Below are 54,753 nucleotides of genomic sequence, written 5' to 3' on the forward strand. Positions count from 1 at the left end.
GGTGCCGCCCCGCAGCCGGGCGGCGGTCTCCCGCGCCGCCTCCGCGACCGCCCGCAGCGGGTCGGCATCCCTCGCCCCGCCCGTCCCGGCCCCGTCGACCGCCTCCGCCGGCGGTGTCGCGCCCGGAGCGGGCGGTGGCAGCACCGCCAGTCTGCCGAGGAGGGTGCGCGTCGCGAGGCCGGTGTGGGCCAGTGCCCGCTGCCGTATCCCCGCTCCGGCCGGTCGTTCCGCCTCCGGTACGAGGGAGGAGCGAAGCCCCGTGCTCAGGGCCCGGGCCGTGCGCAGCGCCGCTTCCGGAAGCGTGTACGGGGCGGTGCGCAGCAGCTCCGCGCAGCGTCCGGCGCCGTCGGCGGCCCGGGCGGCCCGTTCGCGGTAGGGCAGGGCCGCCGGCTCGGGCAGCAGCGTGAGCTCCGCGACGATCAGCAGGGCGAGTCCGAACGTCGCGCCCGCGAGGCGTTCGACCAGCGAACCGGGATCGTACGGCGGGAAGGACGGCAGGATGTACATCAGCTGCAGCCCCGTGGCCGCGCCCGCGAACCGGGGTCCGCCGACGGCCATGAACGCCAGGGCGAACCCGACGACCAGCATCCCGAGGACCGCGCTCCACGTCCGCACGGACAGGTAGGTTCCGAGGGTGATCAGCACCCAGCAGACCGGCACGACGCCAGCCAGCAGCGTGGCCCGCTGCCGCCCGGAGCCGGGCAGACGGGACAGCCCGGCCATCGCGATGGCGCCGAAGAGCGCGTAGGTGGCGCCGACCGCCAGGTCGAAGCCGTAGAGCAGGACGTAGAACCCGGCCCCGGCGGCGATCGTGACGCGCAGCGCCCTGCGCGCCGCCGCCCGGTAGGCGGGCGGCAGTCGGCGTGGGAACGAGCCACCCATGTCCCCAGGATCGCCCGCGCGGCGGTGCCCGGCACGGCGGGAGCCCGGCGGGGCCCGGCGAGCGGCGCGTCGGCCTCGCGCGCGGACCGCCGGGCGGCCGGGCGGAGCGCCGCACGCGGGGTGGCCCGCAGGGCGGCCCGCGGGGCAGGCTGGGCCCATGAACGAGTTGCGCGGTGCCGGCGTCGTCCTGCGCCCTTCCGGTCCCGGGGACGTGCCCGCCCTGGCCGCCATCCGGAGCACGCCCGGGGTCCGGGCACGGTGGCGCGGTGGCGACGACATGGCCGCGGAGGTCGCCTCCGGCCTCGCGGATCCGGCCACCCACTGCCTGACCGTGCTCCACCACGACCGGATCGTCGGAATGATCCAGTGGTACGCCGAGGAGGACCCGGAGTACCGGCACGCGGGGATCGACCTGTTCCTCGACCCCTCGGTGCACGGCAAGGGGCTCGGCAGCGACGCCGTCCGCACCCTCGCCCGCCATCTGGTCGACGACGTGGGCCACCACCGGCTCGTCATCGACCCGGCGGCCGACAACGTCGCCGCGATCCGGTGCTACGAGAAGGTCGGCTTCCGGCCCGTCGGCGTGATGCGGCAGTACGAGCGGGACGCGGACGGCGGCTGGCACGACGGGCTGCTGATGGACCTGCTCGCGTCCGAACTGGTGCGCTGATCACGGCTCCCGACGAGCCCGCCCCAGCCGCCACACACCTCTCAGGAGCAGTCAACAAGCGTCACTCGAGGGCTGGTTGGGCATGAGTTCGGGCACGCCGGGCACCCGACCGCTCATGGGAGAAGACACCGCGAACAGACGCTCGTCCGTCGGAAGCCGGCCGGAACGGTCCGGGCGGCGATGGCCGCTCGCCGCCGTCGTCCTGCTCGTGCTCGCCGTCGCCCTGCTGCTGGTGGGGCAGGTCCTGCGGCTGCCGGGGCTGGACGTCTTCGGCACCGACGTGAAGGACCGTTCCGGACCCGCCGTCCTGAAGTCCGTGCAGGACATGAACCGATACGAGGGGGCGGCCGGGACCTACCAGGTCGTGGTCGACCTGGAGCACGACGCCCGCTACCTGCCCGACGCCATCCGCGGCACCCGCACCCTGTACGTGGCGACCGGCAGCGTCACCGCCTACGTGGAACTCGGCGGTGTCGGCAAGGACGCCGTCACCATCGACGCGAAGCGGACCACGGCGACCCTGCGCCTGCCGCACGCCCGGCTGGCCGCCCCCTCACTGGACCCCGAGAAGTCGTACGCCGTGTCCAAGCAGCGCGGTCTGCTGGACCGGCTCGGCGACCTGTTCTCCGACAACCCGGCGAGCGAGCGGGCGGTCAACGTCCTGGCCGCCCGTCACATCGGCGACGCCGCGAAGGAGTCGGACCTGACCTCCCGGGCGGAGCGGAACACCACCGCCATGCTCCAGGGCCTGCTGCGCGCCCTCGGCTTCGAGCGGGTGACCGTCGCCTACGTCTGAGCGGCGGGCGGGCGGCACTGACTTCGGGCGTCCCCCGGAAGGCGCGGATCAGCCCGCCGTCCAGCCGCCGTCGAGCGGCAGGGACGCCCCGGTGAGGTAGCCGGAGTGGGGGCCGCAGAGCCACAGGACGGCGGCGGCCACCTCCTCGGACTCCAGGAGGCGCTTGACGGGCGAGCGGGCCAGCATCACGTTCGTCAGGACGTCGCCCTCGCTGATGCCGTGGGCGGCGGCCTGGTCCCGCACCTGGCCCTCGACGAGCGGGGTGCGCACGTAGCCGGGGTTCACGCAGTTGCTGGTCACCCCGTACGGCGCGCCCTCGATGGCGGCGACCTTGCTCAGACCCTCCAGCGCGTGCTTGGCGGCGACGTAGGCGGACTTGTAGGCACTGGCCCGCAGTCCGTGCACGCTGGAGACGTTGACGATCCGGCCCCAGCCCCCGGCGTACATGTGCGGCAGGAGCCGGCGCATGAGCAGGAAGGGCGCGGTGACCATCACCTTCTGGATCAGCTCGAAGCGCTCCGGGGGGAACTCGGTGAGCGGGGCCACGTGCTGGAGGCCGGCGTTGTTGACGAGGATGTCGGCCTCGGCCGGGAGGAGGCCGACGGCTCCGGGGTCCGCGAGGTCGGCGACGTGCGCGGCCCCTCCGACGATCTCCGCGACGGCCTTGGCGGACGCAGCGTCGCGGTCGACGACGTGGACGAAGGCCCCGGCCTGCGCCAGCGCCAGCACGCAGGCCCGGCCGATGCCGCTGCCGCCGCCGGTCACCAGGGCCGTGCGCCCGACCAGGTCGACGGGGGCCGTGGGCGGCGGCAAGGGGGCTGGGGAGGGAAAGGTGTGCGTCATGGCCGGAGACGTTAGGCAGCGCCCGGTGACCGACCCATATACACAGCCACCACAAAGCCCTGCTCCTGAATGGTCGCCCATGCCATACGCCGGGTCCAGGGCCTGCGACGGTCCGGAGCCCGCGCGCCCTTCGCTGCGGCAGCTGCATCGAGTGAGGCGCTGACCGCTACCTCGGCGGGGATCGGTATGTGGACGGCAGACATGGTCTCCGTCCCCGGCGTCTTCCTAGGCTCGCGGCCAGTCGGTTGGAGCGGCACCGGCACGGACCGGCACGGTCACCCGAGTGCCCGAGGGAAAGGGACCGTATGGGTCTGGACAAGACGGTCGCGAGCGCGGCGGAGGCGGTGGCCGACATCCCCGACGGCGCCTCGCTCGCGGTGGGCGGCTTCGGTCTGTGCGGGATACCGGGCACGCTGATCGACGCCCTGTGGCAGCGCGGGGTGGACGGTCTCCGCGTCGTCTCCAACAACTGCGGCGTCGACGACTGGGGGCTCGGCCCGCTGCTCGCCGCGGGCCGGATCGCGCGGATGACGAGTTCGTACGTGGGCGAGAACAAGGAGTTCGCCCGCCAGTACCTGAGCGGCGAGCTGGAGGTGGAACTCGTCCCGCAGGGAACGCTGGCGGAACGGCTGCGGGCCGGCGGATCGGGCATCCCCGCCTTCTTCACCCCGGCGGGAACGGGGACCCAGGTCGGCGAGGGCGGCCTGCCCTGGCGGTACGCGGCCGACGGCTCGGTCGCCGTGGCCTCGCCGCCGAAGGAGACCCGGGAGTTCGGCGGCCGCCCGTACCTCCTGGAGGAGGGGATCACCACGGACTTCGCACTGGTCCGCGCGGCCGTCGGCGACCGGCACGGGAACCTCGTCTTCCACTCGTCCGCACGCAATTTCAACCCCCTGGCCGCGATGGCCGGCCGGATCACCGTCGCCGAGGTCGACCACCTCGTCGCGCCGGGCGAGCTCGACCCCGACGAGATCCACCTGCCCGGCGTCTTCGTCCGGCGCGTGGTCCGGGTGTCCCCCGGCGACCCCGCCGCCGAGCGGCGCGTCGAGCGCCGCACCGTCCGACCGGAAGGCGGTGCCTGAGATGGCGCTCACCCGCGAGCAGATGGCCGCCCGCGCCGCCCTGGAGCTGGCCGACGGCAGCTACGTCAACCTGGGCATCGGCCTGCCCACCCTCATCCCCCAGCACCTGCCGCCCGGAGTCGAGGTGGTGCTCCAGTCCGAGAACGGCATCCTCGGCGTCGGCCCGTACCCGACCGAGGACGAACTCGACGCCGATCTGGTCAACGCGGGCAAGGAGACCGTCACGACCCTGCCGGGAGCCTCGTTCTTCGACTCCGCCCTGTCCTTCGGCATGATCCGCGGCGGTCACATCGACACCGCCGTCCTGGGCGCCATGCAGGTGTCCGCCGCCGGCGACCTCGCCAACTGGATGATCCCCGGCAGGATGGTCAAGGGCATGGGCGGCGCGATGGACCTCGTCCACGGCGCCGGACGGGTCCTCGTCCTCATGGAGCACACCGCCAAGGACGGCACCCCCAAACTCGTCGGGACCTGCGACCTGCCGCTCACCGGCCGCGCCGTCGTCCAGCGCGTCGTCACCGACCTCGCGGTCGTCGACATCGGCCCCGACGGCTTCGTCCTCGCCGAACTCGCCCCCGGGGTCACGGTCGACGACGTCCGCGCCGCGACGGGCGCGGCGCTGACGGTGCCGGCCGGCTTCGGGTCCGCACGAACGGCCTGACCGGACGGGCCGGGCGCCCGGGGCTCAGACGGCGGCCGACTCCTCCGCCCGCCCCGGCGCCACGGCCCCGCGGTGCCCGGCGGCCTCGGCCGCGGTGTACGCCGAGGCGAAGGTGAACGCCCGCGGGGACGGCCCGTGCGCCCGCAGCTCCGCCAGCCGCTCCATGGCCTCCTCGACGGTCGGGACCTGTCCGGCGGGGACCCACCACAGCACCAGGTGCGCCTCGACGTGCCGGGCGAACCACTCGCGCCGACGCCGCATCACCTCCAGGTGACCGCTCCGGTAGGCGAAGTCCCACAGGGCCTCCTGCGTCTGCCAGACCGACAGGTTGACGATGACGTCCTCGCCCGCGGGGCGCAGCCCCGTCGCGTCGGCCTCGCCGTCCTCCACGAGTCGCCAGACGAAGCCGGGCGCGGCGTCGGCGGCGGCGTTGACCGGGTCGAGCATGTCGACGAACGGCGCCACGCGCGGGTCGTCGAGGGGGTACCGGAGAGCGGCGACGTTGAGCTGGGCGAGGTGGAGGGCGTGCTCGGGTGAGGTCATGGCCTCATCCCAGCACGACCGCGTTTTCTATGTCAACGAACATTGTTTTTAGAAGCCTCGACGACCACGCAGCACTCGCCCGGCCGGGCGTCCATGCGTGCGCGGACCGGACCGCCCGTACCGATCAGCCCCTCCAGGAGCGCGAGGTTCATGCCGCAGACGAGCGGCGGGAAGCGTTCGGCGACCGCGTGGAAGGGGCAGTTGCGCATCCGGAGGACGCTCCCGGCCTCGCCCCCGACGCCCTCGGCCCCGCCGACGGCCTCCAGATGCGGCTCGTAACCGCGCTCCGCGAGCACCCGCACGGCCTCCTCCAGCCCCCCACACGGCTCCGCCGAGCCCCGCAGGGCCTCGCCCCGGCGGCGCGCGGCCGCGCAGAGCCCGGCGTCGAGGCCCGCCTCCTCGGCGGCCTCGGCGAGGAGGTCGGCGGCGGTGCGGTAGTCGCGGGCCGGCAGCGACACCGACCGCTCGACCCGCGACCGCGTGTACACCTTGGCCGGCCGCCCTGCCCCGGGGCCCGACCTGCCCGTCAGCCGCCGACTCCCGCTCTCCAGCAGCCCCGCCTCGGCCAGCCTGTCCAGATGGTGCGCCGCGAGCGTCCGCGCCACCCCCACCGCCTCGGCGGCCTCGTTGCGGCCGACCTCGCGCCCCTGCGCGGCCACGTACTCGTACAGACGGCGTCGCACGGGGTCCTGCAGCACCGCGATCACATCGATGTCTTCCACCCGGCCATTCTAGGAACAACGCAGGTTGGAGATAGAAGGCCGGCGAGGCCCGCCGGCGAAGGTCCGCCGCCCCGGGCCCCCACCCGGGCGGCGGACCACGCCCGGGGCGGCGGACCGCGGCCGGGTCAGGAGGCGGTCGGCCCGTCGCTCCCGCCCGGGGCCCCCTTCGCGCCCCCGGCCGCCGGGTGGGCCGGGGCAAGGGTGCAGACGCCGTCCACGCACCGACGCTCCAGGCGGCCGCGGGAGACCGTCTGCGCCAGGCCGACCATCCAGCAGGTCGGACAGCCACGGAACGCGACCAGCGACAGCGGGGCCGCGAGCAGTGCGACCGGGCCGACGACGGGCACCAGGGCGATCGAGCCGGCGACCAGCCCGAAACCGACGGCGCCGCGCGCCAGATGGCGCGGGACGGAGCTGCTGGCGAAACTCCTCGGGGGCGGCACGTTCGTCCCGCCGTTCACGGTCACCGTTCTCCTCCTCTTCGGTCGGCGGCTTCCTCGTGTCCCGCTCGGCCGCCCGCCCCGTCCGGCGCCGGGCCCGGCGCCGCCAACGAACGGCGCAGCGACGTACGGGCCCGGTGCAGCCGCGACTTCATCGCGGTGTCGCTCAGACCGAGCGCACGGGCGACGGACCTGCCGGGCAGGCCCTGGACGTCCCGCATGACCAGGACCTGCCGCTGCTCCCGGGGGAGCGCGGCGACCGCGGCCGCGATCCGCTCCACCTCCAGCCGGTGCAGCACCGCCTCCTCGGCGGAGGGCCCGGCGGACCCCTCCGGCTCCACCGGCGGCTCGCCGTTCCGCGTGACCAGCAGGCGCACCTGCCGCAGGCACTCGTTGCGCACGATCCGGAACATCCAGGAGGCGAGCGCGCCGGTGGCGCGCAGGCTCCCGATCTTCCGGTAGAGGACGATCAGCGCCTCCTGTGCCGCGTCCTCCGCGTCCTGCGGCGTGGCGCACAACGACAGGGCGAACTTGCGTACATGGGGCTGCGACTCCAGGACGACGGTGGTCAGCGACGTGACGTCGCCGTCCTGGGCCGCCCTGATGAGCCCCTCGTCGGGCCAGGTGTGGCGTCGGTTCATCTGCCTCTCGCCTCCAGGACGTCCCGCCCGCCTCGGCCGTTCAGCCCCGGCTCCGGTACCGCCGCGTCAGGTGCCATCCGCACGCCGCCACGAGCAGGGCGCCGACCACGATCAGGGCCGTGACCATCATGACTGTCTCCTCCGGTTCCACCGGCCCGTTCGGCCGGTACACGGATAAGAGACGGGAGGGGCCCCGAAGGATTCGGTGTCGGGCGGACATTCCTCAGGCTGGCCCCCGGGCCGTGCCGTCCGGCCCGTCCCCCGGCCGACGCGAGGCGTCAGTTGGGCGGCAGCGGCGGGCCGTCGGCCTCGTCGCCCGGGGTGACACCGTCGTGGGCGGCCGTCGCCCGGGCGTCCGTCAGGTGGTGGTACGTGCCGGTGAGCAGGAGCAGCCGGTCGAGGAACGGCGGCCGGTGCTCCAGGTGGAGGCGTACCCCCGCGGCGGAGGTCTCCCGGTGGAGGGCGAGCAGGGTCGAGAGGCCCATCGAGTCGCACAGGGTCAACCGGGCGCAGTCGAGGCGGACGTCCGCGGGGTGCCGGGCCGCGGCGAGGTGCGTGCGGGCCGCGTCGAGCAGCTCGTCGGCGGAGTCCCAGGCGAGGTCGCCGCCGAGTTCGACGTGAAGGGCACCGTCCGGGCCGGTGGCCGTGGTGAACTCGAAGGTGTCGTCGGGGGAGGTCGTCATGCGTGGGGTCCGGGGGTCGGCGGCGTGGGGATGCGGGTCAGGGCACGGTGTCCCGCGGCGAGGTGGGCCCGTGCGCGGGGGAAGTCGCGCTGTGCGTCGGCGAGGAGGTCGAGTGCGGCGAGCAGGGCTCCGACGGGGACGCCGCGCGCACGGAGGATGCCGGCGGTCCAGGAGAGGAAGCCGACGAACAGCTCCGCGTCGTCGGTGTAGAGGGAGGCGGCGAGGAAGTCGACGATGTGGGCGATGTCCTCGGCGGTCCGGTCCCGCTGCTGCGCGCTGTACGCGGCCATGGCCGGCACCTTCGCCTCCAGCCCCGCGAGGACGTCGCGGGTGAGCTGGACCCGGGTGCGGGTGACCAGCGTGTACTCCTGGTCGAGCAGATGGGGAAGGCCCTGCTCCGGGGTGGTCGGGGCATCGGCGGGGCGGCGCAGGCCGACGGCGAGGAGGTCCGCGGCGGCGCGCGCGTCGGGGGCCCATCCGTCGGCGCCGAGCAGCCGCGCGTATCGGCCGTCGGGTCCGAAGGCGGCCCCGCCGACCAGGACGGGCAGTCCGACGGCCTGGACGGCGGTGATGGCGGCGTGGGCCGTCGGGAGACGGACCGGCAGGGACGAGGAGAGCGCGACGGTGTCGCTGCCGTTCTGGTGCAGATGGGCGATCAGGTGCGGGGTGGGGACCTGCGCTCCGAGGTAGTCGACGGTGAAGCCCCGGCCGCGCAGGACCTCGGCGAGCAGGCGCGCCGGGAGCGCGTGCCACTCGCCGTCGACGCAGGCGACGGTGACGCGACCGCCGGTCGGGCCGCCCGCGAGGCGAGGGCCCGGGATCCGGTGGGCGAGGGCGGCGATGACGCGGTCCTGGATCGCCGTCACGGCGTGCTCCTGGGCGACGGTGAGCCGGCCGGCGGCCCATTCGCGGCCGACCTTCGCCTGGACGGGGCCGATCACGTCGAGGAGGAGGTCCTCCACCGGGATGCCGGCGTCGCGGGCGGCGAACACCGTCGCGGCGGCCGCGTGCTCGTCCCTCGCGTCGAGCGCCGCCCAGAGCCGCTCGCGGGTCGCCGCGAGGGTGGCGGGGGCGGGTGCCGGCGGGGTGACGGGGGCGGGTGCCGGCGGGGTGGGGTGCGTGGTCATGCGGTGTACCTGCCCCGGGTGTGGCCGTTCACCGCGGTCAGATGGGTGGAGTGCGGCGCGGTGATCGCCACGACGGCCATGTCGTCGTGGGGGCCGGTGCCGACCCAGTCGCCGGCGAGCATCTGCATGCGTTCGACGACCGCCTCGGCGGGGAAGCCGACGCACTCCGCCAGAGCGGCCCTGAGCCGCTCCTCGCCGAACATGGCCGACCCGAGCGGCCCGCCGCGGGCCTCGGTGATCCCGTCCGTGTAGAGCAGGCAGGTCTCCCCGGGGTCCAGGTGCACGGTCGCCGACCGGGAGGTGACCTCGGGGAGCGCGCCGACGAGGGTCCCGCGGGTGTCCGCCTCCTCCACCTCGCCCGTGGTGCGCAGGATGAGGGGGCCGGGGTGGCCGGCGCTGGTCAGCCGGAGCCGCACCCGGGAGCCCGAGCGGCTGACCGAGGCCAGGACCAGCGTGGCGAACCGGGTGTGACGGGTGGTCAGGAGCGCGCCGTTGAGCAGGCCCAGGACGTTCTGGTGGTCGCCGGCGAGGGGCAGCAGCGCGTGCAGGGTGCTGCGGATCCTGCCGGTGAGCACGGCGGCGTCCAGGCCCTTGCCGCACACGTCCCCGAGGACGGCGAGCGACTCCTGGCCGGCGTCGGCCCCGGGGTGGACGTCGTAGAAGTCGCCGCCGATCCGCTCGGTGTCCTGGGAGGTGCGGTAGCCGCCGGCGAAGTCCACCCCGTGCACGTGGTGGAGCTGCGGCGGGAGGAGTTCGGCGATGAGCGCGCGGGTGACGCGGGCCTGCTCCGCGTAGAGGCGGGCGGCCGACAGGGCGGCGCCCGCACGGGCGGCGAAGAGCCGGGCGAAGAGCTCCTCGGAGGCGTCGAAGGCCGCCCGGCCGTCGCGCCGCAGCAGGATCAGCACGCCGGCGGGCACGCCGTGGCCGGGCAGGGGCGTGACGGCCACGGAGCCGGGGACGCCCTCGAAGCCCTCGGGCACGGCCCAGTCCGGCAGTTCGGCCGGGTCGATCCACCGGGAGGGCACCGGTGGGAACCCCTGGAGTGCCTCGGCGAGGCCCGGCACCACGGTGGGGTCCATCGCCACGTGGCGCCGGGTGACCCGCTCCCCCACCGCGGTGACGAGGGGGTGGCGGTTGCGCACGGCGGGCGCGATGACGAGCGCCGCGTCGGCGAGGTGGGCGGCCGCGAGCTGCGCCGCCTTCTCCAGGCACCGGTCGGGGTTCAGCGAGGACAGCAGCTGGGTGGACGCCTCGGCGAGGAGCGCGGCGCGTTCCTGTTCGCTGCGCAGGGCCCGTTCGGCGGCGACGAGGTCGGAGTCGTCGACCAGCCACCAGGCGACGTCCCCGTGGTCGGCGAGGGTGGGGTGGGCGCGCAGGCGCCGGCCCTCGTGGCTTCCCCGCGCGGCGGGGCGCCTGGCCCGTACGGGGGTGTCGGCGGGCCCTCCCTGGCGGGGCGGGCGGGCCAGTCTTCGGTGCGCGTCGGCGAGCCAGAGGGGGGCGACGTCGTCCAGCCACGATCCGACGACCATGTCGGGGAAGAGGTCGGCGGCGGCGTCGTTGAACTCCACGACTCCGCCCTCGCGGTCGGCGACGACCGCCGGATGGGGCGCGCGGAGCCAGGAGGTGCCCACGGCCGTGGGCACACCCCGCGACCGGCCGGACTCGGGTTCGAAAACAGTCATACGCGGGGCCCGCTACGACCGGCCCGCCACCTTCCGCCTCGACGACAGCTCGTCCGCCCACCTTTCCTCAGGCGCCGCCCCACATCAAGCCGGGCCCCCTTCTCCGACCCTTTCAGGGCTTCTTCGGGCCATACCCCCACCTTCCCGGCACAAGGGCTTCACCGAACGGTCACGTCGCGCGGCGTGTCGGGGGCGGCTGCCGCTCCGGTGGCGGTGGCGGTGAGGACGAGCACCGCCTGGTCGTCGTCGATGTCCTGACCGCCCGTGAAGGCGTGGACGGCGCCGGTGACCGCGTCGAGCACGCCCCGGGCGTCGGAGCGGGGGGCGCCGAGCGCCACGGCGTCGGCGAGCCGCCGGTCGCCGAACTGCTCGCCGCCGGCGTCGCGGGCCTCGGTGATGCCGTCGGTGTAGAGCAGCAGGCTCTCGTGCGGGGCGAGACGGAGGGAGTGGGTGACGACGTCGGTGTCGGGCGAGATGCCGAGCAGCGAGCCGGGGGTGTCGAGCGCGTGCGCGGTGCCGCGGGAGTCGAGGTGGAGCGGCAGGGTGTGGCCGGCCCGGACGAGTTCGACGTCCAGCCCGTGCGCGGTCGGGGTGAGCCGGCCGTAGACGAGGGTGACGAAGCCGGTTCCGTGGCTCCCGGGCCGGTTGACCAGGGCCCGGTTGACGGCCGCGACGACCGTCCCGGGGTCGGGCAGGAGCGCGGCGACGGCGCGCGCGGTGTGGCGGACGAGGGCGGTGGTCGTCGCGGCGATGGCACCGCGGCCGCACACGTCCCCGAGCATGAACGCCCATCGGCCGTCCTCCAGCGGGAAGACGTCGTAGAAGTCGCCGCCGATGTCCAGCCCTTCGCCGGCGGGGTGGTAGTAGGTGGCGACGTCGGCGCCGGGCACGTCGGGGAGTTCCGGCATGAGCAGGCCGGCCTGGAGGTCGCGGGCGAGGGCGACGCGGTGGGTGTACTGGCGGGCGTTGCGTGCGGCGGAGGCGGCGCGCCGGGTGAGCTCCTCGGCGAGTGCCACGCTGTGTCCGTCGAAGGAGTGCTCCCCGGTGGAGAGCAGGGTGACGGCGCCGAAGGCGGTGCCCCGGTCGAGCAGCGGGATGCAGAGGTAGCCGGTGACGTCCAGTTCCTCCCAGGGGCCCGGTCCGGTGGGTGCGCGGCGGGCGACCTCGGCGGCGCGGGTGGCCAGGACGCGGGCCACGACGTCGTCGGCGTCGTCGCCCGGGAGGTGGGCGGCGAGCGTCCGCCGCCGTCGTTCGTCCGGCGCGGCGGCCGTGACGCGCCGCAGCCGTCCGTTCTCGACGATGTCGACCGCGCACATCGGCGCCAGCCGCGGGGTGCAGGAGGCCGCGAGGCTCTCCAGGGTCTGGAGGGCGTCGAGGTCGGCGGTGAGGGCGGTGCCGGCCTTGAGCAGGAACGCGAGGTCCTCGCGTGCCGCCCGCTCGCGGTTCTCCGCGGACCGGCGGGCCGTCTCGGCCTGCTCGCGCTCGACGGCGAGCGCGGCGGTGTCGGCGAAGAGGCGGGCGAGGGCGAGGTCGGCGTCGCGCGGGGCGCGGGCGGCGCGGTGGTACATGGCGAACGTCCCCAGCAGGGCGCCGTCCCGGCCCAGGACGGGGGTGGACCAGCAGGCGGCCACACCGGCCCGCTCGGCCAGGTCGCGGAAGTCCTCCCAGAACGGGTCGTTCGCGATGTCGGTGACGATCACGGGCGTACGGCGGTGCGCGGCGGTGCCGCAGGACCCGACGCCCTCGCCGACGGCGATGCCGTCGATGGCCTCGTTGTAGAAGTCGGGCAGGCTCGGGGCCGCGCCGTGGAAGAGGTGGCGTCCCTCGTCGTCGGCGAGCAGCACGGAGACCATGAGCTCCTCGGGGGACAGCTCCTCCATCGCGCGGGCCATGGCGTCGAGGACCTCCGTCAGGGGGGCCTGGCGGGCGATCCGCTCCAGCAGCGCGCGGTGTTCCGCCGTGAGCCGCTGGGCCTGCCTGACCTGGGTCGTCTCCACCCCGATGACCCGGACGCCGGTGACGTTGCCGCCGGTGTCGACGCGGGGCTCGTACGTGAAGTCGAAGAACGCCTCCCTGGGGCACGCCGTGTCGCCCAGTAACACCCTGGCGTCGCGGCCGGTGTGGGGCTTGCCCGTCCGGTAGACCCGGTCGAGGAAGCCGATCAGTCCCTGCTCGACGAGCTCGGGCATCAGCTGCCCGAGGGGGATGCCAGTACGGGCGCTCCGGTCGCCGCCGATCGCTTTGAAGAACGCCGGGTTGGCCGACTCGACCATGTGCGCGGGCCCCGCGAGGGAGGCGAAGACGGCGGTCGACTTCCCGAAGAGGGCCCTCAGGTCCTCGTCCGCCGGGCCGGGGATGTCCGGGGTCGCGGCTTCCGGTTCTACGGGCCCGCGGGGCCGGGTGCCCGGTACGCGCCTCATGCGTTCTCTTCCCTGTTCGGCCGGGCCGTCGGGCCGGCGCCGGTGGAGGTGTCCGCTCCCGCGGTGTCCCCGGCCAGGGCGCCGGGCACGTCGGGGTGCACGGCGAAGACCTGGTCGAGGCCCGTCAGCGAGAACAGCCGGAGTACGTTGCGCGGCACGGCCGCCAGCCGCAGCTCGCGGTGGTGCGCGGTCAGCCGCCGATACAGCCTCAGCAGGGCGCTGATGCCGCTGGAGTCGCAGAATGTCAGAGCCGCGAGGTCGACCACGACCGGCCCGTGCCCGCATTCCGGTTCCAGTGCTCCCCGTGCGGCCTCGTCCAGCCGCACGGCGCTCCGGAAGTCGATCTCCCCGCGCAGCACGAACACCGTGCCCCGTTCCTCGCGCCTGACGGCCACTGTGAGCACCTTCTACTTCCTCTTCCTCCGCGTCAGGCACAGGTCGGTCCGTCACCTCGCGGGAGTGACAGCGGCACACCTGTCCCGAAACGCGGACCTCAATCCTCCGGTTCACCCGCTTCCCCGACGTTTCGGCGAAGCGTTCGGGGTGACACGGGCCGTGGGCCGTCGCCGTCACCCGAAAGGAGGCATCCTCGTCCGGCACCGGGCAGGACCGGGCGGGGGGTGTCTTCGAGAGCGGGACGCGGGCGGCACCGTGTGGCGCGGTCCCGTGCCCCGTACGCGGGGGACGGGGCCGCGCTTCGGTCGCACAGGGGTATCTACCGGCGAAGGGGGCCGCGATGTCGGCGAGCGGTGGCGGGGAGAGGGGCACGGCCGGGGAGGGCACGGCCGGGCTCGGGCGGGACGTGGTGCTCGCGGTCGGGCTCGCGGCGGTGGTCGTGGGCGGCGCGGCCCTCTTCCTCAGGACGGCCCGGGCGGCGGGTGCGCAGATACCCGTGGTGCCCGTGACGGTCTTCCTGGTGCTCGGACTCGGGGTGGCGCTGGCACGTTGGAGCGTCGCCCCGGTCCGCGGCCGGGCGCGGCCCCGCGTCCGGGGCCGGGCGCGCCGCCGCGCCACCGGGTCCGCGGCCGGCGCCCGTCCCGGACCGGCGGAGACGCCGGTGGTGGACGGCGACGCGCTGGACCACTCCGGGGTCGACCCCGACGGGTTCGAGCACTCCGTGGCGGCGCTCTGCGCGCGCGACGGGTGCACGGCCGTGGAGGTGGTCGGCGGCGCGGGCGACCTGGGCGCCGACGTCCTGGCGACCACCGCCGACGGCCGGCGCGTGGTGATCCAGTGCAAGCAGTACGGCCCGGGCCACCGCGTCGGCTCCCCGGACCTGCAGCGGTTCGGCGGCACCTGCTACACCGTCCACGACGCCGACGTCGCCGTGCTCGTGACGACCAGCTCCTTCACCGACCCGGCCCTGGAGTACGCGGCCACCTGCGGCATCCTCTGCGTGGACGGCGAGGCCCTGGACGCCTGGACCTCGTCGACGGCGACGGCCCCGTGGGAGGCGCTCCCCGAGGGGCGCGAGAGCGTCCCCGGGTGAGGGCCCGGGGACGGCGCGCGGCGGCGTCAGACCTTGCGCCACTTCGCCTGGCCGAAGGAGAAGACGCCGAAGAGCACCAGGCCGGCGGCGACGGCGAGCAGCAGCCAGGGCCCGGCCGGTGTGCCGGCGAACGAACGGATCGCGTCGTCCATGCCCTTGGCCTGCTTCGGGTCGTACGCGACCGCCGCCTTCAGGCCGGAGAAGCCGAGCGCGCCGAACACCAGGCCGCGTCCGACACCGCCGGCCACACCGGTCACGTCCATGAGGCGGCGCTGGTACGTCGCCATGCGGGCCCACTCCAGGCGGTCCCGGTACTTCCGCAGGACCGCCCGGCCCGCTATCCACACTCCGGCCGCCAGGACGCCGGCGGCCACCGCACCCACCCACCAGCGGCCGCCGGGGAGTTCGAGCAGGCGGGCGGTGACGTCCCGGCTCTGCCGGTCGGTCGAGCCCGCGCCGCTGCCCCGCTCCCCCACCGCGAAGGAGAGGACGAGGAAGGCGGACGCGGCGTAGAAGACGCAGCGGCCCGCCGACAGGGCCCGCTTGTGGGGACGGTCGCCCTTGGGGCCCGACGCGCCGAAGACGGCCTCCGAGAGCCGCCACACCGCCATGCCGGCGAGGCCGATGCCCAGGGCCCAGAGCAGGACCGTGCCGAGCGGGGTGGTCGCGACGCGCGCCAGAGCCCCTCCGCGGTCGGCCTGTTCGCCCGTTCCCGTCAGGCCGACGCGCACGGCCAGCGCGCCGACGAGCAGGTACAGCACGCCCCGCGCCGCGAACCCCGCCCGGGCACCCGCGCGGACGGCCTCGCCCCGGAACGCCTTGGCCGTACCGGCCGTGTGCACTCTCGCAGTTGTCATCTTGGCAAGCTCCTCTCGCTTCAGGCTCCGGGTGCCCCGTCCTTCCGCGGCGAATCCGTGTTCCCGCCGTTTCGAGTGGGCGCGAGCGGTGACGCGGGAGGGAGAAGGTGCCGCGTTCGACCGAGGAGGACCGATGGACAGCTGGCGCGAGGCAGCGGCCTGCCAGGACGACGACCCCGATCTCTTCTTCCCCGTGGGGAGCGGCGCACCGGCGCTCGCCCAGGCCGAGGAGGCGAAGAAGGTCTGCCGGCCGTGCCCGGTGCGCGAACAGTGCCTGCGCTGGGCCATGGACGACTCCCGTCAGGTGACGGGGGTGTGGGGCGGGCTCACGGAGAACGAGCGCCAGGCGCTCCGCCGGCGGCTGCGCCGCGGGGCGGACGAGCGACGGTGACGGGCTGCGGGGACGGCCGAGGGGCGGGGCCGCTACGCCGGCTCCGCCCGGCCCTCTCCGGGGCCCGCCGTCCCCTGGCCGGCGTCCGCCGGTGCGAGGGCGAGCCGGGCCCGGACCTGCTTGCCGGCCGGGTGCGGCTCGACGGTCACGCTCTCGCAGACGGCGATGACGATCTCGACGCCGTGCTGGCCGATCCGCCGCGGGTCGTGGCCCCGGGGGACGGGAGCGGCGGCCACGCCGTCGATCACGGAGATGTCCAGGTGGTCGCGGCCCAGCTCAAGGACCAGCCGGAAGGGGCCGGGCGCGTGCCGGACCGCGTTGGTCACCAGCTCGCTGACCACCAGCTTCGCCAGGTCGACGTGGTCCCGCGACACCGGCGCCGGCCGGGCGCCCGGGGCGGCGAGGAAGTCGCCGGCGAAGGCACGGGCGGCCGCGATCGCGCCCGCGTCGGCTCCGTCGTAGGAGGCGCCCGCGGACAGGATGGGCTCCCGAGCGGCACGCTCCGCCGTGATGGCGTCCGTCATCGCCCCGTTCCCCTTTCTTACGGCTTTCCGGGCGCACTGAACGCCTCGTATTCCGCCCTTCCCCCCTTTGCGGTTTCCACACCGCCGACACCGGGAATCACTGGCGTCACCGCTCTGTCGGCCGTCCGGTCGGGAGGCAGGGTGCTCCGCGAGGCCCCGGCCGTCCAGGGGCGGCGCGGCAGGCTACTCCGGTACCCCGCGGCCGCGCCAGTCGAGGCACAGGACGAGGACCGGGCCGGGGACGTCGCGGGGCTGCTCGCGCAGTGCCCGCACGACGGCCTCGGGGGCGTCGGCGCCGTTCAGACGTGCCGCCAGGGCGACGGCTCGGGCAACGGGGCCGTCCGCCGCCTCGTCCGGGCCGCCGGGCGCGCGCTCGGGCTCCGCGCAGCCGCGGGCCACGAAGACCAGCCGGTCGCCGGGGCGGACGCGCAGCCGCTGGGTGGCGTAGACGGAGTCCTCGAACATGCCGAGCGGAAGCTGCCGGTCCAGTGCGATCCGTCCGGTCGCCGAGCCGCGGGTCCGCCAGACGGTCGGCGAGCCGGCGTCGACCACCTCCGTCCGGCCGGTGGCGAGGTCGAAGCCCAGCAGGAGGGCGGGGAGCGACGCCCTCCCCCGGTACTGCCCGTAGAGCGCCTGGTCGGTGAGGCTGGCCTGGCCCACGAGGTCGAGTCCGGCGCGTCGGGCGTTGCGGATGGCGGTGAGTGCCAGGGTGCTCACCTGCGCGGAGGGCGTGCCGGGACCGGTGCCCTCGCCGACGACGAGCTGGAGTCGGCCCTCGGTCACGCTCCAGTCCAGGACGTGTCCCCCGGACGCGTGGGCGGGCTCCCAGTGGGCGTGCAGGTCGAACTCCGGCGCGGCGCACGCCCGGCCCGGGAGGACGTCCCACTGCATCCCGCCGGCGACGCCGAGGGCCGCCGCCCCTCGGGTGGAGCGGTACAGGTCGGTGTGCCGGTCGGCGACGTGCAGGGCGTGCCCGAGCGTCTCGGCGGCCGCTCCGAGGCCCTCGGCCGCCTCCGGGGTGGTCCGCTCGGCGGGCAGGCCGACGACCAGGACTCCGTACCGGTCGCCGCGGACCGTCACGGGCAGGTACGCGGTCCCCGTGGGTCCGTCACCACGGAAAAGATATGGTTGCTGGGTACGGAAGACGCGACCGGCGTGCCCCGCTCCCACGGGCTCGTGCCGCACCCCGGCCGGATTCTGCACCGGCTCGACGGGGCGCAGGCAGGTGAGCCCGTAGTCGACGAGCAGCAGATCGGCCGAGGAGGCGGCGTACCGTCGCGCGAGAAGGACACGGAGGGAGTCCAGGAGAAGGTGTGGCGGCGCCCCGCGCAGAGCGCTCTCCACCGTCACGTGTCGATCCACCGCATCCGTACCGCCTTCTGGAGAGTTGTGAGATGACCGGTCCGTCGGAAGGCCGACACTCCTCGCCCCCGGACGCCCGAGGAGTGTCGGCAGGCATGAACACCAACCCCGACCCGTCGCGGCGGGAGGCGCAGCAGGCGACGCAGGGCGCCCGTGAGCTCATCGAGCTTCTGGAGGTGCTGTGGGAGCGCGGCCGGGACATGGTGTCCTCGACGCCGGTGTCGGCGTCTCAGCTGCGCGTGCTGTACAGCCTGGACCGCGAGGAGGGCATCAGCCTGCGCACGCTGGGCGGGCTGCTCGGGTCCGCGCCGCCGTCGGTGAGCCGGATGTGCGACCGGCTGGAGGCGCTGGGCTTCGTCCAGCGGCTGCCGAGCCCCGTCAGCCGCAGGCAGCTCGAACTGCACCTGACCGCGCACGGCAAGGCGTACCTGCGGGACCTCCGGGCGCAGCGCGAGGAGGCCCTGCTCGCGGTCATCGCCGGCATGTCGGCCGCGAGCCGCAAGGCGCTGCTGCGCGGCCTCACGGGGTTCCAGGAGGCACTGGAGGAGAGCGGCGCGCCGATGGCGTCGTCACGCCCGGACACGCCGCTCAAGGACGTCAGTTCGGCCTGATCGCCGCGCACCCTCGGCCTCGGCCGGCGGTACACCCATGCCCCCCTCTGGTCGCCCTCGTCGTGTGCGCACCGGAGCACGAGCCCGGTGTTGCCCCAAGGATACAGTTGTCACACGGCAACTGTTGCCACGGGCCCGTGCCAGTCGAGACAGATCACCAGGGCGTCGTCCTCCAGCGGCGACTCCCCGTGGTACAGGGCGAGTTCGCGCAGGACCGCCTGCGGCACGTGGGTGGGCGGGAGCAGTCGCGTGCCGCCGAGCGCGCGCGCCAGGGCCCGCTCCCCGTAGCTCTCCCCGCCGGGCGAGACGGCGGCGTACACCCCGTCGCTGCCGAAGAGCAGCCGGTCCCCCGGGAGCACGGTGAACCGCTCGGTCGTGTAGACGGTCTCCTCGAACATGCCGAGGGGCAGCTGCGCGTCGAAGGTGACGGACTCGACGGACCGGCCTCGCATCCGCCACATGCGCGGCGAACCGGCGTCGACGGCCTCCACCTCGCCCGTCGCGAGGTCGAAGGAGAGCAGGAGCACCGACACGTAGGTGGCGCCCCGGTACTGCGCGTAGACGGCCTGGTCGGCCAGGGCCGCCTGGTCCGCGAGGCCGAGTCCGGCCCGCCGGGCGTTGCGGAGGGCGCTGATCGCGAGGTTCGTCAGGAGTGCGGCCTCGATGCCCTCGCCCATGCCGTTGGTGACGGTCAGGGTCAGCCGCCCCTCGGAGACCGACCAGTCGTAGTTGTCGCCGAAGATCGCGTAGGCCGGTTCCAGATGGGCGCCCAGGGCGAACTCGGGGCGGGTGCACGCGCGTCCGGGGAGCAGCTGCCACTGCATCTCGGCCGCGAGGGTCAGCCGGGCCGCCCGCCGCGCCAGGACGTAGAGGTCCGTGTCGCGCTCGGCCACCAGGATCTCGTGTCCGAGAGCCTCGCAGAGCTCTCCCAGGGCGGGCAGCAGGGGCCCCACGTCGGTCTCCGGCGGCAGGTCGGCGGACAGGACGCCGAGCCGGTCCCCGCGGACCGTGACGGGCAGGTGGACGCGGGTGGCGTCGGAGTCGTGGGTGACGTACGGCTCCTGCGAGCCGAAGGCGCGTCCCTGCGGACTGTCGTGGATCGGGACCGCCGGCGCCGCGCCGGCCGTCCGCTCGACCAGCTGGAGCGTCCGCAGTCCGTAGTCGGCCAGGCGGAGCTCCACCCGCCGGGCGTCGCAGTGCTTCCGCAGGGCGTCCTCCACGACGCCCACCAGCCGGTGCGGCGCCGCCTTGCGGAGTGCCTGCTCGACCGCGGCGATCTCGTGCACGTTCTCCCGGTTCCTCTCTCTGCGAGCGGGGCCCCGGAACCCGGGGCAGCCCCGCTCTTCCTATCTCGCGCCGCCGACGGCGGCCAGCGCCTCGGCCAGCCCGTCGTGCGGCGGGACGGCCGACGTGACCCCGGTGATCTCCAGGATGCGCCGCACCGCGGGCGTCGGCGCGGTGAGGTACAGGTCTCCCCCGGCCGCGCGCGCCTTGTGGACCACCCTGATCAGGACGTTCAGGCCGGACGAGTCCATGAAGTCCAGCGCGGACAGGTCCAGGACGAGGTGCCGCCTGCCCTGTCCGAGCTGGTCCGTCAGGTGCTCCTGAAGACGGTCGGCCGTCTCCATGTCGAGCTCTCCGCGCACGGACAGCACGACGGTGCTGTCGTCTCGGATCTCCACGTCGACGTCCAGATTCGGTTCTCGCTCGGACATGCTTCCTGCTTTCCACGGTGAAGGACGGTCGGGCGGTGTCAGGTGACCCGGACGCCGACCAGACAGGTGTCGTCGTCGGTGTCCGACTTACTGCGGGACAGCAGCAGGTCCAGTCGCCGTTCGAGGCTGTCGGCGGGCATCCCGGCGACCGCCAGCAGCTGGGCGACCGAGTCGTGGACGGAGGTGTCCCGCCGTTCGACGAGCCCGTCGGTGTACAGGAGGACGGTGTCCTCGGGTTCGAGCCGGAGCTCCGACTCCTCGTACTCCGCCTCTGCGAGGGCCCCGAGGAGCAGCCCTCCGAGCAGCGGCAGGTCGGCGGCCTCGCCGCCGCGCACGAGCACGGGCGGCAAGTGCCCCGCCCGGGCCCAGCGCAGGGTGCGGCTCTCGGGGTCGAAGATCCCGCAGACGGCGGTGGCGGTCACGTGCGCCGTGAGGTGGTGGGCGACGGTGTTCAGCCAGGCCAGCAGCTGTCCCGGACCCGCTCCGGTGACGGCGAGGCCGCGCAGGGCGTTGCGCAGGACGACCATCCCGGTGGCGGCCTCGATGCCGTGGCCGGCGACGTCGCCGACGCACAGCAGCACCTTCTTGGACGGCAGCACGACGGTGTCGTACCAGTCGCCGCCCACGAGGGACTCGGACTCCGCCGGACGGTAGCGGACGGCGACGTCGAGGCCGGGCGCGTCCAGCGGCGCGTTCACCGGCGGCATGATGGCGTGCTGGAGCTGGAGGGCGAGCCGGTTGCGCTCCGCGGCCTCCTCCTCCGTGGCGGCCAGCCGGTCGCGGGTGGCCGTGAGGGCGACCTCCGTCCAGTGCTGCGCGGAGATGTCCTGGTAGGCGCCCCGGACCGCGTGGAGCCGGGCGTCCGGGCCCACGGCGGGTTCGGCGATCACCCGGATGTGCCGGGTGACGCCGTCCCGGCGCAGCAGGCGGAAGGCGGTGGACCCCGCCCTCCGCTGGTGCAGCACGGAGTGCAGGAAGACCCGGATGGTGTCCGCGTCGTCGGGGTGGGCGTGGTCCGCGAGGTCGTGCAGGGAGACGGGGGGCTCCGTCGTCGGCCGGCCGAAGAGGTCGAAGAGCTGCCCGTTCCACGTGATCTCGGAGGTGAGGACGGACTCCTCGAAGGCGCCGACGCGGCCGAGCCGCTGGGCGTGCTGGAGCAGGCTCGCCAGTCGGGCCGACTCGTCCTCGACGCGCCAGATGAGCAGGACGCTGTCCCCGTGGCGGCTGATGCTGATGTCGGCCGGGGCGGAGAGCGGCACCTGGTCCACGAGGGCGGTCAGCCGGGCGCGCCGGGCGCGGAAGGGCTCCCCGGTGGCGTAGACCCGCTCGATCCGGTCGAACAGCTCGTGCTCGCGGGCGGTGGCCGGGTACGCCTCCAGGAGCAGCGCTCCCTCGACGGCGCTGCGGGACCGGCCGGCCGGGTCCTGGAAGTGGGCGTTGGCGTGCCGGATGCGGAAGTCGGCGAGGCGCCCCTCGTCGTCCAGGTCCGGGGTCAGCACGAGGGCGGGGTCGTAGAGCCCGTCGACGAGTTCGGCCAGCTCCAGCACCCGGTCCGCGCCCGGCACGAGGGGCCGCGCCGGGACACCCGGCGCGGCATGGCTGCCCAGGGTGTGGGCGCACAGCTCGGCGAGGGCCTCGATCTGCCGCTCCACGGCCTGGGGCTGGGGCTCCAGGGGCCGGTCCCAGCAGATCTCCAGGACGCCCTGGATCCGGCCGCCGGTCCCGGCGGGGACGACGACGCGGCCGCCCTCGGGATGGCGCGACCGTCCGATCGAGGGGATCCCGGCGTCCGCCGGGCCCGCGTACCAGACCGTCTTCCGGCCGGTGAGGGCCTGCCGGGCGGCGGTGGCCACCCCCGGCGGTACGTAGTGCCAGCGGGCCGCCTCGTCCGCGCCGAACCCCGCGTGCCCCCGCAGGGTCAGGGAGCCGTCCGGCCCGGTGGTCCAGATCGCCACGGCGACGGCGCCCAGCGGTTCCAGGGCGTGCGCGAGGAGCGACTCGGCGACGGCCTGGGTGTCGCCCGCTCCCAGCGCCGCGCTCTCGGCCGTCCGCAGCCGCAGGGCCACGGAGGCGCCGTCGGCGGGACCGCCGGGTTCGCCGACGGCCGTCCTGACGAACGCGTCGGCGACGTCCGCGACCTGGTCCCGGGCCGCCTGGTTGATGATGTCGGCGGCCAGTTCCAGCTGCGAAAGGCCCGCCTGGTCGGCGAGGGCCGCGAGCTGCGCGGCGGCCTGCGCCGGGCCGCACCCCAGGCGCTCGACGAGGACGCCCTTGGCGAGTTCGACCAGGGCGCGGCCCTCGGCCGCCGCGTGCGCGGCGCGCACCTCTCCGCGGAGCCGTTCCACGGTGGCGGCCAGCCGGCCGACCGTGAGGCGGTCGTCCGTCGGCGCGCCGAGGTCGTCCCCGGACGCGGGCCGGGGGACGCCCGCGGCGGGATCCGCCGGCGCCGGAGCGTCGCCCCCTGGGGGAACGGGGGACGGGTCCCCGCTCCGGAGATGGGAGGCACTCACGTCGAAGACTCCAGGGTCGGGGCGGCCGTGGGGCCGTCGGGGGAAGGGGAACCGGTGGCGCCGGTGGGCCGGGGCCCGCGGTGGGGGCCGGTGGGGTCGGACACGGCGCTACCCCTCGCTCAGCCAGCGGCCGACGCACGCGATCAGCTCGTCGGCGTCGACGGGCTTGGTCACGTAGTCGCTGGCGCCGGAGGCGATGCTCTTCTCCCGGTCGCCCGGCATGGCCTTGGCGGTAACCGCGATGACGGGGAGTTCGGCGTACTGCGGCAGCTCCCTGATCCGGGCGGTCGCCGTGTAGCCGTCCATCTCCGGCATCATCACGTCCATCAGGACGAGGTCGACGGCGGGGTTCTCCAGGAGCGCCGCGATCCCCTTCCGGCCGTTCTCGGCGTGCAGCACGGTGATCCCGTGCAGTTCGAGGATGCCGCTGAGCGCGTACAGGTTGCGGGCGTCGTCGTCCACGACGAGCACGGTCCGGCCGTGCAGGGTGGTGTCGATGGTCTGCGGCGCCGGCGCCCGGTGGTCCCCGCGGACCAGGGGCACGACGTCGCCGGGCTGCTCGGCCGACAGGTGCAGGGCGATCCGCTCGCGCAGTTCGTCCAGGCTGGAGAGCAGCTCCAGGGGGCGTCGCCGGGCCAGCTCCTGGAGGGCGCCTTCCTGCTCGACGGCGAGCCGGCGGTTGTTGTGGGCGAGGACCGGGACGGTCCGCAGGGCCTCGTCGCCGTCCATGGCGTCGAGGAAGCGCAGGGCGTCGCCGTCGGCCATGTCGACGTCGAGGACGACGCAGTGGAACGGCTGGGTGGCCAGGGCCGCGGCCGCCTCGTCCGGCCCCACGACCGCGATCAGCTCGATGTCCCGGTCGGCGTGGCCGCGGTCGGCGGCCAGCTCCGTGACGGCGTTCTCGGCGACCAGCGCGAGGAGGCCGCGCAGCCGCTCCTCGATCACGAGGAGCCGCCGGGTCGGCCGGACCGCGGCGGGGAGGGCGACGGGGCCGGGCCGGTCCGGCGCCGTGACCGCCTCCCCGGCCGCGGCCGACGGGCCCGGGAGGGCCGGCTGCTCGGTGAAGTCGGGGCGGGTGACGGGCAGGTAGAAGCTGAAGGTGCTGCCCTCGCCGGGCACGCTGGTCACGGTGAGGGCGCCGCCGAGCAGATAGGCGATCTCGCGGCTGATGGACAGCCCGAGCCCGGTGCCGCCGTACTTCCGGTTGGTCGTCCCGTCCGCCTGCTGGAAGGCGCCGAAGATGGCCTCCAGGTTCTCGGGGGCGATGCCGATGCCGGTGTCCGTGACGCGGAAGGCGACGACCGGGCCGCCCCGGTGGACCGTCGCCGGGAGTTCGCCGTCGGCCGCCGGTTCGATGCGCAGTTCGACGCTGCCGTGCTCGGTGAACTTGACGGCGTTGGACAGAAGGTTGCGCAGCACCTGCCGGAGCCGGGAGTCGTCGGTGACCAGGTCGACGGGGACGCCGGCCGCGGTGGAGACGGTGAACGTGAGGCTCTTCTGCGAGGTGAGGGGGCGGAAGGTCGCCTCGACGTAGTCGAGCAGCCGGCGCAGCGCCACGCGCTCCGGGTTGAGGTCCATCTTCCCGGCCTCGACCTTGGACAGGTCGAGGATGTCGTTGATCAGCTGCAGGAGGTCCGATCCGGCCGAGTGGATGATGCCCGCGTACTCGACCTGCTTGGCCGTGAGGTTGCGGGTGGGGTTCTGGGCGAGCAACTGGGCCAGGATGAGGAGGCTGTTGAGCGGGGTGCGCAGTTCGTGGCTCATGTTCGCCAGGAACTCGGACTTGTACGTCGAGGCCAGCGCGAGCTGCTGGGCGCGGTCCTCCAGCTCCTGCCGGGCCTGTTCGATCTGCAGGTTCTTGGCCTCGATGTCGCGGTTCTGCGAGACGAGCAGGGCCGCCTTCTCCTCCAGCTCGGCGTTGGAGCGCTGGAGTTCGTCCTGCTGCACCTGGAGCTCCTCGGTGCGCGAGCGCAGTTCACCGGCCAGCCGCTGGGACTCGTCGAGCAGTTCGTCCGTACGGGCGTTGGCGACGATGGTGCTGACGTTGACGCCGACCGTCTCCATGAGCTGCTCCAGGAAGTCCCGGTGCACGGAGGTGAAGGGGCCGAAGGCCATCAGCTCGATGACGCCGAGCACCTGGTCCTCGACCACGATCGGCAGCACCACCAGGCTGCCGCGGGCCGTTCGGCCGAGACCGGAGGAGATGGTCACGTAGTCGCCGGGGACGTTCTCGGCGGCGATCGTACGGCGGCTGCGGGCGGCCTGTCCGACGAGCGACTCGCCCAGCCTGAAGCGGTCGTGGCCCTGGTCTCCGGCGGGCCGGCCGTAGGAGCCGACCAGCCCCAGCTCGATTCCCTCCGCGCCCTCCGTGGCCAGGTAGAAGGCGCCGTACTGGGCGGACACGAGGGGGGTCAGCTCGTCCATGACGAGCTCGGCGACGACGGCCAGGTCGCGGTGGCCCTGCATGAGGGCGGAGATCCGGGCCAGGCTGGACTTCAGCCAGTCCTGCTCCTGGTTGGCGCGCGTCGTCTCGCGCAGCGAGCCGACCATCGCGTTGATGTTGTCCTTGAGCTCGGCCACCTCGCCCGACGCCTCGACGGTGATCGAGCGGGTGAGGTCGCCCTCGGCGACCGCGCTGGCGACCTCGGCGATGGCACGGACCTGACGGGTCAGGTTGCCGGCGAGCTCGTTGACGTTCTCGGTCAGCCGCTTCCAGGTGCCGGAGACCCCCTCGACCTCCGCCTGGCCGCCGAGCCGGCCCTCGCTGCCCACCTCGCGGGCGACGCGGGTGACCTCGGCGGCGAAGGAGGACAGCTGGTCGACCATCGTGTTGATGGTCGTCTTCAGCTCCAGGATCTCGCCGCGCGCGTCGACGTCGATCTTCTTCGACAGGTCGCCGTTGGCGACGGCGGTGGTGACCTGCGCGATGTTCCGCACCTGGCCGGTGAGGTTGTTCGCCATGGAGTTGACGTTGTCGGTGAGGTCCTTCCACGTCCCCGCCACGTTCGGCACCCTGGCCTGGCCGCCGAGCCGGCCCTCGGTGCCGACCTCGCGGGCGACGCGGGTCACCTCGTCGGCGAACGCCGACAGGGTGTCCACCATGGTGTTGATGGTGTCGGCGAGCGCCGCGACCTCGCCCTTGGCCTCCACGGTGATCCGGCGGGAGAGGTCGCCGCGGGCCACGGCGGTGGCGACCTGGGCGATCGACCGCACCTGCCCGGTGAGGTTGGACGCCATCACGTTGACGTTGTCGGTCAGGTCCTTCCAGGTGCCCGAGGCGCCCCGGACCGTGGCCTGGCCGCCCAGGTTGCCCTCGGTGCCGACCTCGCGGGCGACGCGGGTCACCTCGTCGGCGAAGGCGGAGAGCTGGTCGACCATCGTGTTGATGGTCGTCTTCAGCTCCAGGATCTCGCCGCGCGCGTCGACGTCGACCTTCTTCGACAGGTCGCCCGTGGCCACCGCGGTGGCCACGTGCGCGATCGCCCGCACCTGCGCGGTGAGGTTCCCGGCCATGGAGTTGACCGAGTCGGTCAGGTCGCGCCAGGTGCCGGAGACCCCCTTCACGTCGGCCTGCCCGCCGAGGATGCCCTCCGTGCCGACGTCACGGGCCATGCGCGTGACCTCGTCGGCGAAGGACGACAGCTGGTCGACCATCGTGTTGATGGTGTTCTTCAGCTCCAGGATCTCGCCGCGCGCGTCGACGTCGATCTTCTTCGACAGGTCGCCCCTGGCGACGGCGGTGGCGACGTGGGCGATGTCACGGACCTGCGTGGTGAGGTTGCCGGCCATGGCGTTGACCGAGTCGGTCAGGTCAGCCCAGGTGCCGGAGACCCCGGGCACCACGGCCTGACCGCCGAGGGTCCCCTCGGTGCCCACCTCGCGGGCGACGCGGGTCACCTCGGAGGTGAACAGCGACAGCTGGTCCACCATCCCGTTGAAGACCGTGGAGATCTCCCCGATCAGCCCGCCCGCCTCGTCGGGCAGCCGGGTGCCGAAGTCGCCGTCGCGCACGGCCGTCAGACCGGCCAGGAGCTGCCGGAGCTCGGATTCGCCCACCGCGGCCGGCCCCGGCCGTCCCTCGGTGGCAGAGCCCTCGATCGTCGTCTCAGACATGCCCCATCCTTCGTCACCCGTCAGACGTGTGCTCACGTGCCGTACGGTCACGATCACGTGCCGGAACCATCCGGCCACTTCGTACGACCACGGCCTCAACCGTTGCCGTACGGCAATCATGACGACACTACCTCCCCGTGATCCACACGAGGAGGGCAGTGCGGTGCCGGGCGGCCTGAAAACACTGTCGACCCTGTCCACACCTGCCCACGATCACCCCGCATGGAACCCCGATCCCCGGGTAGGCGCCGCTTCGAACCGGGCGGTCGGCGCCCTGAAGACGAGGGAGTCGCACATGTTGATGGCCCACCCCGCGATCCTGCGCAATCTCATCGAGCAGTACGAGACGCTTCGCCTCCTGCACGCGGAGAACGGCGGCGCCGAGGTGCGGCAGCGCATGGACGACGTGGCCTACACGCTCTGTGTCTCCACCGGCACGCGGGACGTGGACACCGCTCTCATAGCGGCCCGCCACGGACTGCCCGGCGCCCGCCCGGAGGACGACTCCGTCCTCACCGCCTGAGCCCCCTCAGGCCCCCTTTGCCCGAGAGCCCGGCACGGCCGCCTTCCCCCCGAGGCCGTGCCGGGCTCTCGTGTGTCGCGCGCCAGGCGCCGGACGACGGGGCCACGGCGGAGGTCGGGTCGCTGCGGAGGGCGGGCGCACCCGGCCCGCGTGAGGTCCGCCACCGTCTCCGGGCATGCGGCCGGCCCGGGACGGAGCCTGTGCTCCGTTCCGGGCCGTCGGCTGCCGGGCGTGGTGTCAGATGATGCCGGGGCCGCCGTGGAACGGGCCGCCGACGCCGTAGTACGCGCCGATCTCCTCGCGGTACTGCCGGTCGGCGAGGTGCTTCTCGGAGAAGAACTCGGGGGCGTCCTTGACCTGTTCCTTGGTGAGGGCCAGGTGCAGCACCTGCTCCTCCAGGTCGACGAGGGTCACGGCGCTCGCCGGGATCAGGACCTCCTTGCCGAAGATCCAGACGCCGGTGTCCACGACCAGGTAGGCGTCACCGGCCTCCTCGGAGTGCTTGTCCACCTTGCCGATGTGGCCGTCGGACGCCTCGACGCGCCATCCGGTGAGGTCGGTGCCCGTCAGATGGCCGGACTGTGTGCTGTAGCTCCAGATGCGGTCGGTCATTGCTGTCACTCCTCTGCTGCGGTACGTCGTGTCTCGTCGTCGCACGGGGCGGGCGCGGGACCTCTCAGAGGAGGTCGCGGCGGCTGTCCTCGGTGACCGTGGGCGCCACGGGCGGGACCACCATCCGGCGGCGGCGAAGGACACTGGTGTAGACGGCGGTTCCTAGGAAGCCGACCGCCATGAGGATCAGACCGACCAGATCGAGGTCGACCGATTCGATCTCCCAGTCGGTCGCGAACGTCAGAACGGCGCCGACGGCGATCAGGATGATGCAGAGTCCCAGACCCATTGGTTGCTCCCTCCCATGCGGGTTCGACAGGCTCCGCGTTCCCGGGTCTCGCCCGTTCATGCCCGGCCGTTCACGGAAGGTCCCTGTCCTCGGCCGTTCGCGGAAGGTCCCTGTCCCCGGCCCCGCGCGGGCCGCCCCCTCCATCTCCCCTCCCCCGCGGGGATGTTCGCGGCACGACGGGGCACGCGACAGTCGCGGGCCTCCGCACACCGACGGGAGGGCATCCGCCGACGGGCCGGCGCCAGAGGCCGGCGCACACCCCCAGGGAGAACCCGATGCAGGTCCGCGCGAGGTCCATCCATCCGGATCTCCGGCTGACGGCCCACGCCGTCGCCGGCCGTTACCGGCTCGACCGCCTTCTGGGCCGCGGCGGGGCGGCCGACGTGTACGAGGCGCAGGACCTGCGGCTGCGCCGGGCCGTGGCGGTGAAGATGTTCCGGCCGTCGGGCCCGCACGGAGCGGAGGCCCAGTGCGCCTCGGGCCCGCACGGACCGGAGGCGCAGTGCGCCGAGGAGGGCAGGCTCCTCGCACGGATGCAGCACCCCGGTCTGGTGACGCTCTACGACACGGGCAGCGACGAGGGCCGCCCGTACCTGGTGATGCAGCTCGTCGAGGGCACGACCCTGCGCCGGCGCGTCGCCCGCGCGGTCCTCACCCCCGTCGAGACCTGCCGTGTCGGGGCGGCCCTGGCCTCGGCCCTCGCCCATGTGCACGCGCGCGACGTCGTCCACCGCGACGTCAAGCCGTCGAACATCCTCCTGGACACGACGGACGTCCCGCACCTCGCGGACTTCGGCATATCCCGCCGCCTCGACGTACCGCCGGAGCCCGAGCCCGAGCCCGACCACACCTTCCTGGGAACCGCCTCGTACATGGCCCCCGAACAGGCCCTGGGGCGGCACGCCGGCCCCCGCGCCGACGTGTACAGCCTGGGTCTCGTCCTCCTCGAAACCCTCAAAGGAGAGGCGGAGTACGGAGGAGCGCCCCTGGAGGCCGCGCTCGCGCACCTCCACCGTGCTCCCGTGCTCCCGTCCGGCCTCCCGCCCCGGCTCGCCCGCCTGCTCACGGCCATGACCGCCCGCAGCCCCGCGTCCCGCCCCGACGCCGCCGCCTGCGCGAAGGCCCTCGCCGACCCGCGTACGGCGGGTCGTTCCCCCGAACCGCCCGCCACCCCGTCGGCCTCCCGCGCACCCGGCCGCCCGGCCACCGGTTCCGCCGACCGTTCCTCCGCGCGCCCCGGCCGTCGCCCCACCGGCGTACGGGCCGTCGCCGCGACCCTGGCCACGATCGGCCTCTCGCTCACCGGCTCCCTGTCCAGCTCCCCCGCCGGCGACGCACCGGAGGCGTCCCCGCAGACGTCGCCGAGCACGGCGCCCCCTGCTCCCCCGCCGCACTCCTGACGCCCCGCCGGTCACTGACGGTCACTCAAAGCCCTTACACAGGAGCCCTTCCGCCGAGCGAGACGCGGGCCGCGAAAGCCGGAGACCAGGAGGCGTGAAACGGCGTCTTCGGGCAACACGGACCAGCAGCGCACCCCACCGGGTGCGGATCATCCCGACGGCAGGAAGGGAGCACCCATGACGCACGACATCTGGACCTATGGGGAGACGACGGCCCACGCGGCCCACCTGGACCTGACGGGATACAGCGTCGAGGCCACGGACGGGCCCGTCGGCAAGGTCGCCCTGCACGAGGCGGAGGCGGGCCGGAGCCACGTCGTGGTCGACACGGAACCGTGGCTCCCCGACCGGCGCGTCATCCTTCCGGCGGGTGTCGTGACCTCGGTCGACGCCCGCGCGGAATCCCTCCGCGTCAACTGCTCCAGGGCCCAGATCGAGGCCGCCCCGTCCTTCGAGCCCGGCCCCGACCAGCCCCATGACGACGGGCCGCACCGCATGCGGCTCCTCGACTACTACCTCGCGTTCTTCCGCTGAGCCCCAGACCCGCACACGACACCCCGCCCCGTCGACCGGAGGAGAATCCCGTGACCGCACTGCTCGCCCGCATCAAGCGCCTCCGCCAGAGCCCCCAGGGCCGCCGCGCGGTGGCCACCGTCCGCCGCGCCGCCGCCGACCCCCACCGCCGTGCCCAGGCGCAGCGCCTCCTCGGCAAGCTACGCCGCCGCTGACGGCCCCTCCGGCCTGCGCCGGTACGACACGACGCCCTGCGCGGGATACCGCGCAGGGCGTCGTCGTATGCGTACGTCCCCGTCGGGCCCTCCGGCTCTCCTGGTCGGCCCCGCGCATGCCGCCACCCGGCGGTGCGGGTCTGGGTGCCGAGCGCACGGCCGGGCGGCGGGGATCGGGGCGACCGTACGACGGTCGTCCGAGGGGTGTCCCGAGAGGTTGCCCCGGGGCCGGAAGGCCCCGGGGCCGGCGAGAGCCTGAGGGTCGGTCGGGTGACGGAGGTCAGGCGTCGAGGAGCAGGTGGAGCAGGGCGCGGTACTGGCGCAGCGCGTGGCGCAGGCTCTCGGTGTCGGCGTCGCGGCCCATGCTCCACTGTCCTTCGAGCGTGTTCCGGTGCTGGGCGAAGGTGTCGGCCAGGGTCCTCATCACATCGCCGACGAGCACGTCGGCCGCGTGGACCGCCTGGCGCGGGTCGTCCACGAACCGGCCCTGGACCTCCCGCCACCGCGCGCGGAACGCCTCCTGGTCCCCGGCGCCGAGCAGGTCGGGGACCTCCTCGTCCTCCGCCCTGTCATGGGGCCGCGCGGGATGTGCCTCCTGCGCGGGGCCTCGCCCCGCCGCCCCCGCCCCCGGTGCGTCCCGGCGCGGGCCCTCGGAGACCGGCGCGCCGGGAGTGCCGTGGTGGTCGGGGGCCCCGTGCGTACGCCGGGCGTCGTGGTCGCCTCCGTCCGCGGACGCGGCCGCGTCCGGGCCGGGCGGCACGGGCGGCATCGGGGGGACGGACGGCTCATGGGGTACGGACGGCTTCTGGGCCGGGATCCGCGGCACCGGCGGGGCCCCGGCGTGCGGGGCCCTGGGCTGCTGGCGCGGCACCTGCGGGGCGGGAGCGCCCTGACCGGGCCCGGGGTACGGAGAGCCGGCCTGCGGCGGAATCCCCTGCCCGGATGTGCCCTGCGAAGACTCGGCTCGCTGCGGAGGGACCTGCGGCGGAGGCGGGGCCTGAGGGGACTCGAAGTACTCGGGTGCGGCCTGCGGGGGCGCGGCCTGCTCCGGCCGGATGTGCGGCGGCGGGGCCTCCTGGCCCGGAGCCTGCGGGGGCAGGGCGCCCTGGGCCGGTTCGTTGCCCTGCGAAGCCTGCGGGCGCGGCCCGTCCGCATGCGGCACATCCTCACGAGGCTCTTCCTCACGACGCTCGTCCCGGCGCGGGGCCTGCCAGGGCGGGCCGTCCTGACGCGGGGTCTCCTCGCTCGCGGGCGGTGCGACCGACGGGGTCCGCTCGACGGGGGCGCGCCCCGCGTCACCGTCCGTCGTCCCGGACCCGGGTGCGGTGGGGCCGGGGCGCCGCGGTTCCGCCCAGGGGTCGGTGCGCTCGGCCGTGTGGTCGGTGTGGTGGCGTCGGGCGGGTGCCTGCGTCGTCCGCTCGGGCGTCTCCTGGTGGTGTCGTCGCATGTCTCCTGCCTTCGCGTCAGGACCGGCGTGCGCCGGTCGGCTCGCCGTCGGCGAGCAGGTCGTCGAAGAGGGTGCGGTAGTCCGTCATCGCACCCCGCAGTTGTTCGGTGGTGGCGGCGTTGGAGGTGCTCAGCGCGTGCACCTCCAGGGCGGCCCGGTAGTGCTCCAGCGTGCGGCCGTGGCGCACGGACAGGTCGCGCAGCCGCTGCTCGTATCCCTCGGCGGGGTAGCCGCGGTCCCGCATCAGCGCCCTCACCAGCTCGTCGGCGCCGTTCACGGCGGCCTCGGGCCGGTCCACGAACTCCTCCTGGACCCGGCTCCACAGGCGGGCGTACTGCTCGCGGGCGGCGCTCGTCACGGGCTTGACGTCGAGGTCGTGGAAGCGGCGTTCGCGGGCGTCGAGTTCCTGTTCCGCGGCCCTTCTGCTGCCGCGGGCCGCCACGGCCCGTTCGTACTCCGGTCCGAAGCGGTCGCGCAGTCGGTCCCGTCTTCTGCGGGCCACCGCCGCGGCGACGCACGCGGCCACCACGACCGCGGCGGCCAGGACGACGGCCAGGACGATTCCGGTCGACATCGGCTCTCACCCCTCCGTGCTCTCTCGGCGAGTCGCACTGTCCCGTCCCCTGGGCTCCGGGGACTCGTAGCGGTCCGCGTGCCCCGAGCCCCGCGACGCAAACCGGACGTCAGCGGACGTACACGCGCCGTCCCCGCGGCGAGGTGCCGCCGCCTCGGTGCGAGGTCACGGCCGAGAGGCGCCGATGCAGGTCATGCGGCATGCGCGCGGCGGGTCAGGAACTCTCGTCGCGGGGCGGGAGGAAGGCGATGCACTCGGCATCGAGCTGATCGGCCACGGAGAGCAGCTGCTCGACGAGCGTCCGGGCGGCCTCCTCGCCCGAACCGCTCTCGTCCAGGGACCCCGCGCCGTCGTCCGCGAGCTGCCGCAGCAGAGCGGTGACCTCGCCCGCCGGGATCAGCAGGCCCGCCTCACCGGCGGAAATGAGGGAGAGCGCCAACGCCATGGTGCATCGCCTCCGTGATTCGACGGCCCCGCGTCCGCGGGTCCGTAAGCTCCTGTGCCGCTTCTACCCTGCTCGACGGCGCGCCGCACACACCTCCGCGCCACGCGGGGAGCACCGACGGCTTCGCACGCGGAGGCGCTCGGGTTCCCGCCTCCTCCGGACGGAGTTGTCCGCGAACTCCCCCGAAATTGTCCGTGATCGGTAACGGACGCATCCCCCGACGGCCGAACGCCGTCCTGACGAGTGGTCGCGACGCGATCAGGAGCCGGTGGGGAACCGGGGGAAAGAGTGGGGGCGGACATGGCACGGCACGGTGACGGGCGCGGCTGGTACGGCAAGCTGGTCGGGGCGGCGCTCGGGGTGACGGTCCTCGCGACCGGCGCGTCGGTGTGGACCGCGCACGCCGGTTCCACGAACGACGCTCCGCCGAGCGCGAGCAGGCCGGCCGCGCCGGTCGAGGCCGTCAAGCCGGTCTCGGTGACCATCGCGCACGCCTCGGAGGCCGGCGCGCGGGGCGTCAACATCACCATCGACGACGGGCCCGACCCCGTGTGGACGCCTCAAGTGCTCGACGTGCTGCGGGAGTACGGGGTGAAGGCCACGTTCTGCATGGTGGGGACGCAGGCGCAGGCCCACCCCGACCTCGTCAAGAAGGTCGTCGCCGCCGGGCACCGGCTCTGCAACCACTCGGTCTCGCACGACACCTCCATGGACAAGGCGTCCCAGGACTACCAGAAGCAGCAGATCCTCGACGCCGAACGTATGATCACCCAGGCGTCCGGCGGCGTCCGCCCCGTCTACTACCGCGCGCCCGGCGGCGCCTTCACCCCCTACAGCCGCGGCGTCGCCGCCTCCCGCGGCATGCGCCCGCTCGGCTGGAACGTCGACACCAAGGACTTCGAACGGCCCGGCACCGACGCCATCGTCGCCACCGTCGAACGCGAACTCCCCAACGGCCCGACCCTCCTCTTCCACGACGCCGGCGGCGACCGATCCCAGACCGTCGAAGCCCTCCGCCGGCTCCTCCCCCGCCTCAAGGAAGAGGGCTACACCTACGGCTACCCCACCCGCTGACCCCGCCGCAGGCGCCTCGCCCGGCTCAGCGGACGCGGCCTCGGGACTTCAGGTGGGTGGCCGGGACGTCCGGGGCGTCGAGGCGGTCGCCGTCGTAGCCCTTCACCTCGCCGAAGCGGTCGCTCTTCATCCAGTCCTCGCGGGCCTGGCGGATCTCCTCGTCCGTGCGGCCGACGAAGTTCCACCACATGACGAGTTCCTCTGCGAAGGGTTCGCCGCCGAGGAGCATGAGGCCGGCGTCGGAGAGGGCGTGGAGGGGGAGTTCGGTACGGCCGCAGCCGAGGTAGAGCATGGAGCCGGGCAGGACGGGGACGCCGTCGACGTGGGCTTCGCCGGACATGGAGAGGACGGCGTACTCGAAGTCGGGGTCGAGGGGGAGACGGGTCTCGGCGCCGGCGGCGAGGGAGAGGTCGGCGCCGACGAGGGGGGTGTAGGTGGTGCCCGGGGAGGTGGCGCCGTCGAGGCTGCCGAGGAGGACGGTGGCGGTGAGGCCGGGGGCGGTGACGTGGGGCAGCTCGGCGTGGTGCTGGAAGTGGGGCTCGACGTGGCGGTGGGCGTCGGGGAGGGCCACCCAGAGCTGGGCGCCGTGCAGGAAGCGGGCGTGCGGGCGGGGGCTCTCCTCCGAGTGGGAGATCGCGCGGCCCGAGGTCATCAGGCCGAGCTCGCGCGGGCGGATCGTCTGGAGGCTGCCGGTGGAGTCGCGGTGCAGGACCTCGCCCTCATGGAGCCAGCTCACGGTCTGGAGCCCCATGTGCGGGTGGGGCGGGACCTGCATCCCCGGTTCGTCGGCGATGTCGTCGGGCCCGTAGTGGTCGACGAAGGCCCAGGCGCCGACCATGCGCCGGCCCAGGTTCGGCAGCAGCCGGCGGACCTCGGTCGACTCGCCGAGCCGGACGCGGCGGGGGCTGAGCAGCTCCCGCACCGGCTCGGCGACGACGAAGCCACGACCGCCGCAGACGGTCGGCGCGGCCTGACGATCAAGATTGCTCATGTCGCTCAACCTTTTCTGTCCGGGTTCCGGGGGTCGGGGCGCCCCCGGGAGCGCGTCGGGGCACCCCATGGTGGAATGTTCAACCAACTCGCCTTGTTGACGTGATCGACCACCCCACAGGGTGGCAGATCAGGGCCTCGGGAAAGGGGCGGCAAGTGAGCGACACGTACTACGAGTTCGGAACGGCCGGAGAGCGCTGGGACCGGGCGCGGCTGTTCTTCGAGGCGAAGGAGTACGGCACCGCCGCCCGCATCCTGAGCGGACTCGTCGCCGAGCACCCGGAGCAGACGGCCCAGCGGCTCCTGCTGGCGCGGGCGTACTACCACTCCGCCCGGCTCTCCAAGGCCGAGACCGAGCTGCGGGCCGTCCTCGACCGCGACCCGGTCGAGCACTACGCCCGTCTGATGCTGGGGCGCACCCTGGAGCGCCTGGGCCGTACGGCCGAGGCGGCGCCGCATCTGCGGATGGCCGCCGCGATGACGGGCGAGACCGTGTCCTGACGCGCCACTGATACCCCCGCACGGTACATTCGGCGGCCAGGAGGTCCTGGCTGTGATGACACCCCGAGCGGAACACGACGGACGAGCAGGAGGTGCCCTGGCGCACCTCCTGCTCGTCGTCGTGCTCGCGCTCGGGGTGTTCCTGATGCACGCCGTCGGTCACCCCGAGGGCTCCGGCGGCGGCTCGGGAGCCCACGTCGCCGGGTCCGGCGGGGGCCACGCGATGGCGCCCGCCGCATCAACCGAACGGGCCCCCGCGACGGCCTTCGCCGGCACCGCGGACTCCCGCCCCGTGGCCGCCCCGGCCTCCCCCTCGCACGGAGCCGGTGGCTCCGACGCGCGGCACGAGCCCGGGGCGGGGACGGACATGACGACGCTGTGCGTGGCCGTCCTCGGCGCATGGCTCCTCGCCGGGCTGGTACGGGCCGCGCTCGGGCGCCGCCCCGAGTGGCTGACCCTGCTCCTCGCGCGGCTCTCCCCCGCACGCCGTCCGCACGCGCCGCCCCGTCGGCCACCTGACCTCGCCCGTCTGTCCGTCCTGCGGATATAGGCCGTACCGCCGCCGCGGGCGCCTCGCGCTGCCCGTGAGCACCTTCGGCCTGCCCGTTTCCGCCCGTACGACCAGCACACGAGGTGTCACGACATGCGTGCCTTCACGAACCGCACCACCCGGAAGATCGCCCTCATCGGCGCCGCCACCGCGACGGGGCTCCTGCTCTCCGCCTGCGGCGCGGACGACGGCATGAGCGGAGCGGACCACGGCGGCCCGTCCGCCCCGGCCACCGCCTCGGCCGGTTCCGGCGCCACCGCCGCCCCTTCGGGAGCGGCCGCCGAGGCCGGCGCACCCGGAGCGTTCAACGACGCGGACGTCATGTTCGCGCAGATGATGATCCCGCACCACGAGCAGGCCCTGGAGATGGCGAAGCTCGCCGACGGCCGGGCCGAGGACGCCGAGATCAAGGAGCTGGTCGCCGCCGTCGAGCGGGCCCAGGACCCGGAGATCGCGAAGATGAGGGCCTGGCTCAAGGGCTGGGGCAGGCCCGAGTCGGCGGACCACGGGTCCGCGCACGGGTCCGCACACGGCTCCGGCTCCGAAGGCGGGATGGCCGGGATGATGTCCGACCAGGACATGAAGGACCTGGCCGCCGCGAAGGGTGCCGCCTTCGACCGCAGGTTCGCCGAGCTGATGATCGCGCACCACGACGGGGCGGTGGCGATGGCCGAGGACGAGCGGAAGAACGGCCGCAACGCCACGGCCAGGAAGCTCGCCGACGACGTCGTGCGCACGCAGTCCGCGGAGATCGCGGCGCTGCGGAGGATCCTCGACCGGATCTGATCACGTCCCGGCCCCCGCGTACGGAGGCCCTGCACGCGCGCGCGTGCAGGGCCTCCCGCGTCGGGTGCGGCCGTCGTCACTCGCCCTCGGGGCGCTCCACGACCACCTCGCCGCCCACCACGACGGTCCGGGCGACGGTGCCGGGGATCTCGTCGGGGTCGATCCGCAGGATGTCCCGGGAGAGGACCACGAAGTCGGCGAGCTTGCCGACGGTCAGCGAACCGCGCTCGTGGTCGAGGAAGTTGGCGTAGGCCGAGCCCATCGTGTAGCCCTCGACGGCGGTCGTGACATCGATGGTCTCGCCGGCCGTCCAGGCGTCGCCGCCGCCGGGCGGACGGCGGGTGACGGCGGCGTGGATGCCGACCATGGGGTCCATCTCGGCGACGTTCCAGTCGCTGGAGAGGGCGAGGACCGCTCCGGCGGCGTGCAGGCTGCGCAGGGGCCATGCCTTGTGCCAGCGGTCGGGGCCGACGTTCTCGGCCCAGTCCTGTCCGGGTCCCGCGATGTCGGGGGCGGCGTGCCGGGGCTGCATGCAGGCGACGACGCCGAGGGCGGCGAAGCGCGGGGTGTCGGCCGGGTCCAGGCATTCGACGTGGACGATCTGGTGGCGGGCGTCGCGCGGGCCGTTGGCGGCGCGGGCGTGCTCGACGGCGTCGAGCACGGTGCGGATGCCCCGGTCGCCGGTGGCGTGGACGAAACACTGGAAGCCGCGCGCGTCGAGCCGGGTGAGCAGCTCGGCGAACTCCTCGGGCGGGTAGAACGTGTCGCCGCGGTGGTGGGAGCAGCCCGCGTACGGCTCCAGGAGGGCGGCCGTGCGCGGTTCGACGACGTCGTCGATGTAGAGCTTGAGGGGGCCGACGCGCAGCCGGTCGTCGGCGAACTCGCGCGCCGCCGCCTCGAAGGCGTCGAGGTCGGCGTCGGTGGTGCCGCGGGGGTGGAAGAGGGCGGCGACGATCCGGGAGCGGAGCCGTCCCTCGGCGCGGGCGCGCTGGAAGAGGGCGAGGTCGTCGAGGGAGTTCTGGGGTTCGACGACGGTGGTGATGCCGAAGCCGATGGCGTCGTCGAGGCTCCGGGCGAGGCGGCCGTACTGGCGGTCCGGGGAGGCCCAGGGGAGGCCGATGTCGCGGAGGGCGCGGTGACCGTCGCGGGAGAGCCCCCGGACGGCGAAGTCCTTGACGAATCCGGTGGGCTCGCCGGTCTCGGGGTCGGTGACCGCCCGGCCGAAGGGCAGGTCGGTGTGGTCGCGGTCGACGCCGAGGCGGCGCAGGGCGGCGGTGTTGAGCCAGGCGGTGTGGACGTCGTAGCTGAGGACGAGGGCGGGGGTGTCGCCGGTGGCGGGGTCGAGGTCGGCGGCGGTGGGCATCCGCCCGTCGGGGACGGCGGAGTAGTCGAACGCCTCCGCCTCGATCCACTCGGCGTCGGGGTGGGCCGCGTGCCAGGTGCGGATCCGTTCGTGGATCGCGTCGAGGGTGCGGGCGCCGGCCAGCTGGACGCAGGCGTCGTCGGAGCCGAGGCGGACGTGGTTGTGGGCGTCGACGAAGCCGGGCAGGACGAGCCGTCCCCCGGCGTCGAGCACCCGGGTGCCGGGTCCGGCCCAGGCGTCGGCCTCGGCGTCGGAGCCGAGCCAGACGATCCGGCCGGCGCGGACGGCGAGCGCCTCGGCCTCGGGGAGCGCCGGGTCGACGGTGTGGATCCGGGCGCCGGTGAGGAGGAGGTCGGCGGGGGGCTGGGTGGTGCCGTTCATGCGGGGTGACTCCGTGGGGTGCGTACGAGCGTGTCGAGGCGGGTGGGGGCGGGGGTCAGGCGCGGAGCGGTGCGACGGTCCGCCGGGCGAGGAGCACGTAGACCAGGGCGGAGACGGCCGCGCCGAGCAGGGTGAGGTCCGCGCCGCCGAGCGGGGCGACGAGCGGGCCGGTCCAGAGCTCGGAGTCGCAGGTGAGGGCGGAGAAGAGGAGGCCGGAGAGGAGTGCCAGGAGGCCGGCGGGGTGCCAGCCGCCGCGGTACCAGTAGGCGCCGCCGGGGCCCGTGTGCAGGCCGGCGGCGTCGTAGGTGCAGCGCCGGAGCACCATGTCGGCGAGGAAGACCCCGCCCCAGGGGGCGAAGACGATGATGAGGAGGGAGAGGAAGGAGAGGAGCGAGGTGGTGAAGTCGGTGAGGAAGAGGGCGCCGAGGGAGCCCGCGGCGGTGACGCCGGCGCTGATGACGATGGCCCGGGCGCGGGTCCAGGGGATGCCGAGGACCTGGAGGTTCAGGCTCGACGAGTAGAGCGTGATGATCGAGTTGGTGACGGATCCGCCGAGCACGAGGGCGAGGAAGAGGGGCTGGAACCAGCCGGGGAGCAGGCTCTCGGTCCCGGCGACGGCGTCGGTCATGTCCGTCTGGGTGGCGGCTGCCACGCCCGCGACGCCGAGGGCCACGGAGGAGAGGAAGCCGCCCAGGGCCCCGCTCCAGGTGACGGCCTTGAGGGAGGTCGTCCGGGGCAGGTAGCGGGTGTAGTCGGCGGGCATGGGGAGGTACGAGAAGGGGCCCGCGAGCATGACGACGAAGGCGAGGCTCCACCCGGAGGCGCCGGGCGCGGCGGCGGGGGCGGCGGTGTCGGTGCCGGGGAGGACGAGGACGAGGAGCGCGGCGAAGCCGACGGCGAGGACGTAGGCCATCCAGCGTTCGGCGAACTGGACGGTGGCGTGGCCCCAGAGGGCGACGACGAAGGTCAGCGCGAGGGTGACGCCGAGGGCGAGCGCGCGGGCGGCGTGTCCGCCGTGCCAGCCGAGGTCGGCGAAGAACGCTTCGAGGGCGAGGGTGCCGACCACGGTGTTGACGATGGTGTAGCCGATGCTGACGATCCAGTTGAGGAGCCCGGCGGGCCAGTTGCCCCGGATGCCGAACGCGGCCCGGGAGATCACCAGGGTGGCGGTGCCGGTGCGCACGCCGCTGAGGCCGGCCGCGCCGATGGCGGTGAAGGAGAGGCCGCCGATCACGACGACGGCGGTGGCCTGCCAGAAGGAGAGCCCGAAGGCGACGGCCAGGGCGCCGTTGATGACGTACGTGAACGTGAGGTTCGAGCCGAACCAGAGCCAGAAGACGTCCTTGGCGCCGCCGTGGCGTTCGGCGTCGGGTATGGGGTCGATGCCGTGTTCCTCGACCTGGAAGACCTCGTCGGCCGCCGGACGGCCCGCGGTCACGGCCGCCGTCTCGTGTCCCAGCACATCGCACTCCTGTCGTCGGATCCTGTCCCGAGGATCTTGAACGTCGTTCTAAGTTCTTGAACGACATTCAAGATGTGCGATGGGTTCGGCCCACGTCAAGACCTGCAGCCGATGCGGTTAGGGTCGATCCCGCACCCGGTGGTGCACGGAGACACCCGGCGGGTACACACGGCAAGCGCCGCCGTACGCGGCGGCACACGGATCGGCAGGACGGGGACGGCGCGGTGGCAGGCGCGGCACGACGACGGGACGGACACGTCACCCAGGAGCGGATGCTGGAGGAGGCGATGACGGCGATCGCCGAGGACGGCCTCGCCTCGCTCACCATGTCCGCGCTCGCGGAGCGGCTCGGCACGAGCGGCGGCCACATCCTGTACTACTTCGGCAGCAAGGACCTGCTGCTGCTCGCCGCGCTCCGGTGGAGCGAGGCCGCGCTCGCCGAGGAGCGCCGGGCGCTGATGGCCCGCCGCCTCACCGCCGAGCGCAAGCTCGACCTCTTCCTCCGGCTCTACCTGCCGCGCGGCCCCCGCGATCCCCGCTGGACCCTGTGGATCGAGCTCTGGGCGCGCACGCCCGGCAACGGATCCCTCCGCGAGGCCCAGGAGGAACTGGACCAGGGCTGGCAGCAGGACCTGGAGGCCCTGCTCGCGGCGGGCGTCGCACGCCGCCGCTTCGCCCCCCTCGACACGGCCGCGCGCGCCTCCGAACTCCTGGCCCTGCTCGACGGGTTGAGCACCCGCGTCGTGCTGGGACAGGAGTCACGCGGCGATCCGCGGCCCGCACTGGAGGCGGCCCGCTCGGCGGCCCGGCTGCTGATCGCCCCGTACCCGCCCGGAGAGGACGACGGCCCCTCCGGGTGACGGACATGACGCCGGGTCAGCCGCGGTACGCCTCCAGGAGACGCAGCCACGCCTCGCTCAGCGTGGGGTAGGACGGCACGGCGTGCCAGAGGCGGGCGACGGGGACCTCGCCGGCGACGGCGACCGTCGCCGAGTGGAGCAGCTCGCCGATGCCGGGACCGACGAAGGACGCGCCGAGGAGCACCTCCCGGTCGAGGTCGACGACGATCCGGGCGTGGCCCCGGTACCCCTGGGCGTACAGACCGGCACCGGCGACCTGCCGCATGTCCAGGTCGACCGCGCGGACCCGGTGTCCCGCCCGCTCCGCCTCGGCGAGGCTCAGCCCGACGGCGGCCGCCTCCGGGTCGCTGAAGACGACCTGCGGGACGGCCGTGTGGTCGGCGGTGGCCGCGTGCGCGCCCCAGCGGCCGGTGTCCAGGGGCGGGGCGCCCAGCGCGCGGGCGGCGATCGCGGCGCCGGCGATCCGGGCCTGGTACTTGCCCTGGTGGGTCAGGAGCGCCCGGTGGTTCACGTCCCCGACGGCGTACAGCCAGTCGGTGCCGGTGACCCGCAGGGTGTCGTCGACGTCGAGCCAGGAGCCCGGCGCGAGGCCGACCTTCTCCAGTCCGATGTCGTCGGTGTGCGGCGCGCGGCCGGTGGCGAACAGCACCTCGTCGCCCTCGACGTGGTCGCCGCCCTCCAGGACCACGGTGACCGGCCCCTCACCGCCGTCGCGCACCACGGCGGTGACGACGGCGCCGGTGCGGATGTCCGCGCCGCGCGTCGCGAGGGCCTCGGCCACGTGCTCGCCGACGAACGGCTCCATGCGCGGCAGCAGGCCGCCGCCCCGGACGAGCATCGTCACCTGCGAGCCGAGGGCCTGCCAGGCGGTGGCCATCTCGACGCCCACCACTCCCCCGCCGACGACGACCAGCCGCCGGGGCACCCGGTCGGCGCTGGTCGCCTCACGGCTGGTCCACGGGTGCGCGCCGGGCAGGCCGGGCAGCTCCGGCAGGACCGCGCGGGTCCCGGTGCAGACGGCCACCGCGTGCCGGGCGGTGAGCACGTGCCGCTCGCCCTCGGGGCCCGCGACCTCCACCCGGCGCGACCCGGCGAGCCGGCCGTGTCCCCGCAGGACGCGGACGCCGATCGAGTCCAGCCAGTCGACCTGGCCGTCGTCCTTCCAGTCCCCGACGACGCTGTCGCGGTGGGCGAAGACCTCCATCGCGTCCAGCGGTCCGTAGACCGACTCCCGCAGGCCGGCGACCTTGCGGGCGTCGGAGCGGGCGATGGCGGGCCGCAGGAGGGCCTTGCTCGGCATGCAGGCCCAGTACGAGCACTCGCCGCCGATCAGCTCGCTCTCCACGATCGCCGCGCTGAGGCCGGCCGCCCTCACCCGGTCGACGACGTTCTCGCCGACCGGGCCCGCGCCCAGGACCACCACGTCGTACTCGAGCCCGTCTTCCACCGCGTCCACCGTTCGTGTCATGGGTCCCAGTCTGGTGGCACGCGCGGGGAATGGCGCGGCTCTCTGCGCCGGTGAGCCGCGCGAGTCTCCGGGGAGGCGCGGGGAGGGCGCTCGACATCGGCCGGCCCGGCGCCCGTCGGCCTGACACCTGTCGGCCGGCACCTGTCGGTCCGGCGCCCGTCGATCCGGCGCCGGTCTCCGAGGCGGAGCCCGCCTCGGAGACCGGTCACGGTGTCGTCAGAACCGGCCCTCCCCGCCCGGGAGCCCCTGGGGCGTGGGGAGCGGCAGCCGCTGCGCGTGCCCGGCCTCGGGGGCGGGAGTGCGGCAGACGGCGTCGCGGGCCGGCAGCCGGCCCGTGACCAGGTAGGCGGTGGCGGTCGCGTCGGCGCAGGACTTCATCCCGTAGACCCCGTGGCCCTGGCCGCCCAGGACCGTCACCATCCGGGCGCCCTTCATGGCCCGGCGCAGTCCCTGGCCGCTGACCAGCGGCGTCTGGGAGTCCCATTCGTTCTGCAGGATCAGCGCGCCGACGGAGTTGTTCACCCGGGTGGCGGGCTCGGAGCCGTTCCCCCAGAACGCGCACGGCTTGATGTGCGACGCGAAGTCGCCGTACAGCGGGTACCGGGCCTTGTCGCGGATGGCGTCGCGGCGGTACTGCTCCGGGTCCCGGGGCCAGGCCCGGGTGTCCGCGCACACCACGGACCAGAAGGCGGCGTCCCCGTTGTCCGACGGGACGTCGGCGGCCGACGTGCCGAGCCGGGCACCGGCCGGGCCGGCGGCGCCGGGGCCGAACGGCGTGAACGAGGGCGGCACGGGGGCCGGTCGCTCGCTCGTCCGGGGTGCCGCCGGGGTCCGGCCGGCGGCGGCCTCCTTGAGGCGGACGATCGACTCCGCCGCGTAGGCGACGTCGAAGAAGACGGCCCTGCTGCCGACACGGATGTCGTCACCGGTGAAGGCGGTGCCTTCGACCACGATCGGGTCGCGGTCCGCGCGGGCGACCAGTGCCCAGAACGTCGCGCGCACCTCGGCCGGGGTACGGCCGAGTCCGTACGTCGCGTCGCGGGCGGCCGTCCAGGTCGTCCAGCGCGTGAACGCCGGCTCCGCGCCCTCGGCCCACACCTGGATCATGCCGCGCCAGATCCGCTCCGGGTCGACCGCGCTGTCCAGGACGAAGCGGTCGGCGCGCCGGGGGAACAGCTGTAGGAGTACCCGAGGTAGGAGATCTTCTTCTCGCCGAGCACGGCGCGCATCACGTCCATGTCGCGTGCGGTGTTGCGCGTGGTGAGGTGGGGCAGTACGGAGCCGTTCCTCGCCCGGCACTTGGCCGCCACGGTCTGCGCCCACCGGACGTCCTTGGCGAACGTCGCCGCCTTGTACGGGCGTTGCCACTGGAGCTCGTCGTCGTTCAGTCCGCAGCCGACCGGGGCGCTCCGGCCGACCCCCCGCGGGTCGAAGCCGACGAGGTCGTACCGCTTCTTCACCTCGTCCGGCAGCTCCGGCGCCATCCAGACCGGCATGTCCAGGCCCGATCCGCCCGGGCCCCCGGGGTTGAGCAGCAGGACGCCCCGGCGGTCGCGGGCGCTGGTCGCCTTCGTCCGGGACACCGCGACGGAGAGGGTCTTCCCTCCCGGGCGGGAGTAGTCGAGCGGTACCACGATCGTCGCGCACTGGAGTTCGGCCGGGGTCTCCGCGCCGCACCGGGTCCACCGCGGCTTCTGCCGCGTGTACCGCTGCAGGGGGTCCGCCGCCGCCGCGCCGGTGCCGGCGGCCGTGGCGGTACGCGTCCGGGGCCCGGCCTCGGCGGCCGCGGCGGGTGTGAGAGCGGGAAGGAGCGTCGCGAGCGTGCCGATGGCCACGACGGGTGCAATTCGCATGCTTCGCACAGTCAGTCAGGTCCTCGTGGGAGGTGGACGTTCGAACCCAACCAGCCTGTCGTAAAAGAAAGTTCGGCGAATCCTCCCTCAGGGGGGCGCACTGTCCGACCGCAGGAGGATCGTTCCCCGGCCATCGCGGTGACAATTCCGCCGTCCGGGGCCGATGCCCGTGCGGAGACTTGACGCCGCACGGGCGGCGCGCTGCCATGGCACTGACCGGAGGGGGCACACGATGGTCGACGGGGAAGACGACGACGCGGTCCGGCGCGCCGCCGGGGACGGGGACGGGGACGGGGACGACGATCGGCCGGATCGCCCGCAGGACACCCACCGACCCGGGCCCGCGGATCATTTCTGGGTCGGCGTGCTCGTGGTGATCGTGGTGATCCTGGTCCTCATCGGCATCCTGTCGAACGTGGACATGAACAACGGCGGTGACCCGAGCCAGGACTGGGACACCGTCTGGCACTGACCACCCCGATGACCGACCGTGGCGACGCGGCCTTCGTCGGTTCGCGGTCGGGGTCGCCGTGGGACCGGCCCCCGTCCGCCGGACGGGGTGCGGAATAGCTCGGGCCGTTTCGCCGTTGTGCCGGGCGAGTCCCCAGGGGACCGTGAGGACACCGCCAGGAGACAGCGAAAGGCAGGAAGCATGAGCACCGTAGAGCTCACCAAGGACAACTTCGACGAGGTCGTCAGCGGGAACGAGTTCGTCCTGATCGACTTCTGGGCTTCCTGGTGCGGTCCCTGCCGTCAGTTCGCCCCGGTCTTCGAGGCGGCGTCCGAGCGGCACGAGGACCTGGTCTTCGCGAAGGTGGACACGGAGGCGCAGCAGGAGCTGGCGGCCGCGTTCGAGATCCGCTCGATCCCCACGTTGATGATCGTCCGCGACAACGTGGCCGTGTTCGCGCAGCCGGGCGCGCTGCCGGAGGCCGCCCTGGAGGACGTCATCGGCCAGGCGCGCAAGTTGGACATGGACGAGGTCCGCAAGTCCGTCGAGGCAGCCCAGCAGAAGTGACGCACCGCGCGTGAGCCGGCGGACCGCACAGGCGGTCCGCCGGGACGCGCGGGCGGGGTGCCCACGAGCGGTGCGCGAGGGGTACGGGAGAGCAGGAGTGGCTCCCGTACCCCTTTCGCGTCAGGTGCGGGGCACCGGGCGCGGGGCCGGTGCCCGTGCGTGCCGGGCGGCGCGGGTCCCGCGGGGCAGGGTCAGCGCTCCAGGACCAGTGCCAGGCCCTGGCCGACGCCGATGCAGAGGGCGGCGAGGCCGGTGCCCGAGCCGGCCGCGGCGAGCTGGTGGGCGACGGAGCCGGCGAGCCGGGCTCCGGAAGCGCCGAGGGGGTGGCCGAGGGCGACGGCACCGCCGCGCGGGTTGACGATCCCGGGATCGAGTTCCGGCCATTCGGCGAGGCAGCCCAGCGCCTGGGCGGCGAACGCCTCGTTCAGCTCGAAGACGCTCAGGTCGGCGAAGGAGTGCCCGGACTTCTCCAGGGCGCGGCGGACCGCCGCGACCGGGCCGAGGCCGAAGAGCTGGGGCTCGATGCCGGTGACGGCGGAGGTGCGGACGCGGGCGAGGGGCTCCCGGCCGGTCTCGCGCAGTCCCTCCTCGTCGACGAGGAGCAGGGCGGCGGCGCCGTCGTTGAGCGGCGAGGAGTTGCCGGCGGTGACGGTGCCGCCCTCGGGGCGGAACGACGGCTTGAGCCGGCCGAGCGCCTCCATGGACGTGGCGTCCCGGATGCACTCGTCGCGGGCGAGGTCCACGCCCGGGAAGGCGACGACCTCGGCGTCGTAGAGGCCCTTCTCCCACGCCTCGGCGGCCTTGCGGTGGCTGGAGAGGGCGAAGGCGTCCTGCTGCTCGCGGGTGAGGCCGTGCTTGTCGGCGATCAGCTCGGCGCCCTCGCCGAGCCCGACCGTCCACTCGGCGGGCATCCGCGGGTTGGTCATGCGCCAGCCGAGGGTCGTGGAGTGGAGCTGCTGGTGGCCGGCGGGGAAGGCCCGCTCGGGCTTCTGCAGGACCCAGGGCGCACGGGACATCGACTCGACGCCGCCCGCGATCGCCACCGACGCGTCGCCGAGGGCGATGGCGCGGGCCGCCTGGATGACGGCCTCCAGGCCGGAGCCGCAGAGCCGGTTGACGGTGACGCCGGGCACCGAGACGGGCAGTCCGGCGAGCAGGACGGCCATGCGGGCCACGTCGCGGTTGTCCTCGCCGGCGCCGTTGGCGTCGCCGAAGTAGACGTCGTCGACGCGCGCCGGGTCGAGCGCGGGCGTGCGCTCGACGAGGGCCTTCACCACATGGGCGGCGAGGTCGTCGGGGCGCGTCCCGGCGAGGGCTCCGCCGAACTTCCCGATCGGGGTGCGGACGGCGTCGACGATGTAGACGTCGCGGATGCTCATCGGTTCTCTCCCACGTGGCCTGCGTGACCTTCGGAACGACTCTGTTCGCCTGGTGAAATATCTTTCGCCAGCATGCGCGCGCAGAGTGTGCGTCCGACGGCCCGCCCTGTCAACGGGCGGCTTCCGGTCGTGCGGCGGGGAGGGAGCGGCACGTCAGGAGCGGTCGACGGGCCGGGCGAGCGCCGTCAGGCCGTAGTCCAGCTCGCGGCCGTCGACGAGGAGCGCCTCGACGGTCCGCGTCTCGGGGTCGATGTCGGCCCGCAGCCCGTGGCCCTCGTAGATGGGGTAGCCCGACTCGCCGTGCCGCCCGGTGGCCTCGACGACGGCCGAGCGGACGGCGCTGTCCCGTACGGAGGCGCCGCCGCGGTCCTCCACGTGCTCGGCCACCAGCAGGATCTCGAAACGCTTCGGAACTGTGCTCATGCACCGACGCTAGGCGCTGGACGGGAGTCCCGCAGGACGGCGCCGGGCCGGGCCTGGTGCCCCGCCCGGCCCGGTGCCGCGGCGGTCGGTCAGCTGGACTCCCGCCGGACGACCCGCGAGTCGAGGAGGGAGCGGGCGACCGCGGGGGCCTCGGGGTCACGCACGGCGCGGTCGACGAGCTCGGCCAGCTCGCGGCCGAGGACCATGTCGATCGAGACGGTGCTGAGGCGGGGACGCAGCAGTCGGCCGAGGAGGAGGTCGTCGGCGCCGACGACGGCGGTCTCCCCGGGGACGGAGATCCCCTCGTCCTGGAGGGCCCGCATGAGGAGCATGGCGTACTCGTCGTTGTAGGCGAAGACGCCGTCGAGCCCCTCCTCGCGCCAGCGCGCGGCGAGCGCCCGCGCCGACTCCTCGTCGTAGCCCAGCGGGAGGGGGACGACGACGGCGCCGGTGCCCTCGGCGGCGCGGCGCGCCCCGTCGAGGCGGGGGCCGGAGAACATGTCGAGGCCCGGCGCCTCGGGGACGACGACGCCGATCCGGCGGCGGCCGGTCTCCACCAGGTGGGCGGCGGCCACCTCGCCGACCCGGCCCTGGTCCATGACGAGGGCGTGGGTGCCCTCGACCCGCTGGGTGCCGAGGGTGATCACGGCCCGGGCCCCGGACCGCTTGAGGATCTCGACGCCCTGGGCGGAGAGCTCGGCCTCGCCGAGCGAGACCACGGCGACCGGCCGCAGCTCGGCCCAGGCGCGGGCGGCCTCCTCGGCGCGCAGGCCGACGCTGCCGTACTGCACGACGGTGTAGTCGAGGCGCCGCAGGGCCCACTGGAAGTCGTCGAAGAACTGGCTGTAGAGCGGTCCGACCGGGACGTGGGCGGTCGGCAGCAGGACCATCCGGCTGTGGCCGGCGCGCAGGCTGCGGGCGGCGGCGTGCGGGACGTACCCCAGCTCCTCGGCCGCCTCGCGGACGCGGCGGCGGGTGGGCTCGCTGATGCGGACGGCCGCGGTGTTGTTCAGGACGTACGACACGGTGGCCCGGGAGACGCCGGCCAGGCGGGCGACGTCGGCGCTGGTCGGGACCGCGCGCCCGGCGGGGCGGTCGGGGGACTGTTCGATTGGCTGGCTCATCGCTTCGGCATCTTTCCAGAACAATCCGGCACAGGGTCTGGCGGATGGCCGGAATGCAGTGCTACACAATGCTCACACGTGTCACTGACACGTGTAAATTCCTCGCTCGATCCGCTCCTCGCCCCCTCGTCGGGCGATCTCCCCAGGAGGGCACCGTGGCCCTTTCCTCCCCCGGCTCCGGCACCGCTTCGCCCGGCACCGCCGGCGACACGGCCGGCACCCCCGCCGCCACCCGGCCGACCCGCGGCCTGCTGCCTCTGCTCCTCGCCGGGAACACCGCGATGTACGCGCTGTACATCGGCGTCCCCGGCATGCTCCTCGCGCTCCAGATCGAGGCCATCGACCCGGCGGACAAGGTGGCGAACTTCGGCCTCGTCTCCGGCATATCCGCGATCTTCGCCACCGTCTTCAACCCGGTCGCGGGCGCCCTCTCGGACCGCTCGGGACGGCGCAACCCGTGGATCCTGGCCGGCGGGCTGCTGGCCGTCCCGGTGATGCTGCTGCTCGGCAGCGTCCACACGATCCTGCTGGTCACCATCGTCTGGTGTCTGGGACAGGCGGTCATGAACGTCTACCAGGCCGCCCTCACCTCCGTCGTGCCCGACCGGGTGCCGACGGCCTCGCGCGGCAGGGCGTCCGCCGCCGTCGGCCTCGGCCTGCCCGTCGGCTCGACCGTCGGCGCCCTCGTGGGCGCGGCGTTCTCCGAGCACTACCGCACCGGATACCTGGTCTTCGGCGTGATCGTCGCGGCCACCGCCGTGCTCTTCACCGCCTGCGCCCGCGAGGAGCGGATGCCCCCGAAGGCCGCCCTGCCCGTCAGGGAGCAGATCGCCGCCTTCGGCAGCGCGCTCAAGGACCACGACTTCCGGTGGGCGTTCATCGGCCGGGCCCTGCTGGTCCTCGGCTACTTCGCGGTGGCCGGGTTCCAGCTGTACATCCTCAAGGACCACATCGCCCTGCCGGCCGGTCTCACCGCCGAGGAGGCGGTGGCGATCCTCATGCCGCTCAACTCGGTCGCCATGGTGGTGTCCACGGTCCTCGGCGGCTGGCTGTCGGACCGCTACGACCGCCGGAAGCTCTTCGTCGGCGCGTCCGCGGCGCTCGCCGCCGTCGCCCTCCTCATCCCGGCCGTCTCCACGAGCTGGACGGCGATGCTCGCCTTCTCCGTCGTCAACGGACTGGGCTTCGGCTGCTACATGGCCGTCGACACCGCTCTGGTGACGATGGTGCTGCCCAAGGCCGAGGACGCCGCCCGCGACATGGGCGTGCTCAACGTCGCCAACGCGGGACCGCAGATCATCGCCCCGTTCGTGGCCTCCCTCGTCGTCTCCCTCAGTGGCGGATACACGGCGCTCTTCCTGATCGCGGCCGTACTGTCGGTGCTCGGCGCGCTCGCCGTGCGCCCCATCCGCAGCGTGCGCTGACCCCGGTCGGCGGCACCCCCGAGCACGACGGAGAGGCGGCACCGTGCGCCTGCACACCACCACCTGGGGATCCGGTGACCGGATCGCCCTGCTCGTCCACGGCCTCATGGCCGACCACCGCACCTGGCGGCGGGTCGGACCGGCGCTCGCGGAGCGCGGCTACCGGGCGGTCGCGGTGGACCTGCGGGGGCACGGGGCCAGCGGCCGGCCGCCCGGCCCCGAGCGGTACCGTCCGGGCGACCACGCCGACGATCTGGTCGAGACCCTGCCCACGGGCGCCGAGTTGGCCGTCGGCCACTCGCTCGGCGCCCTCGTCCTGGCGCAGGCGGTGGAGCGGCTGAAGCCCGCGCGCGCGGTCTACTCCGACCCCGCCTGGCACCTCGGGTCCGGCCCGGCCGGCTACCGGGCCGGCCTCTTCGTCCGCGGCAAGTCGTTGACCAGGGAGCAGGTCAGGGCGTTCAACCCGCACTGGCCGGACGAGGACGTCGACGTCGAGATGGCGTCCGTACGGGCATGGGACGAGCGGACGGCCTACGCCCTGGAGGAGTTCAGGGGCGCCGACATGTGGCCGGCCGGCGCCGTCGTGCCGTCCCTCGTCACACTCGCCGATCCGAGCACGCTGGTGCCGCCCGGCGCGGCCGGGATGCTGGCGGAGCGCGGGTTCGTCGTCCGTACCGTGGCAGGGGCCGGCCACACCGTCCACCGGGACGACTTCGAGGGGTTCATGTCCGCGCTGGACGGATGGATCTGACGTACCGTTCAGGCATGGACGACGCGTCGATGGACTCCGCGATGGTGGGACTGCTCGGCCGGGTGACCGGCACCGTCGGCCCCGGCCTCGTCGGCGAGGTGATCGTCCGGATCCGGGGCGGCGCCGAGCACTTCCTCGCCTATCCGGCGACGCCGAAGGAGCGGATCGAGACCGGGACGGTGGTGATGGTCATGGAACATCTCCCTCCACGCACCGTCTATGTCACAGCCGCGTACGACAGTTGACCGAACCGTTGAGAGCGCGCCCGCCGCGGGCGCACACTCCCTTCACCGGGTCCGCTCGGCTCCGGTGAAGGGGGACCTTGCCCATGGGCATCGGCATTCTGGCGGCCGTCGTCGGCGGCGCCTTCGTCGTCGTCATCACCGTGTTCAAGATGATGTGGCGCGTCGCGGAACCCAACGAGGCGCTGATCATCTCCGGTTCCAACCACAAGAACGAGGGTCTCGGCGCGGGCATGGGGTTCCGCATCGTCACCGGCCGCGGCACCCTCGTCCTGCCCGGCGTCCAGGCGGTGCGCAAGCTGTCGCTGGACCTCAACGAGACGCAGCTGTCCGTCGAGTGCGTCACCCACCAGGGCATTCCGCTCAAGGTGCGGGGCGTGGTGATCTTCAAGGTCGGTGACGACTTCGTGTCGATCGCCAACGCGGCCCGCCGCTTCCTCGACCAGCAGAAGCTGATGTCGGAGCGGGTGCACATCGTCTTCGCCGGTCATCTCCGCGCCATCGTCGGCGGGTTGACCGTGGAGGACATGATCCGTGACCGGGAGAAGCTGACCGGACAGGCCCGCTCGGCCTGTGGCACGGAGATGGAGAAGCTCGGCCTGATCGTCGACTCGCTGCAGATCCACGAGATCGAGGACCCGACCGGGTACATCAAGAACCTCGCCGCCCCGCACGCAGCCGCCGTCCAGCGGGACGCGCGGATCGCCCAGGCGGAGGCCAACCGGCGGGCGACCGAGGCGGAGCAGCAGGCCGCGGCGCGCATGTCGGAGGCGACCCGCGACAGCGAGATCCTCCAGGCGGGCTACCAGGCCGAGCGGGACCAGGCGTCCGCCCGCGCCCGGCAGGCCGGTCCGCTGGCCGAGGCGGCCTCGCGGCAGGAGGTCGTCGTGCAGGAGACCCGGGTCGCGGAGCTGGAGGGCCACCGCAAGGAGCAGCAGCTGCAGGCGGAGGTCCGCAAGCCGGCGGACGCGATGGCCTACGAGACCCGGACGCTGGCCGCGGCCGAGCGTGACGCCCGGATCTCGGCGGCCGAGGCCGAGGCGAAGGAGACCGAGCTGGCGAGCGCGGCGCGGGCGACGGCGACGCGTCTCACCGGTGAGGCCGAGGCGGCGGCGCAGCACGCGCAGGGTCTGGCGGTCGCGGAGGCCACGCGGGCGAAGGGTCTGGCCGAGGCCGAGGCGATCAAGGCCCGTGCGGCGGCGCTCGCGGAGAACCAGGAGGCCGTGGTCGCCCAGCAGCTGGCGGAGAAATGGCCGGAGATCGTCTCCGCCGGAGCCTCCGCCTTCGGGAACGTCGACCAGATGGTGCTGCTCAACGGCGCCGACGGGATGGCGGACGTGTTCGCCAAGGCGCTCACGATGGGCGGCACCGGGCTCGGTCTCGCCCGGCAGCTGCTGGCCACGATGAATCCGGCCGCGCCGGAGCGGCAGACCGGCGCGAACGTGCCGGAGCAGCCCGTCGCGCGGGCGGAGGGGAGCGTACAGATCACGATCGGCGACGACGCGTAGGCGGCCTCCGTCGCGGAGTGACGGACGGGGCCCGGCGCCTTCCCGGCGCCGGGCCCCGTCCTCGTACCCCCGTCGGCTCCCCTGCCCCGCTCACTGGCCCCGGATCGGTGCGTGTCGGGTCGGCTCCGCCGGGTGGCCGGCCTCAGTTGTGGCCGAACTTCCGCTCCTTGCGGTGGGACGCGTGCTCCACGAGGGGCATCGAGCTCTCTCTCGGGGGTGCCGGCGTCTGTTCCTTCGCGGCGGCCTCGGTGCGGTGCTCGTGACCGCCGGTACGGGCTCCCCGATTGGTCCGGGTCTGTTTCTTGCCCACGATCGTGCCTCCCGTGAGGAGTCTCGGACTGTGGTCCGTGTCCCCCCAGCGTGGCACGGGGGTGCGGAGGGCGCATGCCGGGCGCCGGGCCGCCGCAGCGGGTCAGGCGCCGCCGCCGAGGACCCGGGTGAAGGCGGCCAGGGTCCTGGCGCCGGAGGAGCGGTCGAGCACGGCGAAGACGATCTCCTCGAAGTGGCCGGCGAAGCGTCCGTCCCCGGTGAGCAGGGCCTTGAAGGCGCCGGCGACGTCCGCCGGGTCGTTCATGAAGACCCCGCAGCCCCAGGCGCCGAGCACGAGCCGCCGGTAGCCGGCCGCGGCGGCCGTCTCCAGGACGCGTTCGGCGCGGGAGGCCAGGGCGGCGGGCAGCCGGTGGGCCCGGTCGGGGGCGGTGCGGCGGACGACGCCCGCGTTGGGCGCGGGAGAGGTGAGGAAGCCGACCGTGAAGGGCGTGGCGAGCAGGTCGCCGCGGTCGTCGCGGAAGACGGGCACGCGCGGCGAGTGGATGACCCGGTCGGAGTAGAAGGCGTCGCGCTCGGCGCGGTGGTGCGCGTAGTAGTCGGGGGCGCGCAGCAGGGTGGCGTGGAGGGCGGAGGAGCGGCAGAGGGCCTCCTCCTGGGCCTGGGCGCCGTTGAGGTAGCCGCCGCCGGGGTTGCGGGCGGAGGCGAAGTTGAGGACGGCCACCGGGCGGGAGGCGTCGGCGGCGGTCATCCTGCGGGCGGCCGCCAGACTGCTCTCGCCGGTGACGTCGAGGGTGGGCGTGCGGTCGGTGTCGGGGGTGACGGCGACGGGTCCGGGGCCGTGGAGGCGGGTACCGGACAGGGCGGCGGCCAGGTCGTCGGCGAGGGAGACGGTGCGTCCGTCCGGGGCCCGGTAGCGGCCCGCGGCCACGATCTCCTCGGTCTGCCGCGCGATCGCGCGCAGTCGTGCACTCATGCGGTCAGGATGATCTTTTCGGGGGACGCGGGGCAACGGGTTTTCCCGGGGCGTCGGCGCGGCCGTGAGGGGTGAGGTTTCGGACGAACGGGGGCACAGGGGGAGCGTGCGGGGCGCCTGAGGCGCTCTTGCATGCCGGTCGGAGGTGGCTTTAGGTGGAAGCAGCGACTTCCCGGGGCCACGCCCCATGATCAGGAGGTGCACGGATGGCGTCGAGCGGCATACCGCGCGGCGGGCCGCCCCTCACCGAGGGCGAGGCCGAGGACCTGCTGCGATGTATCTGCTTCAAGACCGGCCCGCCCCGCACCGTGGGGGCGGAGCTGGAGTGGCTGGTGCACGACCTGCGCGACCCGCGGACACCCGTACGGCCGCCGAGGCTCGCGGCGGCGGTCGACACCGTGCGGTCGCTGCCCCTGGTGTCGGCCCTGACGTTCGAGCCCGGCGGGCAGCTGGAGCTCAGCTCGCGCCCGGCCGGCTCCCTCATGGAATGCCTCGACTCCCTCGCCGCGGACCTGCGGGCGGTGCGGGGCGCGCTCGGGCCCCTCGGGCTCACGCTCAGCGGCTACGGCGTCGACCCGTGGCACGCCCCGCGCGAGCGGGTGCTCCACGAGCCGCGGTACGACGCGATGGAGACCGCGCTCGGCCGCACCGGACCGGCCGGGCGGGCGATGATGTGCGACTCGGCGTCGGTGCAGATCTGTCTCGACGCGGGAGTGGAGGAGGCGGGGCCGCTCGGCTACCGGCGGCGCTGGCGGATGGCGCACCTGCTGGGCGCGGTGCTGGTGGCGGCGTTCGCCAACTCCGCGGTGCACGGCGGCCGCCGGACCGGCTGGCGCTCGACGCGGCAGGCGTTCTGGGCGGACCTCGACCCGCGGCGGGCGCTGGCCCCGTCGCCGGACGGAGAACCGCGCGCCGAGTGGGCGGCCCACGTGCTCGACACCCCGGTGCTGTGCGTGCGGGCCGACGAGGGCCCGTGGGCCGTGCCGGAGGGCCTGTCCTTCCGGGAGTGGCTGCACACGGGTCACCCGCGCCGGGCCGACGCGGACGATCTGCGCTACCACATGACGACGCTCTTCCCGCCGGTGCGGCCCCGCGGCCATCTGGAACTGCGCATGGTCGACGCCCAGTCGGGCCCCGACGGCTGGATGGTGCCGGTGGCCGTGACGACGGCGGTGTTCGAGGACCCGGAGGCGGCGGAGTCCGTCTACCGGGCGCTGGAACCCCTCGGCGAGCGGGCGGGTCCGGGACCCGCCCCGCGCAATCCGCTCTGGCTCGCGGCAGCCCGCGACGGCCTCACCGATCCCGGGCTGCACGCCGCCGCCCGGACGGTGTTCGACGCCGCGATCGAGGCACTCCCCCGGCTCGGGGCGGGCGAGGAGGTCCGGCGCGCGGTCGGCGCCTTCCGCGAGCGGTACGTGATCCCCGGGAGCTGCCCGGCCGACGAGCTCCAGGCGGTGACGTCATGACCGAGGGAACACGCGGCGCGATCGGTACGGAATCCGGGCACGCACGGGTTGCCGGTCCGGCGACGTCCGGCCCTTCCGGCGCCGGGACCACCGGTGCCGGGACCT

55 protein-coding genes and 2 pseudogenes (1 of these 57 only partly in view) are annotated in these 54,753 nt (G+C 74.3%); 24 read left to right on the forward strand and 33 right to left on the reverse strand.

Going from position 1 to position 54,753, the window contains the following annotated elements:
• Positions 1–882, reverse strand: a pseudogene (locus tag AB0424_RS17450) (FUSC family protein); the annotation flags it as partial.
• A gap of 157 nt (positions 883–1,039) precedes the next feature.
• Between AB0424_RS17450 and AB0424_RS17455 the strand changes: the two are divergent.
• On the forward strand, positions 1,040–1,552 hold the full coding sequence (locus tag AB0424_RS17455) for a GNAT family protein (RefSeq protein WP_366306255.1): 513 nt from the start codon (positions 1,040–1,042) through the stop codon (positions 1,550–1,552).
• Between the two features lie 115 nt (positions 1,553–1,667).
• On the forward strand, positions 1,668–2,348 hold the full coding sequence (locus tag AB0424_RS17460; protein WP_366306257.1) for a DUF4230 domain-containing protein: 681 nt from the start codon (positions 1,668–1,670) through the stop codon (positions 2,346–2,348).
• A 48-nt stretch (positions 2,349–2,396) separates the two neighbouring features.
• On the opposite strand, the gene AB0424_RS17465 is transcribed toward AB0424_RS17460, so the two are convergent.
• A complete protein-coding gene (locus AB0424_RS17465; protein WP_366306259.1) occupies positions 2,397–3,191 on the reverse strand; it encodes an SDR family oxidoreductase in 795 nt (264 codons plus the stop codon).
• A gap of 305 nt (positions 3,192–3,496) precedes the next feature.
• Here AB0424_RS17465 and AB0424_RS17470 point away from each other — a divergent pair, with 305 nt between their 5' ends.
• Both AB0424_RS17470 and AB0424_RS17475 read left to right on the forward strand, forming a co-directional pair.
• Positions 3,497–4,273, forward strand: a complete 777-nt coding sequence (locus AB0424_RS17470) for a CoA transferase subunit A (RefSeq protein WP_366306261.1) — start codon at positions 3,497–3,499, stop codon at positions 4,271–4,273.
• 1 nt (position 4,274) lies between these two features.
• Positions 4,275–4,934 (forward strand): 3-oxoacid CoA-transferase subunit B, encoded by a 660-nt coding sequence (locus AB0424_RS17475; RefSeq protein ID WP_366306263.1) that lies wholly within the window; start codon positions 4,275–4,277, stop codon positions 4,932–4,934.
• Positions 4,935–4,958: 24 nt separating this feature from the next.
• Here AB0424_RS17475 and AB0424_RS17480 read toward each other — a convergent pair whose 3' ends face one another.
• From AB0424_RS17480 to AB0424_RS17520, 9 genes are all read right to left on the reverse strand, one after another.
• Positions 4,959–5,477, reverse strand: a complete 519-nt coding sequence (locus AB0424_RS17480) for a DUF3291 domain-containing protein (protein ID WP_366306265.1) — start codon at positions 5,475–5,477, stop codon at positions 4,959–4,961.
• Between the two features lie 32 nt (positions 5,478–5,509).
• A complete protein-coding gene (locus tag AB0424_RS17485; protein ID WP_366306267.1) occupies positions 5,510–6,199 on the reverse strand; it encodes a helix-turn-helix domain-containing protein in 690 nt (229 codons plus the stop codon).
• A 125-nt stretch (positions 6,200–6,324) separates the two neighbouring features.
• Positions 6,325–6,666, reverse strand: coding sequence for a hypothetical protein (locus tag AB0424_RS17490; protein WP_366306268.1), 342 nt, complete (start codon positions 6,664–6,666; stop codon positions 6,325–6,327).
• Entirely contained in the window at positions 6,663–7,280 is a 618-nt protein-coding gene (locus AB0424_RS17495; RefSeq protein WP_366306270.1) for an RNA polymerase sigma factor, read from the reverse strand. Before AB0424_RS17495 ends, AB0424_RS17490 begins: the two co-directional genes overlap by 4 nt.
• Positions 7,281–7,558: 278 nt before the next feature.
• A complete protein-coding gene (locus AB0424_RS17500) occupies positions 7,559–7,963 on the reverse strand; it encodes an STAS domain-containing protein (protein WP_366306272.1) in 405 nt (134 codons plus the stop codon).
• Entirely contained in the window at positions 7,960–9,090 is a 1,131-nt protein-coding gene (locus tag AB0424_RS17505) for a cobalamin-dependent protein (protein ID WP_366306274.1), read from the reverse strand. The genes AB0424_RS17500 and AB0424_RS17505 overlap by 4 nt, the downstream gene beginning before the upstream one ends.
• Positions 9,087–10,772: a PP2C family protein-serine/threonine phosphatase gene (locus AB0424_RS17510; protein WP_366306275.1), complete on the reverse strand. Its 1,686-nt coding sequence runs from the start codon at positions 10,770–10,772 to the stop codon at positions 9,087–9,089. The genes AB0424_RS17505 and AB0424_RS17510 overlap by 4 nt, the downstream gene beginning before the upstream one ends.
• Positions 10,773–10,930: 158 nt before the next feature.
• Positions 10,931–13,192 (reverse strand): GAF domain-containing SpoIIE family protein phosphatase, encoded by a 2,262-nt coding sequence (locus AB0424_RS17515; RefSeq protein WP_366306277.1) that lies wholly within the window; start codon positions 13,190–13,192, stop codon positions 10,931–10,933.
• Positions 13,189–13,596: an STAS domain-containing protein gene (locus tag AB0424_RS17520; protein WP_366306279.1), complete on the reverse strand. Its 408-nt coding sequence runs from the start codon at positions 13,594–13,596 to the stop codon at positions 13,189–13,191. Before AB0424_RS17520 ends, AB0424_RS17515 begins: the two co-directional genes overlap by 4 nt.
• Positions 13,597–13,928: 332 nt before the next feature.
• On the opposite strand from AB0424_RS17520, the gene AB0424_RS17525 reads away from it, so the two are divergent.
• Positions 13,929–14,681 carry a restriction endonuclease gene (locus AB0424_RS17525; RefSeq protein WP_366306281.1) on the forward strand — a complete coding sequence of 251 codons (753 nt, stop codon included), beginning with the start codon at positions 13,929–13,931 and terminating at the stop codon, positions 14,679–14,681.
• A 26-nt stretch (positions 14,682–14,707) separates the two neighbouring features.
• On the opposite strand, the gene AB0424_RS17530 is transcribed toward AB0424_RS17525, so the two are convergent.
• On the reverse strand, positions 14,708–15,538 hold the full coding sequence (locus AB0424_RS17530) for a DUF1206 domain-containing protein (RefSeq protein WP_366306283.1): 831 nt from the start codon (positions 15,536–15,538) through the stop codon (positions 14,708–14,710).
• A 133-nt stretch (positions 15,539–15,671) separates the two neighbouring features.
• Between AB0424_RS17530 and AB0424_RS17535 the strand changes: the two genes are divergently transcribed.
• The gene (locus AB0424_RS17535; protein ID WP_366306285.1) at positions 15,672–15,929 is read left to right on the forward strand and encodes a WhiB family transcriptional regulator; all 258 of its coding nucleotides are present in this window, start codon (positions 15,672–15,674) and stop codon (positions 15,927–15,929) included.
• A gap of 32 nt (positions 15,930–15,961) precedes the next feature.
• On the opposite strand, the gene AB0424_RS17540 is transcribed toward AB0424_RS17535, so the two are convergent.
• The gene (locus AB0424_RS17540) at positions 15,962–16,453 is read right to left on the reverse strand and encodes an ATP-binding protein (protein WP_366306286.1); all 492 of its coding nucleotides are present in this window, start codon (positions 16,451–16,453) and stop codon (positions 15,962–15,964) included.
• A 183-nt stretch (positions 16,454–16,636) separates the two neighbouring features.
• Positions 16,637–17,803, reverse strand: a complete 1,167-nt coding sequence (locus AB0424_RS17545; RefSeq protein WP_366306288.1) for a PP2C family protein-serine/threonine phosphatase — start codon at positions 17,801–17,803, stop codon at positions 16,637–16,639.
• 107 nt (positions 17,804–17,910) lie between these two features.
• Between AB0424_RS17545 and AB0424_RS17550 the strand changes: the two genes are divergently transcribed.
• Positions 17,911–18,426, forward strand: a complete 516-nt coding sequence (locus tag AB0424_RS17550; RefSeq protein WP_366306289.1) for a MarR family transcriptional regulator — start codon at positions 17,911–17,913, stop codon at positions 18,424–18,426.
• A 110-nt stretch (positions 18,427–18,536) separates the two neighbouring features.
• Here the strand turns inward: AB0424_RS17550 and AB0424_RS17555 are convergent, their stop codons facing one another.
• The 4 genes from AB0424_RS17555 to AB0424_RS17570 all read right to left on the reverse strand — a co-directional run bounded on the left by AB0424_RS17555 (position 18,537) and on the right by AB0424_RS17570 (position 26,764).
• Positions 18,537–19,712 (reverse strand): PP2C family protein-serine/threonine phosphatase, encoded by a 1,176-nt coding sequence (locus tag AB0424_RS17555; RefSeq protein ID WP_366306291.1) that lies wholly within the window; start codon positions 19,710–19,712, stop codon positions 18,537–18,539.
• 60 nt (positions 19,713–19,772) lie between these two features.
• Positions 19,773–20,141: an STAS domain-containing protein gene (locus AB0424_RS17560; protein WP_366306293.1), complete on the reverse strand. Its 369-nt coding sequence runs from the start codon at positions 20,139–20,141 to the stop codon at positions 19,773–19,775.
• Positions 20,142–20,179: 38 nt separating this feature from the next.
• Positions 20,180–22,651 carry a SpoIIE family protein phosphatase gene (locus AB0424_RS17565; protein WP_366306295.1) on the reverse strand — a complete coding sequence of 824 codons (2,472 nt, stop codon included), beginning with the start codon at positions 22,649–22,651 and terminating at the stop codon, positions 20,180–20,182.
• 108 nt (positions 22,652–22,759) lie between these two features.
• Positions 22,760–26,764: a HAMP domain-containing protein gene (locus tag AB0424_RS17570; protein ID WP_366306296.1), complete on the reverse strand. Its 4,005-nt coding sequence runs from the start codon at positions 26,762–26,764 to the stop codon at positions 22,760–22,762.
• A 295-nt stretch (positions 26,765–27,059) separates the two neighbouring features.
• Between AB0424_RS17570 and AB0424_RS17575 the strand changes: the two genes are divergently transcribed.
• Positions 27,060–27,287 (forward strand): DUF5133 domain-containing protein, encoded by a 228-nt coding sequence (locus AB0424_RS17575; protein WP_366306298.1) that lies wholly within the window; start codon positions 27,060–27,062, stop codon positions 27,285–27,287.
• A gap of 237 nt (positions 27,288–27,524) precedes the next feature.
• Here the strand turns inward: AB0424_RS17575 and AB0424_RS17580 are convergent, their stop codons facing one another.
• Positions 27,525–27,899 carry a PRC-barrel domain-containing protein gene (locus AB0424_RS17580; protein WP_366306300.1) on the reverse strand — a complete coding sequence of 125 codons (375 nt, stop codon included), beginning with the start codon at positions 27,897–27,899 and terminating at the stop codon, positions 27,525–27,527.
• A 64-nt stretch (positions 27,900–27,963) separates the two neighbouring features.
• Positions 27,964–28,188, reverse strand: coding sequence for a DUF6458 family protein (locus AB0424_RS17585; protein ID WP_366306302.1), 225 nt, complete (start codon positions 28,186–28,188; stop codon positions 27,964–27,966).
• A gap of 275 nt (positions 28,189–28,463) precedes the next feature.
• On the opposite strand from AB0424_RS17585, the gene AB0424_RS17590 reads away from it, so the two are divergent.
• The 3 genes from AB0424_RS17590 to AB0424_RS17600 all read left to right on the forward strand — a co-directional run bounded on the left by AB0424_RS17590 (position 28,464) and on the right by AB0424_RS17600 (position 30,316).
• Positions 28,464–29,588: a serine/threonine-protein kinase gene (locus tag AB0424_RS17590; protein WP_366306304.1), complete on the forward strand. Its 1,125-nt coding sequence runs from the start codon at positions 28,464–28,466 to the stop codon at positions 29,586–29,588.
• A 177-nt stretch (positions 29,589–29,765) separates the two neighbouring features.
• A complete protein-coding gene (locus AB0424_RS17595) occupies positions 29,766–30,122 on the forward strand; it encodes a PRC-barrel domain containing protein (RefSeq protein ID WP_366306306.1) in 357 nt (118 codons plus the stop codon).
• A gap of 50 nt (positions 30,123–30,172) precedes the next feature.
• Positions 30,173–30,316 carry a hypothetical protein gene (locus tag AB0424_RS17600; RefSeq protein ID WP_366306308.1) on the forward strand — a complete coding sequence of 48 codons (144 nt, stop codon included), beginning with the start codon at positions 30,173–30,175 and terminating at the stop codon, positions 30,314–30,316.
• Positions 30,317–30,596: 280 nt separating this feature from the next.
• On the opposite strand, the gene AB0424_RS17605 is transcribed toward AB0424_RS17600, so the two are convergent.
• From AB0424_RS17605 to AB0424_RS17615, 3 genes are all read right to left on the reverse strand, one after another.
• Entirely contained in the window at positions 30,597–31,763 is a 1,167-nt protein-coding gene (locus AB0424_RS17605; RefSeq protein ID WP_366306310.1) for a hypothetical protein, read from the reverse strand.
• A gap of 16 nt (positions 31,764–31,779) precedes the next feature.
• Positions 31,780–32,337: a hypothetical protein gene (locus AB0424_RS17610; protein ID WP_366306312.1), complete on the reverse strand. Its 558-nt coding sequence runs from the start codon at positions 32,335–32,337 to the stop codon at positions 31,780–31,782.
• Positions 32,338–32,551: 214 nt separating this feature from the next.
• Positions 32,552–32,782: a hypothetical protein gene (locus AB0424_RS17615; RefSeq protein ID WP_366306313.1), complete on the reverse strand. Its 231-nt coding sequence runs from the start codon at positions 32,780–32,782 to the stop codon at positions 32,552–32,554.
• Positions 32,783–33,082: 300 nt separating this feature from the next.
• Here AB0424_RS17615 and AB0424_RS17620 point away from each other — a divergent pair, with 300 nt between their 5' ends.
• Positions 33,083–33,856, forward strand: coding sequence for a polysaccharide deacetylase family protein (locus AB0424_RS17620; protein ID WP_366306315.1), 774 nt, complete (start codon positions 33,083–33,085; stop codon positions 33,854–33,856).
• A gap of 25 nt (positions 33,857–33,881) precedes the next feature.
• On the opposite strand, the gene AB0424_RS17625 is transcribed toward AB0424_RS17620, so the two are convergent.
• Positions 33,882–34,847: a pirin family protein gene (locus AB0424_RS17625; RefSeq protein ID WP_366306317.1), complete on the reverse strand. Its 966-nt coding sequence runs from the start codon at positions 34,845–34,847 to the stop codon at positions 33,882–33,884.
• A gap of 155 nt (positions 34,848–35,002) precedes the next feature.
• On the opposite strand from AB0424_RS17625, the gene AB0424_RS17630 reads away from it, so the two are divergent.
• The 3 genes from AB0424_RS17630 (at position 35,003) to AB0424_RS17640 (ending at position 36,683) form a co-directional block, all read left to right on the forward strand.
• Positions 35,003–35,347, forward strand: coding sequence for a tetratricopeptide repeat protein (locus AB0424_RS17630; RefSeq protein ID WP_366306319.1), 345 nt, complete (start codon positions 35,003–35,005; stop codon positions 35,345–35,347).
• A 55-nt stretch (positions 35,348–35,402) separates the two neighbouring features.
• On the forward strand, positions 35,403–35,897 hold the full coding sequence (locus AB0424_RS17635; RefSeq protein WP_366306321.1) for a hypothetical protein: 495 nt from the start codon (positions 35,403–35,405) through the stop codon (positions 35,895–35,897).
• A 93-nt stretch (positions 35,898–35,990) separates the two neighbouring features.
• Positions 35,991–36,683 (forward strand): DUF305 domain-containing protein, encoded by a 693-nt coding sequence (locus AB0424_RS17640; protein WP_366306323.1) that lies wholly within the window; start codon positions 35,991–35,993, stop codon positions 36,681–36,683.
• Between the two features lie 76 nt (positions 36,684–36,759).
• Here AB0424_RS17640 and AB0424_RS17645 read toward each other — a convergent pair whose 3' ends face one another.
• A complete protein-coding gene (locus AB0424_RS17645) occupies positions 36,760–38,427 on the reverse strand; it encodes an amidohydrolase (RefSeq protein ID WP_366306325.1) in 1,668 nt (555 codons plus the stop codon).
• Positions 38,428–38,482: 55 nt separating this feature from the next.
• The gene (locus AB0424_RS17650) at positions 38,483–39,889 is read right to left on the reverse strand and encodes a cytosine permease (RefSeq protein ID WP_366306326.1); all 1,407 of its coding nucleotides are present in this window, start codon (positions 39,887–39,889) and stop codon (positions 38,483–38,485) included.
• 224 nt (positions 39,890–40,113) lie between these two features.
• Between AB0424_RS17650 and AB0424_RS17655 the strand changes: the two genes are divergently transcribed.
• A complete protein-coding gene (locus tag AB0424_RS17655) occupies positions 40,114–40,749 on the forward strand; it encodes a TetR/AcrR family transcriptional regulator (RefSeq protein ID WP_366306328.1) in 636 nt (211 codons plus the stop codon).
• Positions 40,750–40,765: 16 nt separating this feature from the next.
• Here AB0424_RS17655 and AB0424_RS17660 read toward each other — a convergent pair whose 3' ends face one another.
• Positions 40,766–42,217: an NAD(P)/FAD-dependent oxidoreductase gene (locus AB0424_RS17660; RefSeq protein ID WP_366306330.1), complete on the reverse strand. Its 1,452-nt coding sequence runs from the start codon at positions 42,215–42,217 to the stop codon at positions 40,766–40,768.
• A 216-nt stretch (positions 42,218–42,433) separates the two neighbouring features.
• Positions 42,434–44,070 (reverse strand): annotated as a pseudogene (locus tag AB0424_RS17665) (alpha/beta hydrolase).
• Positions 44,071–44,302: 232 nt separating this feature from the next.
• On the opposite strand from AB0424_RS17665, the gene AB0424_RS17670 reads away from it, so the two are divergent.
• Entirely contained in the window at positions 44,303–44,542 is a 240-nt protein-coding gene (locus AB0424_RS17670; protein WP_366306332.1) for a hypothetical protein, read from the forward strand.
• 180 nt (positions 44,543–44,722) lie between these two features.
• Positions 44,723–45,088, forward strand: a complete 366-nt coding sequence (trxA, locus tag AB0424_RS17675; RefSeq protein ID WP_366306334.1) for a thioredoxin — start codon at positions 44,723–44,725, stop codon at positions 45,086–45,088.
• Positions 45,089–45,279: 191 nt separating this feature from the next.
• Here the strand turns inward: trxA and AB0424_RS17680 are convergent, their stop codons facing one another.
• From AB0424_RS17680 to AB0424_RS17690, 3 genes are all read right to left on the reverse strand, one after another.
• Entirely contained in the window at positions 45,280–46,467 is a 1,188-nt protein-coding gene (locus AB0424_RS17680) for a thiolase family protein (RefSeq protein ID WP_366306336.1), read from the reverse strand.
• A 153-nt stretch (positions 46,468–46,620) separates the two neighbouring features.
• Positions 46,621–46,890: a hypothetical protein gene (locus AB0424_RS17685; protein ID WP_366306338.1), complete on the reverse strand. Its 270-nt coding sequence runs from the start codon at positions 46,888–46,890 to the stop codon at positions 46,621–46,623.
• Positions 46,891–46,979: 89 nt separating this feature from the next.
• The gene (locus AB0424_RS17690; protein ID WP_366306340.1) at positions 46,980–48,014 is read right to left on the reverse strand and encodes a LacI family DNA-binding transcriptional regulator; all 1,035 of its coding nucleotides are present in this window, start codon (positions 48,012–48,014) and stop codon (positions 46,980–46,982) included.
• A gap of 155 nt (positions 48,015–48,169) precedes the next feature.
• On the opposite strand from AB0424_RS17690, the gene AB0424_RS17695 reads away from it, so the two are divergent.
• From AB0424_RS17695 to AB0424_RS17710, 4 genes are all read left to right on the forward strand, one after another.
• A complete protein-coding gene (locus AB0424_RS17695; RefSeq protein ID WP_366306341.1) occupies positions 48,170–49,438 on the forward strand; it encodes an MFS transporter in 1,269 nt (422 codons plus the stop codon).
• Between the two features lie 43 nt (positions 49,439–49,481).
• A complete protein-coding gene (locus tag AB0424_RS17700; RefSeq protein ID WP_366306343.1) occupies positions 49,482–50,189 on the forward strand; it encodes an alpha/beta hydrolase in 708 nt (235 codons plus the stop codon).
• A gap of 14 nt (positions 50,190–50,203) precedes the next feature.
• Positions 50,204–50,434, forward strand: coding sequence for a hypothetical protein (locus AB0424_RS17705; protein WP_366306345.1), 231 nt, complete (start codon positions 50,204–50,206; stop codon positions 50,432–50,434).
• A gap of 83 nt (positions 50,435–50,517) precedes the next feature.
• On the forward strand, positions 50,518–51,939 hold the full coding sequence (locus AB0424_RS17710; RefSeq protein ID WP_366306347.1) for an SPFH domain-containing protein: 1,422 nt from the start codon (positions 50,518–50,520) through the stop codon (positions 51,937–51,939).
• A gap of 142 nt (positions 51,940–52,081) precedes the next feature.
• Here the strand turns inward: AB0424_RS17710 and AB0424_RS17715 are convergent, their stop codons facing one another.
• Both AB0424_RS17715 and AB0424_RS17720 read right to left on the reverse strand, forming a co-directional pair.
• Positions 52,082–52,249, reverse strand: coding sequence for a hypothetical protein (locus tag AB0424_RS17715; protein WP_366306349.1), 168 nt, complete (start codon positions 52,247–52,249; stop codon positions 52,082–52,084).
• Positions 52,250–52,351: 102 nt separating this feature from the next.
• The gene (locus AB0424_RS17720; RefSeq protein WP_366306351.1) at positions 52,352–53,182 is read right to left on the reverse strand and encodes a TIGR02452 family protein; all 831 of its coding nucleotides are present in this window, start codon (positions 53,180–53,182) and stop codon (positions 52,352–52,354) included.
• A 206-nt stretch (positions 53,183–53,388) separates the two neighbouring features.
• Here AB0424_RS17720 and egtA point away from each other — a divergent pair, with 206 nt between their 5' ends.
• Positions 53,389–54,648 (forward strand): ergothioneine biosynthesis glutamate--cysteine ligase EgtA, encoded by a 1,260-nt coding sequence (gene egtA / locus AB0424_RS17725; RefSeq protein WP_366306353.1) that lies wholly within the window; start codon positions 53,389–53,391, stop codon positions 54,646–54,648.
• Positions 54,645–54,753 carry the start of an ergothioneine biosynthesis protein EgtB gene (gene egtB, locus AB0424_RS17730; RefSeq protein WP_366306355.1) on the forward strand. 1,313 nt of this gene lie beyond the right edge of the window, so the window shows 109 of its 1,422 coding nt (coding positions 1–109); its start codon is at positions 54,645–54,647; the stop codon falls past the right edge of the window. Before egtA ends, egtB begins: the two co-directional genes overlap by 4 nt.

Source organism: Streptomyces sp. NPDC051180 (assembly GCF_040689545.1).
GTDB lineage: Bacteria > Actinomycetota > Actinomycetes > Streptomycetales > Streptomycetaceae > Streptomyces.

Excerpts from the sequence above, each read along its gene's own strand:
- AB0424_RS17620 (WP_366306315.1), top strand. The coding sequence starts at position 33,083 with ATGGCACGGCACGGTGACGGGCGCGGCTGGTACGGCAAGCTGGTCGGG.
- AB0424_RS17480 (WP_366306265.1), bottom strand. The coding sequence starts at position 5,477 with ATGACCTCACCCGAGCACGCCCTCCACCTCGCCCAGCTCAACGTCGCC.
- AB0424_RS17705 (WP_366306345.1), top strand. The coding sequence starts at position 50,204 with ATGGACGACGCGTCGATGGACTCCGCGATGGTGGGACTGCTCGGCCGG.
- AB0424_RS17640 (WP_366306323.1), top strand. The coding sequence starts at position 35,991 with ATGCGTGCCTTCACGAACCGCACCACCCGGAAGATCGCCCTCATCGGC.
- AB0424_RS17550 (WP_366306289.1), top strand. The coding sequence starts at position 17,911 with ATGAACACCAACCCCGACCCGTCGCGGCGGGAGGCGCAGCAGGCGACG.
- trxA (WP_366306334.1), top strand. The coding sequence starts at position 44,723 with ATGAGCACCGTAGAGCTCACCAAGGACAACTTCGACGAGGTCGTCAGC.
- AB0424_RS17590 (WP_366306304.1), top strand. The coding sequence starts at position 28,464 with ATGCAGGTCCGCGCGAGGTCCATCCATCCGGATCTCCGGCTGACGGCC.
- AB0424_RS17710 (WP_366306347.1), top strand. The coding sequence starts at position 50,518 with ATGGGCATCGGCATTCTGGCGGCCGTCGTCGGCGGCGCCTTCGTCGTC.
- AB0424_RS17690 (WP_366306340.1), bottom strand. The coding sequence starts at position 48,014 with ATGAGCCAGCCAATCGAACAGTCCCCCGACCGCCCCGCCGGGCGCGCG.
- AB0424_RS17465 (WP_366306259.1), bottom strand. The coding sequence starts at position 3,191 with ATGACGCACACCTTTCCCTCCCCAGCCCCCTTGCCGCCGCCCACGGCC.
- AB0424_RS17595 (WP_366306306.1), top strand. The coding sequence starts at position 29,766 with ATGACGCACGACATCTGGACCTATGGGGAGACGACGGCCCACGCGGCC.
- AB0424_RS17470 (WP_366306261.1), top strand. The coding sequence starts at position 3,497 with ATGGGTCTGGACAAGACGGTCGCGAGCGCGGCGGAGGCGGTGGCCGAC.
- AB0424_RS17670 (WP_366306332.1), top strand. The coding sequence starts at position 44,303 with ATGGTCGACGGGGAAGACGACGACGCGGTCCGGCGCGCCGCCGGGGAC.
- AB0424_RS17610 (WP_366306312.1), bottom strand. The coding sequence starts at position 32,337 with ATGTCGACCGGAATCGTCCTGGCCGTCGTCCTGGCCGCCGCGGTCGTG.
- AB0424_RS17680 (WP_366306336.1), bottom strand. The coding sequence starts at position 46,467 with ATGAGCATCCGCGACGTCTACATCGTCGACGCCGTCCGCACCCCGATC.
- AB0424_RS17535 (WP_366306285.1), top strand. The coding sequence starts at position 15,672 with ATGGACAGCTGGCGCGAGGCAGCGGCCTGCCAGGACGACGACCCCGAT.
- AB0424_RS17645 (WP_366306325.1), bottom strand. The coding sequence starts at position 38,427 with ATGAACGGCACCACCCAGCCCCCCGCCGACCTCCTCCTCACCGGCGCC.
- AB0424_RS17625 (WP_366306317.1), bottom strand. The coding sequence starts at position 34,847 with ATGAGCAATCTTGATCGTCAGGCCGCGCCGACCGTCTGCGGCGGTCGT.
- AB0424_RS17685 (WP_366306338.1), bottom strand. The coding sequence starts at position 46,890 with ATGAGCACAGTTCCGAAGCGTTTCGAGATCCTGCTGGTGGCCGAGCAC.
- AB0424_RS17505 (WP_366306274.1), bottom strand. The coding sequence starts at position 9,090 with ATGACCACGCACCCCACCCCGCCGGCACCCGCCCCCGTCACCCCGCCG.
- AB0424_RS17475 (WP_366306263.1), top strand. The coding sequence starts at position 4,275 with ATGGCGCTCACCCGCGAGCAGATGGCCGCCCGCGCCGCCCTGGAGCTG.
- AB0424_RS17510 (WP_366306275.1), bottom strand. The coding sequence starts at position 10,772 with ATGACTGTTTTCGAACCCGAGTCCGGCCGGTCGCGGGGTGTGCCCACG.
- egtA (WP_366306353.1), top strand. The coding sequence starts at position 53,389 with ATGGCGTCGAGCGGCATACCGCGCGGCGGGCCGCCCCTCACCGAGGGC.
- AB0424_RS17515 (WP_366306277.1), bottom strand. The coding sequence starts at position 13,192 with ATGAGGCGCGTACCGGGCACCCGGCCCCGCGGGCCCGTAGAACCGGAA.
- AB0424_RS17635 (WP_366306321.1), top strand. The coding sequence starts at position 35,403 with ATGACACCCCGAGCGGAACACGACGGACGAGCAGGAGGTGCCCTGGCG.
- AB0424_RS17455 (WP_366306255.1), top strand. The coding sequence starts at position 1,040 with ATGAACGAGTTGCGCGGTGCCGGCGTCGTCCTGCGCCCTTCCGGTCCC.
- AB0424_RS17660 (WP_366306330.1), bottom strand. The coding sequence starts at position 42,217 with ATGACACGAACGGTGGACGCGGTGGAAGACGGGCTCGAGTACGACGTG.
- AB0424_RS17605 (WP_366306310.1), bottom strand. The coding sequence starts at position 31,763 with ATGCGACGACACCACCAGGAGACGCCCGAGCGGACGACGCAGGCACCC.
- AB0424_RS17500 (WP_366306272.1), bottom strand. The coding sequence starts at position 7,963 with ATGACGACCTCCCCCGACGACACCTTCGAGTTCACCACGGCCACCGGC.
- AB0424_RS17530 (WP_366306283.1), bottom strand. The coding sequence starts at position 15,538 with ATGACAACTGCGAGAGTGCACACGGCCGGTACGGCCAAGGCGTTCCGG.
- AB0424_RS17615 (WP_366306313.1), bottom strand. The coding sequence starts at position 32,782 with ATGGCGTTGGCGCTCTCCCTCATTTCCGCCGGTGAGGCGGGCCTGCTG.
- AB0424_RS17570 (WP_366306296.1), bottom strand. The coding sequence starts at position 26,764 with ATGTCTGAGACGACGATCGAGGGCTCTGCCACCGAGGGACGGCCGGGG.
- AB0424_RS17460 (WP_366306257.1), top strand. The coding sequence starts at position 1,668 with ATGGGAGAAGACACCGCGAACAGACGCTCGTCCGTCGGAAGCCGGCCG.
- AB0424_RS17540 (WP_366306286.1), bottom strand. The coding sequence starts at position 16,453 with ATGACGGACGCCATCACGGCGGAGCGTGCCGCTCGGGAGCCCATCCTG.
- AB0424_RS17560 (WP_366306293.1), bottom strand. The coding sequence starts at position 20,141 with ATGTCCGAGCGAGAACCGAATCTGGACGTCGACGTGGAGATCCGAGAC.
- AB0424_RS17720 (WP_366306351.1), bottom strand. The coding sequence starts at position 53,182 with ATGAGTGCACGACTGCGCGCGATCGCGCGGCAGACCGAGGAGATCGTG.
- AB0424_RS17495 (WP_366306270.1), bottom strand. The coding sequence starts at position 7,280 with ATGAACCGACGCCACACCTGGCCCGACGAGGGGCTCATCAGGGCGGCC.
- AB0424_RS17585 (WP_366306302.1), bottom strand. The coding sequence starts at position 28,188 with ATGGGTCTGGGACTCTGCATCATCCTGATCGCCGTCGGCGCCGTTCTG.
- AB0424_RS17575 (WP_366306298.1), top strand. The coding sequence starts at position 27,060 with ATGTTGATGGCCCACCCCGCGATCCTGCGCAATCTCATCGAGCAGTAC.
- AB0424_RS17525 (WP_366306281.1), top strand. The coding sequence starts at position 13,929 with ATGTCGGCGAGCGGTGGCGGGGAGAGGGGCACGGCCGGGGAGGGCACG.
- AB0424_RS17580 (WP_366306300.1), bottom strand. The coding sequence starts at position 27,899 with ATGACCGACCGCATCTGGAGCTACAGCACACAGTCCGGCCATCTGACG.